This window comes from Pseudoalteromonas sp. NEC-BIFX-2020_015, from assembly GCF_012952265.1.
In the GTDB taxonomy this organism is placed as follows: domain Bacteria; phylum Pseudomonadota; class Gammaproteobacteria; order Enterobacterales; family Alteromonadaceae; genus Pseudoalteromonas; species Pseudoalteromonas neustonica.
Map to the genome: position 1 here is coordinate 230,686 of NZ_JABCJL010000002.1, position 57,671 is coordinate 288,356.

46 protein-coding genes and 1 riboswitch (2 of these 47 only partly in view) are annotated in these 57,671 nt (G+C 40.4%); of the genes, 19 read left to right on the plus strand and 27 right to left on the minus strand.

The annotated features are described in order from the left end of the window. Positions 1 to 52, minus strand: the beginning of a protein-coding gene (locus tag HH219_RS02550; protein ID WP_064435234.1) for an START domain-containing protein. Its footprint begins 617 nt before the window's first position; only the first 52 of its 669 coding nucleotides appear in the window; the start codon lies at positions 50 to 52; the stop codon falls past the left edge of the window. 30 nt (positions 53 to 82) lie between these two features. Further along, on the minus strand, positions 83 to 1,603 hold the full coding sequence (locus HH219_RS02555; RefSeq protein WP_054455156.1) for a CYTH and CHAD domain-containing protein: 1,521 nt from the start codon (positions 1,601 to 1,603) through the stop codon (positions 83 to 85). Between the two features lie 214 nt (positions 1,604 to 1,817). Here HH219_RS02555 and HH219_RS02560 point away from each other — a divergent pair, with 214 nt between their 5' ends. Beyond that, the gene (locus HH219_RS02560) at positions 1,818 to 2,405 is read left to right on the plus strand and encodes a TIGR04211 family SH3 domain-containing protein (protein ID WP_169326537.1); all 588 of its coding nucleotides are present in this window, start codon (positions 1,818 to 1,820) and stop codon (positions 2,403 to 2,405) included. A gap of 361 nt (positions 2,406 to 2,766) precedes the next feature. Here the strand turns inward: HH219_RS02560 and HH219_RS02565 are convergent, their stop codons facing one another. After that, positions 2,767 to 3,249, minus strand: coding sequence for a winged helix-turn-helix transcriptional regulator (locus tag HH219_RS02565; protein ID WP_169326538.1), 483 nt, complete (start codon positions 3,247 to 3,249; stop codon positions 2,767 to 2,769). Positions 3,250 to 3,419: 170 nt separating this feature from the next. Here HH219_RS02565 and putA point away from each other — a divergent pair, with 170 nt between their 5' ends. The 7 genes from putA (at position 3,420) to HH219_RS02600 (ending at position 18,002) form a co-directional block, all read left to right on the plus strand. Next, entirely contained in the window at positions 3,420 to 7,223 is a 3,804-nt protein-coding gene (putA, locus tag HH219_RS02570) for a bifunctional proline dehydrogenase/L-glutamate gamma-semialdehyde dehydrogenase PutA (RefSeq protein WP_169326539.1), read from the plus strand. Positions 7,224 to 7,338: 115 nt separating this feature from the next. Further along, positions 7,339 to 8,535, plus strand: coding sequence for an HD-GYP domain-containing protein (locus HH219_RS02575; protein WP_054455164.1), 1,197 nt, complete (start codon positions 7,339 to 7,341; stop codon positions 8,533 to 8,535). 102 nt (positions 8,536 to 8,637) lie between these two features. Further along, the gene (locus HH219_RS02580) at positions 8,638 to 11,145 is read left to right on the plus strand and encodes a TonB-dependent receptor (RefSeq protein ID WP_169326540.1); all 2,508 of its coding nucleotides are present in this window, start codon (positions 8,638 to 8,640) and stop codon (positions 11,143 to 11,145) included. Between the two features lie 81 nt (positions 11,146 to 11,226). Continuing rightward, positions 11,227 to 13,512: a family 20 glycosylhydrolase gene (locus HH219_RS02585; RefSeq protein ID WP_169326541.1), complete on the plus strand. Its 2,286-nt coding sequence runs from the start codon at positions 11,227 to 11,229 to the stop codon at positions 13,510 to 13,512. Positions 13,513 to 13,627: 115 nt separating this feature from the next. Further along, on the plus strand, positions 13,628 to 14,212 hold the full coding sequence (locus HH219_RS02590) for an RNA polymerase sigma factor (RefSeq protein WP_249118428.1): 585 nt from the start codon (positions 13,628 to 13,630) through the stop codon (positions 14,210 to 14,212). A 23-nt stretch (positions 14,213 to 14,235) separates the two neighbouring features. Further along, positions 14,236 to 15,249, plus strand: coding sequence for a FecR domain-containing protein (locus HH219_RS02595; protein ID WP_169326542.1), 1,014 nt, complete (start codon positions 14,236 to 14,238; stop codon positions 15,247 to 15,249). Positions 15,250 to 15,311: 62 nt separating this feature from the next. After that, complete coding sequence (locus HH219_RS02600) at positions 15,312 to 18,002, plus strand: TonB-dependent receptor (RefSeq protein WP_249118429.1); 2,691 nt, start codon at positions 15,312 to 15,314, stop codon at positions 18,000 to 18,002. A 136-nt stretch (positions 18,003 to 18,138) separates the two neighbouring features. On the opposite strand, the gene HH219_RS02605 is transcribed toward HH219_RS02600, so the two are convergent. Together HH219_RS02605 and HH219_RS02610 are read right to left on the minus strand one after the other, a co-directional pair. Beyond that, positions 18,139 to 19,176 (minus strand): general secretion pathway protein GspB, encoded by a 1,038-nt coding sequence (locus HH219_RS02605; RefSeq protein WP_169326543.1) that lies wholly within the window; start codon positions 19,174 to 19,176, stop codon positions 18,139 to 18,141. A gap of 12 nt (positions 19,177 to 19,188) precedes the next feature. Further along, positions 19,189 to 20,106: an AAA family ATPase gene (locus HH219_RS02610; RefSeq protein WP_054204309.1), complete on the minus strand. Its 918-nt coding sequence runs from the start codon at positions 20,104 to 20,106 to the stop codon at positions 19,189 to 19,191. 128 nt (positions 20,107 to 20,234) lie between these two features. On the opposite strand from HH219_RS02610, the gene HH219_RS02615 reads away from it, so the two are divergent. Beyond that, positions 20,235 to 21,344 carry a tRNA nucleotidyltransferase gene (locus tag HH219_RS02615; protein WP_169326544.1) on the plus strand — a complete coding sequence of 370 codons (1,110 nt, stop codon included), beginning with the start codon at positions 20,235 to 20,237 and terminating at the stop codon, positions 21,342 to 21,344. Between the two features lie 6 nt (positions 21,345 to 21,350). Here the strand turns inward: HH219_RS02615 and HH219_RS02620 are convergent, their stop codons facing one another. The 4 genes from HH219_RS02620 to HH219_RS02635 form a co-directional block, all read right to left on the minus strand. Then, positions 21,351 to 21,860, minus strand: coding sequence for a DUF1566 domain-containing protein (locus HH219_RS02620; protein WP_169326545.1), 510 nt, complete (start codon positions 21,858 to 21,860; stop codon positions 21,351 to 21,353). Beyond that, complete coding sequence (locus HH219_RS02625; protein ID WP_054204312.1) at positions 21,857 to 23,527, minus strand: DUF1566 domain-containing protein; 1,671 nt, start codon at positions 23,525 to 23,527, stop codon at positions 21,857 to 21,859. The genes HH219_RS02620 and HH219_RS02625 overlap by 4 nt, the downstream gene beginning before the upstream one ends. Before the next feature lie 96 nt (positions 23,528 to 23,623). Then, positions 23,624 to 23,956, minus strand: a complete 333-nt coding sequence (locus tag HH219_RS02630) for a hypothetical protein (protein ID WP_054204313.1) — start codon at positions 23,954 to 23,956, stop codon at positions 23,624 to 23,626. Between the two features lie 12 nt (positions 23,957 to 23,968). Next, positions 23,969 to 24,700: a DUF2982 domain-containing protein gene (locus tag HH219_RS02635; RefSeq protein ID WP_169326546.1), complete on the minus strand. Its 732-nt coding sequence runs from the start codon at positions 24,698 to 24,700 to the stop codon at positions 23,969 to 23,971. Between the two features lie 244 nt (positions 24,701 to 24,944). On the opposite strand from HH219_RS02635, the gene HH219_RS02640 reads away from it, so the two are divergent. From HH219_RS02640 to msrA, 3 genes are all read left to right on the plus strand, one after another. Beyond that, positions 24,945 to 25,997 carry an efflux RND transporter periplasmic adaptor subunit gene (locus tag HH219_RS02640; RefSeq protein ID WP_054204315.1) on the plus strand — a complete coding sequence of 351 codons (1,053 nt, stop codon included), beginning with the start codon at positions 24,945 to 24,947 and terminating at the stop codon, positions 25,995 to 25,997. A 3-nt stretch (positions 25,998 to 26,000) separates the two neighbouring features. Next, complete coding sequence (locus HH219_RS02645) at positions 26,001 to 29,099, plus strand: efflux RND transporter permease subunit (protein ID WP_054204316.1); 3,099 nt, start codon at positions 26,001 to 26,003, stop codon at positions 29,097 to 29,099. Positions 29,100 to 29,234: 135 nt separating this feature from the next. Next, positions 29,235 to 29,783: a peptide-methionine (S)-S-oxide reductase MsrA gene (gene msrA / locus HH219_RS02650; protein WP_169326547.1), complete on the plus strand. Its 549-nt coding sequence runs from the start codon at positions 29,235 to 29,237 to the stop codon at positions 29,781 to 29,783. A 327-nt stretch (positions 29,784 to 30,110) separates the two neighbouring features. Here the strand turns inward: msrA and HH219_RS02655 are convergent, their stop codons facing one another. Further along, positions 30,111 to 31,958 carry a TonB-dependent receptor gene (locus HH219_RS02655; RefSeq protein WP_169326548.1) on the minus strand — a complete coding sequence of 616 codons (1,848 nt, stop codon included), beginning with the start codon at positions 31,956 to 31,958 and terminating at the stop codon, positions 30,111 to 30,113. Between the two features lie 33 nt (positions 31,959 to 31,991). After that, positions 31,992 to 32,142, minus strand: a riboswitch (cobalamin riboswitch). Positions 32,143 to 32,432: 290 nt separating this feature from the next. Here HH219_RS02655 and HH219_RS02660 point away from each other — a divergent pair. Further along, on the plus strand, positions 32,433 to 33,983 hold the full coding sequence (locus tag HH219_RS02660; protein WP_349251602.1) for a tryptophan halogenase family protein: 1,551 nt from the start codon (positions 32,433 to 32,435) through the stop codon (positions 33,981 to 33,983). A gap of 337 nt (positions 33,984 to 34,320) precedes the next feature. Here HH219_RS02660 and HH219_RS02665 read toward each other — a convergent pair whose 3' ends face one another. Next, entirely contained in the window at positions 34,321 to 34,803 is a 483-nt protein-coding gene (locus HH219_RS02665; protein ID WP_054204320.1) for a YajQ family cyclic di-GMP-binding protein, read from the minus strand. A 161-nt stretch (positions 34,804 to 34,964) separates the two neighbouring features. Here HH219_RS02665 and HH219_RS02670 point away from each other — a divergent pair, with 161 nt between their 5' ends. Continuing rightward, the gene (locus HH219_RS02670; protein WP_169326549.1) at positions 34,965 to 35,315 is read left to right on the plus strand and encodes a VanZ family protein; all 351 of its coding nucleotides are present in this window, start codon (positions 34,965 to 34,967) and stop codon (positions 35,313 to 35,315) included. Next, complete coding sequence (locus HH219_RS02675; protein ID WP_054455143.1) at positions 35,308 to 36,216, plus strand: 2-dehydropantoate 2-reductase; 909 nt, start codon at positions 35,308 to 35,310, stop codon at positions 36,214 to 36,216. The genes HH219_RS02670 and HH219_RS02675 overlap by 8 nt, the downstream gene beginning before the upstream one ends. A 30-nt stretch (positions 36,217 to 36,246) precedes the next feature. On the opposite strand, the gene thiI is transcribed toward HH219_RS02675, so the two are convergent. Then, on the minus strand, positions 36,247 to 37,704 hold the full coding sequence (gene thiI, locus HH219_RS02680; protein WP_169326550.1) for a tRNA uracil 4-sulfurtransferase ThiI: 1,458 nt from the start codon (positions 37,702 to 37,704) through the stop codon (positions 36,247 to 36,249). Between the two features lie 105 nt (positions 37,705 to 37,809). Then, positions 37,810 to 38,460, minus strand: a complete 651-nt coding sequence (locus HH219_RS02685; protein ID WP_054204324.1) for a TetR/AcrR family transcriptional regulator — start codon at positions 38,458 to 38,460, stop codon at positions 37,810 to 37,812. Positions 38,461 to 38,710: 250 nt separating this feature from the next. Here HH219_RS02685 and coaD point away from each other — a divergent pair, with 250 nt between their 5' ends. Next, positions 38,711 to 39,193, plus strand: coding sequence for a pantetheine-phosphate adenylyltransferase (gene coaD, locus HH219_RS02690; RefSeq protein ID WP_054204325.1), 483 nt, complete (start codon positions 38,711 to 38,713; stop codon positions 39,191 to 39,193). A gap of 114 nt (positions 39,194 to 39,307) precedes the next feature. On the opposite strand, the gene HH219_RS02695 is transcribed toward coaD, so the two are convergent. The 8 genes from HH219_RS02695 to argC all read right to left on the minus strand — a co-directional run bounded on the left by HH219_RS02695 (position 39,308) and on the right by argC (position 46,783). Further along, positions 39,308 to 39,793, minus strand: coding sequence for a hypothetical protein (locus HH219_RS02695; RefSeq protein WP_169326551.1), 486 nt, complete (start codon positions 39,791 to 39,793; stop codon positions 39,308 to 39,310). 82 nt (positions 39,794 to 39,875) lie between these two features. Then, positions 39,876 to 40,406: a hypothetical protein gene (locus tag HH219_RS02700; protein WP_054455139.1), complete on the minus strand. Its 531-nt coding sequence runs from the start codon at positions 40,404 to 40,406 to the stop codon at positions 39,876 to 39,878. Positions 40,407 to 40,441: 35 nt separating this feature from the next. After that, positions 40,442 to 40,657 (minus strand): hypothetical protein, encoded by a 216-nt coding sequence (locus HH219_RS02705; protein WP_054455137.1) that lies wholly within the window; start codon positions 40,655 to 40,657, stop codon positions 40,442 to 40,444. 290 nt (positions 40,658 to 40,947) lie between these two features. Further along, positions 40,948 to 42,813, minus strand: a complete 1,866-nt coding sequence (argH, locus tag HH219_RS02710; protein ID WP_169326552.1) for an argininosuccinate lyase — start codon at positions 42,811 to 42,813, stop codon at positions 40,948 to 40,950. Positions 42,814 to 42,868: 55 nt separating this feature from the next. Continuing rightward, positions 42,869 to 44,071, minus strand: coding sequence for an argininosuccinate synthase (locus HH219_RS02715; RefSeq protein ID WP_169326553.1), 1,203 nt, complete (start codon positions 44,069 to 44,071; stop codon positions 42,869 to 42,871). A gap of 10 nt (positions 44,072 to 44,081) precedes the next feature. Continuing rightward, on the minus strand, positions 44,082 to 45,002 hold the full coding sequence (locus HH219_RS02720; protein WP_169326554.1) for an ornithine carbamoyltransferase: 921 nt from the start codon (positions 45,000 to 45,002) through the stop codon (positions 44,082 to 44,084). Between the two features lie 8 nt (positions 45,003 to 45,010). After that, positions 45,011 to 45,772 carry an acetylglutamate kinase gene (argB, locus tag HH219_RS02725; protein ID WP_054204332.1) on the minus strand — a complete coding sequence of 254 codons (762 nt, stop codon included), beginning with the start codon at positions 45,770 to 45,772 and terminating at the stop codon, positions 45,011 to 45,013. A 6-nt stretch (positions 45,773 to 45,778) separates the two neighbouring features. Beyond that, entirely contained in the window at positions 45,779 to 46,783 is a 1,005-nt protein-coding gene (gene argC, locus HH219_RS02730) for an N-acetyl-gamma-glutamyl-phosphate reductase (RefSeq protein WP_169326555.1), read from the minus strand. Positions 46,784 to 46,997: 214 nt separating this feature from the next. Between argC and argE the strand changes: the two genes are divergently transcribed. Next, on the plus strand, positions 46,998 to 48,146 hold the full coding sequence (argE, locus tag HH219_RS02735; RefSeq protein ID WP_169326556.1) for an acetylornithine deacetylase: 1,149 nt from the start codon (positions 46,998 to 47,000) through the stop codon (positions 48,144 to 48,146). Between the two features lie 48 nt (positions 48,147 to 48,194). Here argE and panP read toward each other — a convergent pair whose 3' ends face one another. Beyond that, positions 48,195 to 49,823, minus strand: coding sequence for a pyridoxal-dependent aspartate 1-decarboxylase PanP (panP, locus tag HH219_RS02740; protein WP_169326557.1), 1,629 nt, complete (start codon positions 49,821 to 49,823; stop codon positions 48,195 to 48,197). Positions 49,824 to 50,094: 271 nt separating this feature from the next. Between panP and HH219_RS02745 the strand changes: the two genes are divergently transcribed. Continuing rightward, positions 50,095 to 52,032, plus strand: a complete 1,938-nt coding sequence (locus tag HH219_RS02745) for a GGDEF domain-containing protein (RefSeq protein ID WP_169326558.1) — start codon at positions 50,095 to 50,097, stop codon at positions 52,030 to 52,032. On the opposite strand, the gene HH219_RS02750 is transcribed toward HH219_RS02745, so the two are convergent. The 5 genes from HH219_RS02750 to mpl are packed head-to-tail and all read right to left on the minus strand — an operon-like array spanning position 51,962 to position 56,318. Further along, on the minus strand, positions 51,962 to 52,630 hold the full coding sequence (locus tag HH219_RS02750; protein WP_054204337.1) for an SAM-dependent methyltransferase: 669 nt from the start codon (positions 52,628 to 52,630) through the stop codon (positions 51,962 to 51,964). The two genes, HH219_RS02745 and HH219_RS02750, sit on opposite strands and share 71 nt — an antisense overlap. Beyond that, positions 52,630 to 53,397: an ABC transporter permease gene (locus tag HH219_RS02755; protein WP_054204338.1), complete on the minus strand. Its 768-nt coding sequence runs from the start codon at positions 53,395 to 53,397 to the stop codon at positions 52,630 to 52,632. The genes HH219_RS02750 and HH219_RS02755 overlap by 1 nt, the downstream gene beginning before the upstream one ends. Then, complete coding sequence (locus HH219_RS02760) at positions 53,398 to 54,330, minus strand: ABC transporter ATP-binding protein (RefSeq protein WP_054204339.1); 933 nt, start codon at positions 54,328 to 54,330, stop codon at positions 53,398 to 53,400. Then, positions 54,327 to 54,950: a flavin prenyltransferase UbiX gene (locus HH219_RS02765; RefSeq protein ID WP_169326559.1), complete on the minus strand. Its 624-nt coding sequence runs from the start codon at positions 54,948 to 54,950 to the stop codon at positions 54,327 to 54,329. The genes HH219_RS02760 and HH219_RS02765 overlap by 4 nt, the downstream gene beginning before the upstream one ends. Before the next feature lie 15 nt (positions 54,951 to 54,965). Next, on the minus strand, positions 54,966 to 56,318 hold the full coding sequence (gene mpl, locus HH219_RS02770) for a UDP-N-acetylmuramate:L-alanyl-gamma-D-glutamyl-meso-diaminopimelate ligase (protein ID WP_054204341.1): 1,353 nt from the start codon (positions 56,316 to 56,318) through the stop codon (positions 54,966 to 54,968). A gap of 585 nt (positions 56,319 to 56,903) precedes the next feature. On the opposite strand from mpl, the gene HH219_RS02775 reads away from it, so the two are divergent. After that, positions 56,904 to 57,671 carry the 5' end (the start) of a TonB-dependent receptor gene (locus tag HH219_RS02775; RefSeq protein ID WP_169326560.1) on the plus strand. 2,136 nt of this gene lie beyond the right edge of the window, so 768 of the gene's 2,904 nt are visible here — the first part of the coding sequence; the start codon lies at positions 56,904 to 56,906; the stop codon falls past the right edge of the window.

A 57,671-nucleotide genomic window follows, 5' to 3' on the forward strand; every position in this document is an offset into this window, starting at 1 on the left:
CCACTGCACTCTCACTGCAAAACAGCGCAATAAATAATAATTTTTGCCACATACACTATCCCTATGCACTCGCTAAATATGGTTATAACCAATAAGGTGAAATTTTATATGAAGCTAATCGACTTTGTTCCATTGCGCTTACTAGATATTCCGATTTTTTCTCAAGCCAGTTTTGAATTTTTGCAAGTTCGTCATCATCTTGCCCTGCACATAACTGCTTTAAATACTCAAGCGTACTGAGTTCATACATACCATGAGAAATATCAAGCCAAGGAATGCGGAACTCATTGCGATCGTCTTTTTCAAACAAAGAGCCAAGGCAATTACCACTGAGCAAACTGTTTTCTAAGCGAGTGCGTAAATTTAAATAATCTTTAAAAGTCAGTGTTTTTTGTTCTGGCAGTAATTGGTGTAGGTCTTTCCAATCTTTATCAAATAATCGAGGCGCAATATCAGCAACGGGCTGCTCTGCGGCTTGAAATTGTGTTTGCCCCCAACTCTTTCGCCATTGCTTATCAACCAACCATGTTGTTAGTGATAACAATAAGCGGTTGTAGCGTGCACTGTGAAACAGTCGATTAATATCTTCAATGCTAGGTTGCAGCTCTTTTAAGTCATTTATGACTTGTGTTAGTTCTGGCGCGCTGTTAATTTTTTTATAATAGGCATGACGTTTAGAGGTATATGTTTTTAATTGAATTGCATTCTCTACCCACGCTAACTCACTTAGGAGCCATTTAAGCTCTGTTCGTAATCGTTCCGTGGTGTTTTTATCTACAATATCATCAAATAACCAGAAGGTATGACGTATCAAGCTAATGCCGTCAGTCACACGTTTGAGGGTTTTTAAACTTGGTTTGTCAAAATAGCATTGCTCATGCTTTTGTACAAAACGAATGCCAAAACTTATAGCCTCAATGAGAGCTTGCTCTTGTGTTGCATTATTAGGCAAAGAAACAAAACCAATTGATTTACTCGGCTTAAGTGGTTTTTCATCCGCAAGGCGATAGCCCCGTGCCGCTTTTGAGTATAACCCTAAACGAATATTACTTTGTCCAACTAGTATATCGGCTAAAGTAAACAATTCATTGCGGCTTCCTTCTACAAGCTCTATCTCAAGCTCACAGATCGGTTCTACCTTCGCAGATGCTGCTACTTCGCCTTTATCTAGGACGACCTCAATTTTAGCGCCACTGTTTGTTTCTATTAACCACGTGCGGCGAATAAAGTTAGTACTAAAAATAGGATAAAGGTTTTGTGCAATTACATTTACTTGCATACCATGCGGCCAAATATTAGCATCGAATGCACTTAAATCTGGACGAGAACCGTCCAAAGGTAAATTGTACTCTGGACGTTGATGCAAACCGCCCATAACTTCACCTGCGAGCTTAATTGTCTGCTCACATTGATTGTCAGCACAACGTGTTCGAAAGCCTATATCTAATGCCCTAAGCTCACGGCTCGGCGTGTCAAAGTAAGCATTTTGCAAACTACGAGATGGCTTATTGGTAACGGTTTTAGCAAATTGAGTAATTAACGCGGGGATCAGTGGAATAACGGCATCTGACACCAAAAACTTCAGTTCTATCTCAGTATCCATTAGGCTTGAGGATTACCTTTAAAATAAATAAGAGCTCAAAATAAACAAAGCAGCCCAACATTGCAAATATTTTAGCTGATTGAGCCTTTATGCTCACATACACGATTACAATATCAGCCTTGCTATTAGAGCGTTAAATCCATACTATCTCACTACTTAACTATGAAAAACACTATTGCCGTAGCAGTCACGGTTACATTAACAAGGTAGATTGATGTTAAAACATTCTTTATTAGCGTTGCTGCTTGCAACTGCTACATTTATGAGCCACGCAGAGCAGGCCGATGAAAAAACCGCTTATATAGTTGATAACCTTTATACATTTATGCATTCAGGTTCGAGTAAAAATTACCGTATTATTGGCTCTGTTGATGCTGGTACTAAGCTAACTCTTACTTCATCTGAAGAAAATGGTTTTTTTAAAGTAATCGATGATAAAGAACGTGAAGGTTGGGTTGAAGCCAAATTCATTTCTCAAACAGCTGGTATCCATCAACAATATCGTACTTTGAGCTCTGAAATGACATCAATGCAAGAGCAACTTCGTCAAGCTCAAATTGAATTACCTCAGCTTCAAGAACAAAACCAAACGCTGACAGACCAAAATAATGTTCTTTCTGAGCAAATAATTAAACTTAAAAGCACCTTAGAAGCTGAGCGCACCCAAAAACAGCAAGCAGGCGCGAAAGAAAAACGTCAGCTACTAACTTACGGCGGTGCAATTGCATTCATCGGTTTATTTTTAGGCATTATTCTTACTATCGTATTATCGCGTCGTAAGCGCTATGACGGCTGGGCGTAAGCGTTAAATAATATATTAGATATAAAAAAAGCACCCTTGGGTGCTTTTTTTATGTGCGATGTAATTAATATTACGCGGGATAACCCCCCGCCTACATGTTGGTAGCAGCGAGTTAACCTCACGATAATCACTTTATCTTTACGCTGGCAAGCAACGCCCCTTCAAGTGATGTAAGCACCGCGCTCCTGTAGGTCGCTATTTATAGCGACAATAATTATTTTACCGCCAAGAGCACAAAGGCGCTTTGCGCTGCACAGAGTAAATCCTGACTAACATTAATTTCTTTTTGGTGAGCTTATGTTGGGAATTAAACATGCACGGGGTAAACCCCCGCCTACATGTTGGTAGCAGTGAGTTAAATTTAAGTGTCGAGTCTAAGTCCGGTGTCTTGTTTGATTTTCTCTATCACCATATAAGTGTGATGTGTACCAACCCCAGGGATATCAACTAAATCACCTAATACTTGGCGGTACTCATCCATATCTGATACGCGGATTTTCAGTAAATAATCATAGCCACCAGCGACCATATCGCACTCAACAACTTGATTAATTTTTAAAATATGCTCACGGAATACTTTAAACACCGCAGTGTTAGAGGTCACTAAAGATACTTGCACATGCGCAAGCAAACTTTGGTTTAGCTTGGCTTCGCTCAATTTAGCAAAGTAGCCTTCTATGTAGCCCTCTTGTTCGAGTCGTTTTACTCTATCTAGACAAGGGCTAGGGCTTAAGTTAACCTGCTTTGCGAGGTTAACATTAGATATTCTGCCATTTTTTTGCAGTACATCTAATATTGCTAAATCGATACGATCAAGCAGGCGTAATCTATTCGAACTTGTCATAACAGAATTTTATGCGGATAAGTTAAAGGTATGCCCTGTAAATTATCGTAAAACGCCAAATTTAACCAGCATATTCTGCTGGAATTTAATTAGAATGCACGCATTACGCAACATGATAATCGAGCAGCATACTTTTTTAGCTGCAAGACTCCACACACCAGAGGTTACTTATGTTATTCAACGGCGATTTGACAACAACGTGTCCAATTCGACAAAAGATCCGTGACTTTTACCGCATTGACGAAAATGCTGTAATTGATCACATTTTACCCCTTGCCGAAGTAGGCGTTAAAGCCCGTAGCCGCGCATGGGAACGTGCTCGTCAGATAGTTCACAATATTCGTCGTGATCAAGATGGTCAAAGCGGTGTTGATGCACTATTAAATGAATTCTCACTTTCGAGTGAAGAAGGTGTGGTATTAATGTGTTTAGCAGAAGCCCTGCTACGTGTGCCAGATAAAGCAACTCAAGATACCTTGATCCGCGATAAGCTTGCAAAAGGCGACTGGAGCTCTCACTTAGGTAGCAGTGATTCGTTATTTGTAAACGCATCATCTTGGGGTCTATTAGTTACCGGTAAAATGGTTAACTACACTGATAAAACCAAAGAACAGCAGTTTGGTGTATTGAAGAAAACGATTGGTCGCTTAGGCGAGCCGGTTATTCGCAAATCAGTAAATTTTGCCATGAAAATCATGGGTAAGCAGTTCGTTATGGGGCGTACGATTGACGAAGCTATCGAACGTGCTGCTGAAAAAGAACAAAAAGGCTATGTATACTCATACGATATGCTAGGTGAAGGCGCGCGCACCATGAAAGATGCGGATCGCTACTTCAATAGCTATATGAATGCGATTCATGCCATAGGTAAAGCCGCTAATGGCCGTGGTCCAGTAAAAAGTCCAGGCATATCTGTAAAGCTTTCTGCAATTCATCCTCGTTATGAATTCACGCATAAAGAACGCGTGATGAACGAGATCGTGCCTAAGCTCAAAGAGCTAGCAATGGTTGCTAAAAGCTATGACATTGGCTTTACCGTTGATGCTGAAGAAGCTGACCGTCTTGATATCTCGCTTGATGTCATCGAAGCTGTATTTAGCGATGATGACCTAGCTGATTGGAATGGTTTTGGCTTAGCAGTACAAGCGTACCAAAAACGCGCAATTTTTGTGATTGAATGGTTAACTGAACTTGCCAGCCGCGTTGGCCGTAAGATGATGGTACGTTTAGTTAAAGGCGCATACTGGGATACCGAAATCAAAACCACACAACAAGATGGTTTAGATCACTTTCCTGTATTTACACGTAAAGCAACCACTGATGTTTCTTACAAAGCCTGTGCAATTAAATTACTTGAAGCACGTGATGTGCTTTATCCACAGTTTGCAACACACAATGCTTACACTGCAGCGACTATTTTAGAAGTTGCAAAAGGTGATAACCTAGGCTTTGAATTTCAACGTTTACACGGTATGGGCGAATCATTATTTGATCAAATCGTTACTGAAGAAAAAATCCAGTGTCGTGTGTATGCTCCAGTAGGCCAACACGAAGATCTACTTGCTTATTTGGTTCGTCGTTTACTTGAAAACGGTGCAAACTCTTCATTCGTAAATGCGATTGTTGATACTACTAAACCTGTTGAATCGTTACTGCCGGATCCGGTTGAAACACTCCAAGGCTTACGTAACAAGTACAATACACAAATCAAAATGCCAATTGATTTATATGGCGAAGAACGTGCAAACTCAAAAGGCATGGACTTAACTGATATCAATATCATTACGCCATTCAAAGAAAATCTTGATACTTGGTTTACAGAGCACCGTATTGCAGCAACGGATGTACCTGAAGGTTCATTAGCCGTTAAAAACCCTGCAAATCATCAAGAAATCATTGGTCACGTCAAACTACACTCTAGTGATGACATGCTGACCTTGCTAAGCAATGCTGAAACAGCGTTTGAATCATGGTCACAAACACCTGTAAAAGACCGTGCTAATTTACTGCGCCGCATTGCTGATATTTTAGAGCGTCATCACGATGAGCTAGTGGCTATTTGTATCAAAGAAGCTGGTAAAATAGCGCAAGACGGTATTGATGAAGTACGTGAAGCCGTTGATTTTTGTCGCTACTACGCAGCACGCGCTGAAGAGCTAAGTGAAGATGAGCGTTTTGAAGCCCGTGGCGTGATCTTATGTATCAGCCCATGGAACTTCCCACTGGCAATCTTTTTAGGTCAAGTTGCCGCTGCAATCGTAACGGGTAACACCGTAATTGCAAAACCAGCTGAGCAAACAAGTTATATTGCACTACGTACTATCGAACTTATGTTATCTGTTGGCTTACCTGAGTTTGTTGTACAGGCTGTCGTAGCTCGCGGTAGCGATGTGGGTAAAACGATTGTTCCTGATGAACGTATTCAAGCTGTTATGTTTACTGGTTCAACTGAAACCGGCACAATCATTTCGCAAACTCTTGCTGCTCGTAACGATATTCAAGTACCGTTAATTGCCGAAACCGGTGGCCAAAACTGTATGATCGTCGATTCTACAGCGCTACCTGAGCAAGTGGTTGATGATGTGATCAGTTCTGGTTTCCAAAGTGCTGGCCAACGTTGTTCTGCACTGCGAGTATTGTTCATTCAAGAAGATATCGCAGATGGCGTAATTGATATGATCAAAGGCGCGCTTAAAGAGTTACACGTAGGCGACCCTTCATTGCTATCAACCGATATTGGTCCTGTCATCGATGAAAAAGCGCTTAAGAACTTAAACGATCATGTGGAGTACCTAAAAGGTAACGCAACACTGCATTATCAATGTGATATTCCAGATAATAGCGAAAATGGCGCGTATTTCTTTGCTCCTCGTTTATACGAAATCAAAGATTTGTCAGTGCTTAAACGTGAAGTATTTGGCCCATGTGTTCACATCATTCGCTTTAAAGGTTCAGACCTTGATAACGTAATTGATCAAATTAACAACACTGGGTTTGGCCTAACAATGGGTATTCATTCACGCATAGAAGAGCGTTGTGAATACTTAGCGAAAATGTCGCGTGCGGGCAATGTTTACGTTAACCGTAACATGATTGGTGCAATCGTTGGTGTGCAACCATTTGGTGGCCGTGGCCTTTCTGGCACAGGTCCTAAAGCAGGTGGCCCTAACTACCTACAACGTTTAGTGAAAGAAAAAGCATCGCCAGATAACGTACAAATGACTAACCTAACGCCTGACGAGCTTGATTTACACCACTACTCGGGTGCAAATGAGCAAGTTGAAAAGTTAATGGCCAACTCAATGCGTGACGAAAAAATCTGGCGCGCAACACCTCTTAATGACCGCGTTTCTGCGGTACGTCAACTACTGGCTAAAATAGCAACTGTTGACATTATTGACGAGCTTGCGGACGATTTAGCCCTTACACTAGCCGATGCACGTGCACAGCTTAACCGTCTTGAAAAACACATGCGCAAACATACAACGTTGCCTGGGCCAACGGGTGAATCAAATACCCTACACCTTGAAGCGCGTGGTTGTGTAGTGTGTTATGCGGATAAGAGCACGTCATTTAATTTCTGGGCAATTTCAATTATCACAGCACTCGCTGCCGGTAATACTGTAATCACTGTAGCCTCTGAAATATTCTATGACGAAGCGGTTGCCTTTAAAGATAAATTTATCTCTACCGGCGTTGCTGAAGGTGTTTTACAAGTAGCTAAACCTAACCAGTTGCAAGCGCTTTTAGCACACCCTCATTTAGCCGGCGCAGTAGTTGCAGCTCGTTCTTCTCGCTTAGGTTACTTTAGCCAACAGCTTGCAGGACGCAAAGGTGCAATATTGCCAGTGATAAGCTCAGAATACTACGACACGCTAATCAAGCGCTTAGTCACAGAAAAGACTATAAGTATTGATACAACAGCCTCTGGCGGTAATACATCGCTAATGACGTTAGTAGAAGACGACGAATAAATACGTAATAAGTACTAAAGGGCGCTAAATAGCGCCCTTTTTCATGTCTATAACTACAGTTATAAGCAAAAGTTTGCTAGGTTTAAAGAACAACCACTTTAACGAAGTAAATAATTTGAAGACCATCCCTATTAATCAACTTCTCCCTGGTATGTTTGTTCAGAACGTGACGAAACAAACTGGAAAAATTAAGATCAAAAACCAAGGTTGGGTTAAAACGCAAACAGGGATCGATAAACTTATTAAAGCCGGTATATTAGAGGTTGAAATTGATCCTGATAAAACCATCGTAGATCCGAGTACAGAGCATACCTGTGATGAAATTATTGACGATACCCCCAAGCAACGTGATCCTTGGCTAACAGCTAATAGTGTCGAACAAGAAATGCATAAAGCCAATAGGCTTTATACAGAAGCAAAACAACTGCAAAGCAAAGCATTTACCGATATTAAAGCAGGTAATACAATTGATATTGCACCATTTAAAGAATTAGCGAACGGCTTTATAGATTCTGTATTTCGCAATCAAGATGCGCTTGCATGTATCACTCGTATGCGTGAAAAAGACACCTACCTATTAGAGCATTCAATCAATGTTTCTATTTTAATAAGTATTTTTGCCAAACACTTAGGCTTTGAAAAAGATCTCATCGAAGAGCTCGCTACAGGCGCTCTCCTACATGATATTGGAAAAATTCAGATCCCCGATGAAATTTTAAATAAGCCAGGTAAGCTAACCGAACAAGAATATAAAGTTATTCAAGATCATGCACTCTTTAGTAAGCAAATTTTAGAAAAAGCAGGACTAACCGGGATCGCTGTCGATATTGCAGGTTTTCATCATGAGCGTTTAGATGGCAGCGGTTACCCATTTGGTAAACCTGCGAATGAAATAAGCCAATACGTGCGTATGGCCTCTATTGTTGATGTATATGATGCACTTACAGCTGAGCGCGTGTACAAAGCAGGTATGGAGCCAATAAAAGCCTTTAAAATATTAAAAGACGGTTGCCCTGACAGTTTTGATGGCGAGTTACTCACTAAGTTTATTCAATGCATAGGTATTCATCCTGTTGGCACCTTAGTTAAACTATCGAGTCAAAAAGTGGGGTTGGTTACTAAAAGTAACCCTGCAAGCCCACTCAAACCTCAAGTAAAAACGTTTTATCATGCCAAACACGCACGCTATACTGAAGTGCAAGATATTGATCTTGCTCACAGTCGTAACCAAGATGCGTTAGAAGGTGCAGTCAAACCCGCAGATTTTAATATTGATTTAATTCGCTTTTTTAAACATTCAATTTTGCCTTAAATTTTTTACTTAAAAATTCCTAAAACTAGCCCTTCGTTCGTTTATTCATTTACAAGCCAATAATCCGTCAAGCTTGTCTATAACAACAACGAAGGGAATACGATGAACAACAACTATTTTACAGCTCCAAAACACCTTATTGCATTGGCAATCACCAGCGCACTTGTCAGTGCAAACTTTGCGCACGCACAAGAAAACGCCCAACCTAAAAAGCTACTCGATCTTGAACGTATTGTCGTCACTGGCAGCGGTGGCCGAGGCCAAACCAAACTGGAGTCATCTGTATCAATTACCACATTAGATGCCGATCAATTAGCCCGAGAAGCACCATTAGGCACTGCTGATTTACTTGAGGCAGTACCTGGTTTTTGGGTTGAAGATTCGGGCGGCGAAACCAATAATAATGTAGCACCTCGTGGTTTACGTGGTGGTGAAGGTTTTCGTTATATAGGTGTTGAAGAAGACGGTTTACCGGTCGTTTATGATGGTGTATGGGTTGATTTTTACCAACGTCAAGATATTACAATAGAACATATGGAAGCTGTACGTGGTGGTACTTCAGGCCTACTTACTACCAATGGTCCCGCAGCATTAGTTAACTTTATTACGCGTAAACCTGATGATGTAGAAGAAGCGACAATTCGTCTCACAACGGCCGATTATGGAATGTATCGCAGTGAGTTTTTTTACGGTACACCAATTAGCGATGATTGGAAAATGTCAGTTGGTGGCTTTTATCGTCGATCCAATGGTGTAAGAGACACAGAGTTTACAGCCGATCACGGAGGTCAGTTACGTCTAAATCTAGTACGTGAATTTGATAAAGGTCAGCTTACCTTATCTGCTAAACATTTAAATGATCACACCACCTTTTTTGTACCAATCCCACTGCAAGATCAGAAAAGCCCTAAAGGCATTCCCGGCGTTGATCCAAAACACGGTACGTTAATCGGTAATGGCCAGCGACTATTAAATTACCTACAAGAAGATGGCAGTTATAAAACTCGCGACCTCAAAGATGGTCAACACACAAAGTTTAGCACCCTAGGCTACAACCTTGATTGGGAGCTAAATGATCGCTGGTTACTTAATACCGCAGGACGTTATTCAAGCTTTGAAAACGACATGTATATTTTACTTAACTTTGATAACTCCACCTTAGTTAACGCCAATGATCGTCTTGGTCAACAAGATGTTTTATCGATGATAGATCAATTTGCTGGTGATGGCGCTGTAGCAGCACGCTACCGCTATGTTGATAGTGGTGAAATGCTCACTGATGTAAGTAACTTAAATGGCAACGGTTTAGTTACTACCAGTTATCCACTGTACTCCCGCTATGACGCTGATCAATTTGTAAATAAGCTTAATTTCACTTATGAAGGCGATCAACATACGATCACTATGGGTTGGTTATTTGCGTATGTGGATGCTGATTCTTTACCTGTCGATAAGTGGGAATCGCAATTTTTAACCGAAGTAAAAGACAATGCTCGCTTACTTGATATTGTCGCTGTTGATAACAATCAACAAGTCGTTGGTCAACTCACAAATAATGGCTCAACTGGCTATGCCCCAGGCTGGGGTCAAGCAACCGCGTTTGGTACGAGCACTTCAAATTCATTGTTCATAAATGAGCAATTCCAAGCAACTGATAACCTACGTCTTGATGGTGGTATTCGTATTGAATGGCTAGAACTAAATAGCACAGCTTCAGGTACTGAATTTGCAAAACCCGTTGCTGGCGCTTTTGATGAAAATGGCAATGATGTAGATAATAATCTGGCTAATAATTATGTAGATACAACTTCAAAAAAATATTTATCTAAAAAACGCAGTGAAACAGAAACTGCATGGACGATTGGTTTTAACTACACCTTTAGCGACGATGTTTCTGTTTTTGGCCGCTACGCCGATGCATTTGAAATGCCACGTTTGATGAGTCATGGGCAAAATATTCATGCTGGTATTACTGCCGATTTTAATAACAGCGTTAACCTTACTTTTACTGAACTGGGCGCACGTTACTCTGGTGATACATTAGGTGCTTCAGCAACATTATTTAGAACCAAGTTTAACGACTTGGTAGAGCGTAATTTTACTGGTAGCAATGGTGATGTAGCCAATCAGACTATAGATACGATTACTGATGGTCTTGAGTTTGAAGCCGTTTGGCAAGCACTTGATTCATTACAATTGGAACTAACCGGTGTAGTACAAAAGCCTAAAATGGAAGGCTTTACTGGTGCTTTTGCACACTGGGAAGGTAAGCAAGTTAAACGAACACCCAAAGTACAATTACGTTTAACCCCGACTTACTATTTTGATGACGGTGATGTGTATTTTACAGTCCATCATTTAGGCGAGCGTTATTCTGACGGTGAAAATAAATTTGAATTACCAGCCTATACCACTATCGATATGGGCGTAAATTATCGCTTCAACGATACTGCAGCACTGCACATAAAAGCCAGCAACCTGAGCGATGAGTTAGGGTTAACTGAAGGCAACCCACGTGCGATTAACGATGTGCAAGCAGGCTATGATTATTACTACGCGAGACCTATTTTAGGACGCACAATCAGTGCTTCTCTCACTCTTAATTTTTAAAGTCCCCTTACTAATTTTCGCTATGCCCAGTGTTAATTAGTTTACCAAGCTCGCCATTGCGGGCTTTTCCAGGAAGTTACAATGAACCGAACACCTTTTTGTAAATACCTCAAAAACAGCTTTTTGCTACTCTCATTGCTGTTAATGCCTTACTTTGCAACGGCATATATCACTCCAAAGCCAAGCAGCACTGAATTTAGGCAAGGCCATTTTAGTCTAACTAGCGCCAGTAAAGTGACCTATAACCATTTAGATGCAAAGCTTGTTGCTGAACAATTCTCAGCATTTTTGCGTCCGCCTACGGGTTATCAATTAGCTGTATCACAAGCTGATAAAACAGTTAAAAGCAGTATAAATTTCAAAATAGTCGATCTACCTCTTGGCGATGAAGGTTACCAATTATTAGTCAAAAAAGACATTATAGAAGTCACAGCACCAACTGCTAAAGGGCTTTTTTGGGCAATGCAGTCACTGCGTCAATTACTGCCTACAGAGATAGAATCACGCATGCCGATTAATCGCCAAAGCTGGCAGATCCCGCAAGTAATGATTAGCGACGAACCCCGCTTCGCTTATCGTGGTATGCATTTGGACGTAAGCAGGCATTTTTTTGATGTCGCCTTTGTTAAACGTTATATCGACTGGCTCGCAATGCATAAATTCAATGTTTTCCAATGGCATTTAACGGACGATCAGGGCTGGCGAGTTGCGATAGACGCCTACCCAAAACTAACCACTATTGGTGCTACTCGCCCTAATACCATTGTTGGTCACACATACGACTATAAGCCTCTGTTTGATAATCAACCGGTATCTGGCTTTTACACTAAAGCACAAATTAAAGAAGTGATTGAATACGCTAAAGCGCGCCATATTGAAGTGATCCCAGAGATTGATATTCCTGGCCACAGCACCGCTATTCTTGCCGCTTATCCTGAGCTATCATGTCATCAACAAGCTGTGAGTGTACAAGCACAATTTGGTATTTTTGAAGATGTACTGTGCCCACGAGAAGATGTATTTGAGTTTTTAGCTGTCATTTATAAAGAAGTAGCCACGCTATTTCCCAGTCAATACATACACATCGGCGGCGATGAAGTTATTAAAAAGCAATGGCTGGCAAGCCCTGTGGTAAAAAAACTAATGCAACAACATAACTTAACCACCCCAGAGCAAGTACAAAGTTACTTTATTAAGCGGGTTGCTAAGATTGTTCAAGCACTAGATAAAAAAGTAATCGGTTGGGATGAAATACTCGAAGGCGGCGTTGCCGACGATGCGGTCATCATGTCGTGGCGAGGCACTGAAGGAGGCATTCAAGCAGCAAAAATGGGTCACCAAGTGATCATGAGCCCATATCAATACATTTATTTAGATGCATATCAGTCACGTAACCTAGACGAACCTAAAGCCATTCATGGCTTGTCTGGCTTAAAACATGTCTATCAATATAATCCTCAACCAAACCACCTAACCTCAGAGCAACAAGCCTATATAATTGGTGCTCAAGGTGCATTATGGACTGAATACATTAAAACGCCGCGCCACGCAGAATATATGCTGTTTCCTCGCTTAAGTGCGCTGGCCGAAACACTGTGGTCTAGCACAGACAATAAATCGTGGCCGGACTATAGTCAAAATCGCCTACCTGAGCTATTAAAACGCTATCAGCAAATGCATATTTATACAGCTAAAAGTGCGTATAAACCAATCATTAGTAGCACCATTAAAGGCACTCGACTATTAGCTGAAATCACCACTGAAGTCGCTAATACAAGCATTTACTACACGCTAGATGGCAGCGAACCAACACTTTCGTCATCCCTATATCAACAACCACTGTCGATCACTGAATACACACAGCTGCGCGCTAAAAGCTATGTGATCTCGCTTGGGCGGCTTGTTGGCGATGCGCGATTAACACTATTGCCGCACTTAGCAATCGGTAAAAAAATAACTTTAGCCTACCCCGCAACTGGGGATTCAGCCCTAAAATTGCAAGATGGTCAATTTGCTTATGATCAATTCTATAGTGCAGATGATTACGCTATTTTTTACGACAGCGATCTTAATGCGATCATAGATTTTGAGGATACCATTTTAGTTAAGCAAGTCAGCTTGGGCTATAACAGCGGCCGTCATCGACAGCTGCACCCACCAACTAAAATCAAAGTATTTGGATCGAATGATCAACAAAACTGGCAACCCCTGATCAATGTAACTGATCCTCAAGGGCCAATGTCTGTATTTAGTTTTCCACCAACAAAAGTCCGTTATTTAAAAGTCATTGCCATTAATAGCAAGCAATCTAACGATAGCCAGATCCCTAAACTCCCTCTGTATATTGATGAGATCGCCGTACAATAGTCCCATTTAGCCCTAATACTAAAAGTGTATTTAGGGCTTTTTTAAAATCAATTACTCTCAAATAGCACCTTTCGTTCGTTTAGATAACAAGGGTTAGCTTCAACAAGGATTTTCAATGAGTAATTTGCTACCAATGTGGGGAAAAGCAAAGCACCATCCAAATACGATAAAAAGCCATGCCGATGAGTTAACAGTACGTCGTCAGCAGGTTGAAAAACTATTTTTAGAGCAACAACAAAAGTTGGTGCGCCATATAATGAGCAAAGGGTTAGACCAACGTGAAGCCGAAGATATAGCTCAAGAAGCATTTGTTAAACTATTAGGGTTAGAACAAGCTGAAATAAGCAGTTACATTGCAGCTTATTTATATAAAATAGCAACTAACCTAACAATTGATAAATTACGTCGTAGATCACGTAGCCCTTTTGATGACTTTACTTGTGATAGCGATCAAATACCACAGCCTCATACAAGTGCCAATCCAGAAAAGAGTCTTCATAATCAAGAGTTACTTAAAGAAATGGAAAAGTCTCTCGCCAGCTTACCTGATAAATGCAGACTGGCTTTTTTATTGTATAAAATTCGAGGTCAAAGCTATGAAGAGATAGCTTTGACCTTACAAATATCACCCAGTATGGTACGAAAATATGTATTGCGCGCAGTTCGTCATTGCTATCAACAATTACAACATGAGCTTTAATCATGAATTTTAAGGATATTAGCATGACCCCATCACCTGACGATTTATCGATTATTGAAGAGCAAGCTGCTGACTGGTTGTTGTTGCTAGAAGAGAAAAACAGCACTGAATACCCTAAAGCTCTTAACGACTGGCTTGCACAGAGCAAGCTGCACAGTGATATTTTTTATAAAATGCAGCAACTCTGGCAACTATCTGCGCAGCTAGACACAACTTATGTCACCGAACAGTTGGCCGATATAGAGTCTATTTCGATTGTAACTCCGTCAGAAAAAAAGCAACCTCTTACACGGTACTTTGCTATTGCTGCCGCATTTTGCTTGCTCAGCTTTACTATTTTTATAAATACGGATCGACCTGTAAGGCAAAGCATAGCCGTAACAACTAAGACCTCACCTGCCATTAATATACAGAATGAGTTTTTTCAAACTGCAATTAATGAACACAAGAGTATCACCTTAGCTGATAACAGCCGTGTTAATTTAGGCGCTAACAGTCAATTAGCAGTACGTTACAGTGACACGTTTCGAGAGCTCACGTTGTACCAAGGCGAAGCGCTGTTTAGTGTTAGTAAAGATAAACGACGTCCATTTATAGTACGCCACCAGCAGAGCCAGGTTGAAGCGTTAGGTACTGTGTTTAATGTACGCGCTAACCCATCCTCTATTCGTGTTGATGTATTAGAGGGCGTAGTGTCTGTAGCGCAACAACACATAATCAAATTAACCCAAGGGCAAGCCGCTGAAGTAACTAAAACGGGTGCGGTTATCCACAGTAGAGCTCTGGGTGATAATTTGATGATGGACTGGCAACAGGGTCGCTTGGTATATCAAAATGCCCGCTTAGGTGATGTACTCAATGATGTCGCCCGCTACAGTGATCTACAAATAACACTGGATAATCAAGAGCTCGCTCAACTTACTTATAACGGTACATTATTGACGAGCGAAATTGACTCGTGGGTAAATAGTTTAGATAAGATCTATCCGATCACAATCTCGCAGCAAGGATCATTGTTTGTATTAACAGCAAATTAGCTCAAAATGGCATGGCGCAACAGCGCTAAAAATGGTACAAAGTTTGAACAGCGATGAAAACGATGAGCCAAGTAATGTTATTAAAGTTATTAACCAAGCTACTGCTTTGGTTAATGCTATTTAGTAGTTATGTCCATGCTACCTCTGAGCACCTTTTTAATTTACCACCTGCCAACTTACAGCAGCGTTTACTTGATATCGCTGATCAAAGTGGCTGGCAACTTAGTGCTGCCGCATTATCTGAAGAAGTCGTCCTAACCCATTTAGACGGGACTTTCACGCTCGACGAAGTACTGATTAAAACCCTAACCAATAGTCACTATCAATACAGTTTGGTGCATTCGCAACAGCGTATCTTCATTACCGCTTCTGAGTCGCACGAAGTGAAGGAACATGATTTTGAACGGATCATCGTCACTGGGGTGAGTGGGAAAAACCGCAGCATTATAAATTCATCCATCGCGATAACTCAATTATCAACTCAACAGCTGACTAAACACACCCCCTACTCCAGTGCTGAAATTCTCAAAGGTGTTACAGGTTTCTGGGTTGAAGACTCTGGCGGTGAAACAAATAACAACGTCTCTCCGCGTGGACTCAGAGGAGGGGAAGGCTTTCGTTTTATTAGCCTAATGGAAGACGGCTTGCCCATTACGTATGATGGTATTTGGAGTGACTTTTTTTTACGTCCAGACTTAACTCACCAAACAATTGAAGCTGTGCGTGGCGGCAGCAGTGGTATTTTTACTCTCAATGGTCCCGCTGCTATGGTCAATTACATTGGTAGGCGTGGTACTGAGACGCCTTTTAATTTAGTCAAACTGAGTCAAGCAATTAACTATGGTTATACCCGCCTAGATGGCGTACTTAGCGGGCCGATCAATGATAATTTTTTTTATACAGTCGGTGGTTTTTATAGAGCCTCTAACGGCATTCGCGAATCGGGCTTTAATAGCGATTTAGGTGGCCAATTTAGCACTCGACTTAGCTGGTTAAATGATGATTTCGAGCTCGATTTTAGCTACAAACATTTAAACGATAAAACCAGTTTTTATGCGCCTTTAGTAATGCAAAATTATGGGGCTATTAATGAGCTATCGAGCTTACCTTATGACTACGGCACATTGCTTAGTAATGATTTGCGCTGGTTAGAGTTCCACACACCTGAAGGTATAACAAAGCATGATTTAGAAGACGCACAACACACCTTAATGAATAGCTATACCATGGAATTTAAATCGTCGCTATCTGAGCACGTATCCATTAATAATAATGCGCGCTATTCAAGCCTAAGTAATCGTTTTTATACTTTAATGAATTTAGGGAACGACACTATTTTAGATGCAAAAAGTAGGCTGCAACATAAAGATATTAGCGACTTTAAAAATAGCTTTAGCGATACAAGATTACAGGCAAAATACCTGCGTCATCATGATAAAATGCTTATTTCAGATCCAGAGAAACTTAACGGTAATGGCCTTATCACTTCAAGTTACCCACTCCATTCTAACTATAAACAACAGCAATTTATTAATCACTTTAATACGGATTACCAGCAGACACACTGGTCTCTCAGCTTAGGTCATATTTATGCTCACAGCGATTTTAGCTCATTACCTTTAGATTTGTGGCTTGGGCAAATATTGACAGATGTAAAGCATCAACCTGAACGCCTTGATATCGTACTGGTGGATGAACAAGATAATGTAGTAGCCAACTTTACCGAGCAAGGATTTTTATCCTATGCAGGTCCCGTATATTTAAAAGGCCAAGGCCGCTCTCGATCTCATTCATTTTATGCAAGCGTTGATTGGCAAGTAACAGATCACCTGAGAGTTGATTTAGCCCTGCGTAATGAGCATCTCAATTTAACAAGCACAACTTTTCAAGGGAAAACATCGCAAACTAACACCTCAAAACGCTATTACTCACACTACTCACCAGCAAGTACACTCAGTGATTCATTTAGCCAAAATGCATTAACTCTAGGCGCTAATTACCAAATTAGTGAACAATTAGCTATTTTTACTCGTTATGCCAACGCTTTTGAAATGCCTCGATTAATTAATTATGGCAACGGTCGAGGTTGGGCAAAAACAGCTGCACAACAAGAACAACAAAACTTTGGTCAGCCAATCAGTTTAACGTTAAGTGAAGTTGGCCTGCGCTATCAAGCACCGCAATGGCAATTTAGCGGTACTGTGTTTGATACTAACTTTGACCCTTTACCCTTTACTGTTTATCGCGGCGCGGCAAGCTCACAACAGGCTATTTTAATCAATACCCAAACCCAAGGCTTGGAGTTTGAATATTACTATCAACATGGTAAAACGTGGCAATTCAGTGCCCTTGGTATTTGGCAAGACGCAGGGTTTTATGGCATACCAAAACAACTACCACAGAGCCAGTACAACGGAAATCAAATAACCCGCACCCCTGAGTTGCAATTGCGATTAACACCGCAATACCAAGCAGGGCCAGCCACTGTCGCTCTTACTTGGTCTTATATTGGCGAACGCTACTCTGATATAGCGAACCAATTTTCGCTACCGGCTTATCAGACATGGGACTTATTTGCAGAATTGACGATTTCTGAGCAACTAAGTGCTCAATTTGAAGTGAAAAATATGACCAACACATTGGGGTTAACAGAGGGAAATCCCAGGGATGATTTAAGCCACCAAGAGCCATTGTTTTATGGTCGGCCAATTTTTGGGCGTACAATTAAAGTGGCGCTCAGCTATCAGTTTTAAACGAGGGGCTATTTAATCGCGGCGTGAGATTTGTAATCGTGTGGGCTAAGCAAAACTAGAGCAAAGCTTCCATGTCCTGCTCACGCCTATACATTCGAGTAGCTACATCCATGTAGATACTCGGGAGTTAATCCCCCTACTGTGGCCAATCTTGCAGCGCCTTTAAGCTAAACTCATAATCATCAAAGCTCAATACGGTTTGCTCGGGAGTGATCTCTAAAATTCTAAAGTCGCCCATTCTATCGCCTTCATATAACTCACGGTTATTAAGTTTCACCCAACGTTTATCCGGTGATGATGAGTAGATATGCGCTTGATACTTAATCTGTGGTATTAAAGCCAATAAAGCATCGGGTAACAACTCTATCGGTTCTGCATAAGATGAATTTTTAGTCCCTTGCGTTATTTGGTGAGTCTGCGTATTTTGCGTATCTTCAATGGCACGTGCAAATGCATTTTTAAGGGCTGTAGGTACAATCTCTAACTCTTCTTCGGTCACAGTGGCTACTGGTTTAGGTTTGGCCGGTGCTTGTTCGCCTAACGGCTTACCTAATACTTTGTATTTGCTCATATCGATACTGCTAGCGCTGGTATTTGATGCTTGTTGTACTTGCTGTACTTGCATTACATTCGGGTTATATTGTTGCTGAGGTGGCGCGGTATAAACTTGCTGATAGCCATTCGGTGTTTGTACTAGCATTGGTTGACTTTGCGAATAAGTCGGCACTGTATTTACAGGTACTTGCACCCACTGGTATTGACCCGAGTTTTGTTGAGGTATTTGCTGATTAATTGGCTGAACTATCTGTGGTTGTGGCTGTGCTACAATTTGCGGCACAACCGCACTAACTGTTGGTTGTGCCGTAGTGTTATTAACGGGCACTTGATTCGTTACTTGTGGGACCGCATCGTTTTTCTTTTCTTCTTCTACGCCAACAGCAATAATTTTATCTGACGCTACAAGTGCATCACCTTGACTGTTCTGCAACCATTTACCAATTGAAAAGCCAGCCATGAGTGTCAATATAAAGCCGACTAGTAAACCCAATGAGATAGCAATGAAACGATAACGCTGTAACTCTTTTTGCTGTTTTTCTTGCTCAGCAGTGCGATCATGCGCTGCAGCTTCATCATGTTGTTGCGATTGTTTTAATGCATCTAATAAATACGACATAAATTACCACTACTAAAAAATAAACGACAAGCCAATACCCATACTAAGCACGACTAAAAAAGCCACAGGGAAAAGCCAATGGTAAGATGTTTTATCAGTCTTTAGTTCACTGCTTAACGTTGTTGGCGGCAAAGCCTCTTGTGCTGAACGCATCACGATATCGCTATCTATCATCATGAGTTGCTTAGAAAATGCGCCTACTAAACATCGCTCACACAATAAGTTAACTAACCGTGGAACGCCCATGGTCAGCAAGTATAATGCCTTTAATGCATCTTGAGTGAAAATTGTACGATCACAACCTGCAACGTAAAGTCGGTGTTTTACATAGGCAAATGTTTGCCCTTGCGTTAATGGCAGTAAATGATAGCGAGCCGTGATCCGCTGTGCCAATTGACGCAACTCATTACGTTTAAGTAAATCGTTTAATTCAGGCTGACCAATTAATACTATTTGTAATAATTTTTTATGATTCGTTTCTATATTCGTTAACAAACGTAGCTGTTCTAATACATCGGGCGATAGCAGCTGTGCCTCATCAATGATTAAAATTGTATGGCCACCACTAGCATGATTTGCTTCTAAGTGTTTTTTAATTGCATCTGTTAACGTTTTTAGAGTCGCATTTTGCTCATCATAACCAATACTAAATCCATCACAAATACTGGCTAATAACTCTAATTCAGAAAGTGCGGGATTATAAATTAATGCCACTTGGGTATTTTCAGGCAACTGATCTTGCAAGCTTCGCGTTAGCGTAGTTTTACCCGTACCCACTTCGCCAGTTAATAAAACGAACCCTCCCGCTTCGCCTAACCCATAGGTCAAATGCGCTAAAGCTTCTTTATGGCGTTCACTTAAAAATAAGTACTGTGGATTCGGCGCGATTGAAAACGGTTTTTCTGACAAGCCAAAATAGCTTAAATACACCCTAAATATCCTTGCTTAGTAAATCAGCGTCTATAATGGCAAAAAAATGCGCTAAGTGAAAACCTTGTTAGCATTTTATTCGTGAAATAACGTAAAATAACCTGCACAGTTAATACTTAGGGTGAAATATGCAAGTTTATTTGGTCGGTGGAGCAGTTCGTGATGAACTATTAGGGCGGGTCATCAAGGAACGTGACTATGTAATCGTCGGTGCAACTTCGGAGCAACTACTCAAGCAAGGCTATCAACAGGTCGGTAAAGATTTTCCTGTTTTTTTGCACCCACAAACCAAAGACGAATACGCGCTCGCCCGCACAGAGCGTAAACAAGGAAAAGGGTACACAGGTTTTGTATGTGAGTTTTCTCCCGATGTAACCCTTGAAGATGACTTGCGCCGTAGAGATTTAACTGTAAATGCAATTGCAAAAGCAGAAGATGGTAGCTTAATAGACCCTTATCACGGAAAACGAGATTTAGATGCTCGTATTTTACGTCATGTTTCACAAGCATTTAGTGAAGATCCGCTACGTATACTTCGCATCGCTCGCTTTGCTGCGCGTTATCATTACCTTGGTTTTACAATTGCAAAAGAGACACAAAGCTTATTAAAGGCAATGGTCGAACGCGGTGAATTAAATACTCTAACACCTGAACGCATTTGGCTAGAATGCGAAAAGTCATTGACCGATGGTGCTTTTGATCATTTTTTAAATACGCTGGCACATCTCAACGCGCTTAGTGTGATTAGCCCCGCTTTAGCAAATATATGGAATGATCAGCTATTCCAAAAGCTGCAAGCACGCTTTAAGTATGCTAAAAAATATAATATTACCGACAATGCGCTGCTATTTAGCCAAATCACGAGCAAACTCAATAGCGATGAAATAAGCGCAATCGCTAAAGCAATTAGGTTACCTAATGATGTGCGTGATCTTGCCCTGCATGCCTCGCAGCATCAAGATGTTTTAACAAGCGCTACAATACACCCTGAACAGCTTTTATTTAGCTGTAATAAGCTTGATTTATGGCGACGTCCTGAACGCTTTAGTGCCGTACTTAAGGCCATAGAGATAGCTAATTGTTCAGTAATTAAAAATCAGCAATTACTGCTTCAAGCCAGCAAAGAAGCAAGAGCAATCAACCCAAAGCAATTTATTGACCAAGGCATTAAAGGCGCAGATATAAAAACCGCGCTAGAACATGCGCGGTTAGAAGTATTTAAACGTTACTTTCGTTAAAGATATTTATTTTTCATAACGAACAAAGCGCAAATAAACATTAGAAGTTTTTGCATGTAGGCTGTTAAGCCCTTTATCAAATTGATACACCCATGCAAATGTTTTATCAGCTATCCCCGACGTATTAGTCCAGTAGTTTTCACTTTTATTGCCTTTGAAAACGCTCTCATTAATACTAGGGGTAACGCAGCGGTGCTCTAATATACTAGCGAGTTCTTTAATACTTGGTACTTGCCAATTGCTATAATTACCGGTGCGATCATTTACAGCCCCCCGTAATGCTTCTTGCCAAGTAATTTTTAGTGCATTATTCTCACATAAACCACTATCACTATTATAAGTTTGTCCATAACTACAGCTTTGCCACATTAATCCTGTAACGCTGTCACTTATCGTACCATCCGTATTAACTGTAAAACGCTCTGTGGGTGTTGTTTCTGGGATACCATCATAACAAGATTGCGCAACGGCCATTACAGGGCTCAAGAGTAAAAGACTGATTAAGGCTATTTTCATTGTGATTCTCCTGCTGTTCTTACTAAGCGGACAAATGCAGTATTATTTTTTGGATACGCCAAGTCATTACCATCATTCATATCAATAATATAAGCCTGCGATAAACTGGTGCCATCAGCAGCTGTTTGCGCACTCCAATAGCGTAAATGAGTGAGTAAACTGACACTTGGTGTATTAGGGAAAAAATCACTATCAATAAGCACAGATTGCCCCTGTTTTGAGTAATCTAACAAACTCAATAACTCCGGGTAAGTTGGTACACGCCAGTTTGTTCCGCCACAGTAATCTAGGCTATTAACGGCATCAACATAAGCTTGTAGGCCACAATGAGATATTGTTGAACACGTATCTGAAGAGCCCGCCACACTACCCTGCTGTATGCCATTACTGCTTGTTAAATACCACGTGTAGTGATTTTGCCCTTCTCGAAGTTGTGTACTACTTGGCAGTGTGCCTGTGTTAGGGCTTTTCACTTCCCAAATTAAGCCACTAACATTATCGCGAATACAGCTAAAGTCCGCTGCATCGTCAGCAATTTCATCGGCGAATTCATTGAGTTTGGTGAAATCAAATGCCAGCTCGCCTTTGCCAACTTTATCTATATGCGTACCCACAACGCTATCGCGTCCTAACGCGGCGTCTTGGCGTGGAAAGTCAGGACTAGTACATGCTATTTCTTGGGTATTATTAAAGCATTTTGCCATACCAGTATCATTGATCAAGCCCAGTGGTTTTGAGTTCACAACAACATCAACGGTATCACTATCCGAACGTCCTTGACTGTCTGTAACCGTCACTTCAAATGTCATGGTATTAACTGCATCGGTTGTCGGGGCTATAAACGAAGTTATACATTGATCTTGGTTATCTAATGAAACGCTTCCAACGGTTTGCTCCCACTGACAATTAAATGTTGTGGTCACTACTTCGCTATTCGTTGCATTTAACGTTACTTTTTCAAGCTCAATAACACTTTGATCTTCACCCGCTTTAGCTATCACCACATTATTTGTTTTATTAAGTATATGAGTATGCTGCGTACTTGCCTCACCGCCTTCATCATCAACAACGGTCAACTGCCATATTACCGTGGTGTTTTTATCCAACAACGGATGAGTAAAGCTAATAGTTTGGCTTTTATAATCACTGATTTCGAGTGTTGGACCTGCAATTTTTTGCCAGTTGTAGCTACTAATACTGCCATTTTCATCTGGATCGATTGATGTAGCTGCACTTAAAGTAATTGTATCTTGATAAACTGACGGCAGTATTGTGGGTGCAGTTTGGGTTACGACTGCTTGAGGAAGTTGGTTATTCGACTGAATACTAATCAGCACATCATCGCTGACTAACTTACCATCTGGACTTTGATAGTTAACACGCAGCACAAGCTCACTGTCGGCTTTAATGTCAGGTGCAAGTACGGTTTGAGAAGCGCCTTCTAAAGGAAAACCTTCAACTATTGGACCACTCACTCTTTGCCACGTGTATGTACCGTCAACAGGAGAGCCTTTCGCTTCGATTGTAAATTCGCTTTTTTCGATAATTTGTTGATCAACACCTGCATTCACTGATGCAGCAATAACGGGGTTATCATTACCTCCACCGCCTCCACCACACGCTGTCAATAAACCTAAAAGTGAACAAACCATTAAAGGGGATTTCATACACTGCGTCCTCATCTTAACCAAATAAATTCCGTAGTATTAAAATCTACGCTAATTTATATATTAAGCAACTACAGTGCCAGTAAGAAGTAAATACTATAAATAACTATCTTGATGAATACGAACAAACAGTTTAGTACCGATTTTACTATAATCTACTTTGTATTCACGCCCATCCAATGCCTGAATGAACAATAAACGTTTTTCTTCACCAAACACATCAGCACTGCCAATATAAACCATATCTAAGTAACGCTCTTTTGCCTCACGGCGATTTTTTGGCAGATCTTCTTTAAATGGCTCTAAACCGTTTTGAGTAACTTTTATTTTAGGGTGAGTTTCAGAGTTCACGATAACTAAATCGAGTTTTTTCTCTTTGTGGATTATTGTATTTCGGCCACTTTTAATAAAAGATCTATCTTGACTCATCGCTTCATCCTACTAACATCTATTTTGGCTTTTCGCCTTTAATTGGGACTCAATAAATACCCTAGGGTTTCTTTTCCAGGTATTTAAACTTTGGCAGAAATCCCAGATATTTCTGTCCAATACACTCGCGGGCAACAATAAATCATACCCTGTAAGTTGCTGTAAATGTCGCATTCTATTTGCGAACATTGCGATTAATCCATTAAAGTTGCGACCATTGGTAGAGGTATAAAAATTATCTTCACTTAACCATTCTGATGGGCAATTGCCATTTTTGCAATGTTTTTGGACTGCCTGCATAAAAAGATGGCGCTGCTCAATTAATAATTTACCAGCAATTCTTGGTGATAGCTGCAATAAAAATTCATCTGTATCGTTAAGTTTAATACCTACAGCATTTAACTCAAGTTTTTCCAATGTTTGGTCGGTTTTAGGTATACCCGCATGATTAAAATTAGCATGCGTTAAAGCCCAATACCCGTATTTATGTTCATACCTAAGATACTGTTCTGCAATTATTAAACTATAAAAAGGTTCTTGGGTTTTCAAAAAACCAACAAACACAGCGGCAATCGACATACTTATTAAAAATATTTCAACAATACTAATCTCACCTGGGCGCAGTAAGTTAAAAAGCATAATAAATATTACACCAAAAGCACCAACCAGCAAAATTTCTATGCCATGACAAGCACCTTGAGCCCTTAGCTTTAAAACCCCAGGGTCAGACTTAAGCTTAGCCATAACGATAAAAAACCATGTAAAAAACAAACATAATAATTGCCCAAAGTACTATTTTTCGCATTTTCAAGCAACGACGACAGGTAGTAGAAAACTTCATAACTCTCTCTTTTAAAATAAAAAACAGGTACAAATAGGTAATTAATTTTATTTTTACGCCTAATGCACAAATTTACGAGATACGTGACAGCTCTTTGTCGCCGTTATTTCGTACACTACATACAATTAATTTTTTGGTATTACTAAGATGTACTCAAAGCAATCAGGCAAGGCGCTATTTCCATTTATTATTACCCTACTTATTGGGTTATCGGTTTATCTTTATTTACCCAGCAGCCAAGGTAAGCAATCTGGGTTTACAAGCTCGGCAACACAAGTAACGGCTCACGCAGTCGCAAGTGAAGAAAATGCGATTCTTATTGAGGCTATCGGCAGTGCACGCGCTAATCAAGCAATTTATATAAAAAGCGCACAAAATGATTACATTACTCACATCTACTTTAAAGATGGTGATCTAGTTAATAAAGGCCAAAAGCTCGCTCAGTTACAATCACAACAAGAAGAGCTAACGGTTAAAGAGCTAGCTATTAATCTACGAGAAGAAAAACGCCAACTCCAACGTTTAACGGAACTTTCCCGCTCACAAGCTACGGCAAAATCACTGTTAGAAGAACAGTTATCACGCGTTGATGCTACCGAAGCGAAATTAGATAATGCCAAAACAAAATTAGCAGAAATGACAATTACAGCCCCGTTTGCTGGTGTGTTAGGTAAACGTCAAATATCTGTCGGTGCATACGTTAATAACAGTACCGCCATCACCACCTTAGATGATATCAGCATCATTAAAGTTGATTTCAAAGTACCAGAAAAATACTTAGCTCAATTACAGCTTGGTATGAAAGTTATGACACAGAATGACGCTTACCCAGGCACAACCTTTACAGGAAAAGTAACGCATGTAAGCTCTCGTATCGATGCCGTAACTCGCAGTGTTGAAGTAACAGCCAGTTTTGCCAATAACAATACTTTATTACGCCCTGGTATGCTGCTTAATACCGCACTAGAGCTTAGTTCAAATCAAGCAATAATGGTGCCCGAAAAAGCGATTATTCCGCAACAAGACAAACATTATGTTTTTCAGATAACGGATGGTGTCGCAACTAAAGTTGAGGTGCATGTAACAGGTCGTCATAATGGCTGGGTTGCAATTGATGAAGGAATTAGTGCAGGCCAGCTTGTTGTGACTGAAGGAATTATTAAAATTCGTTCAGGCAGTAAAGTTACAGTGAAGGGGTGATCTGTGAAAATTACTGATACAAGTGTTAAACGCCCTGTCTTCGCGATTGTTATCAACTTATTGTTACTCACATTTGGTTTAGTGGCATTTTCGATGCTGCCACTGCGTGAATACCCTGATATTGAATCACCTATTGTTAGCGTAAGCACACAATATTCTGGTGCATCGGCTGAGATCATCGAGACCAAAATAACGCAAGTACTTGAAAATCGTATTTCAGGTATTGAAGGCATTAAAAGTATTAACTCTTCAAGTCGTAATGGGCGCTCAAATATTACTATTGAGTTTAATATTGACCGCGATATTGATGCCGCATCAAACGACGTACGTGAGCGAGTAGCACGTGCACTTGATAGTCTTCCAGAGCAAGTGCGCCCACCTGAAGTGTCTAAATCTAACAGTGATGAAAGCCCTATTGCTTGGTTTGTACTTAATAGTACCACTATGGATTCATTGCAGCTTTCTGACTACGCCCAGCGCTTTATTGTTGACCGTTTAGCCGTCGTTGATGGCGTGTCTAATGTACGTGTTGGCGGCGAGCGTAAATATGCGATGAAGGTATGGCTTAATCGTCAAGCCATGGCAGCACGTGGTATTACCAGCGTTGATATTGAAAATACGCTACGTACTGAAAATGTTGAATTGCCTGCGGGTGAAATTGAATCCATTGACCGTGACTTTACTGTGCGAACGGCTCGCAGCTATAAAGATCAGCGCGACTTTCAAAACCTTGTCATAAAACGCGGTGAGGACGGTTACCTTGTGCGTTTAGGTGAAGTCGCTGATGTGCACCTAGAAGCTGCTGACGATGAAAGTTTATTTCGCGGTAATGGCCGCAACATGATTGGTCTTGGTATTGTAAAACAAGCTAAAGCAAATACACTGACCGTTGTTGATAATGCCCGTGCCGAACTTGAAAAAATCAAACGCAACCTCCCTGAAGGTACAACAATTGAAGACAGTTACGACTCATCTATTTTCATCAATGAATCGATTAACGAAGTATACAGTACGCTCGCTATTTCAATGGGCTTAGTCGTATTAGTGATCTACATCTTTTTAGGTAATATTCGTGCAACACTTATTCCTGCCGTAACAGTACCGGTGGCATTAGTGGGTAGTTTTATGTTTTTACTGGCGATGGGCTACTCTATCAACTTATTAACTCTACTCGCATTAGTGCTGGCCATTGGCTTGGTGGTTGATGATGCGATTGTGATGCTTGAAAATATTCACCGCCGTATCGAGCTAGGTGAACCACCGTTATTAGCCTCTTATCGTGGCGCGCGTGAAGTTGGCTTTGCCATAATCGCAACCACATTAGTGCTTATATCGGTATTTGTGCCACTGGTGTTTATGGATGGCCGTATTGGCGCGCTGTTTACTGAATTTGCTATGGCTGTCAGTGCTGCGGTGTTTTTCTCTAGCGTAACAGCCTTAACACTCTCCCCTGCATTATGCTCTAAAATATTAAAGCACTCCGAAAAACAAAGTAAATTTAGCCAAGGCATGGATCGCCTATTTAGCAAAATAGAACGCAGCTATCAAAACGCTTTACGCTCTAATATGACTCGCTCTGGCGGGTTAGCATTAACTTTATTACTTGCCGGTTTTGTTAGTTATTCATTATTCCAACAGATCCCATCTGAGCTAACACCAAAAGAAGATCGCGGAACTTTCTTTATCATGATGAGTGGCCCTGAAGGCGCAAGCTACGAAAATAATGCGGCCAACATGGCAAAAATTGAAGAACGCTTAATGCCTTACTCAGAGTCAGGCGAGTTAAGTCGTGTGCTTGTCCGTGTTCCTGGTTGGGGTGGTAGTGGCGGTGTTGCCATCATCGGCATGGCTGACTGGGATGAACGAAAACGCTCAACGTGGGAAGTCATGGATGAGATAAGCGGCAAAATGCGCGAGGTCACTGACGTGCGCGCTTTTGCAATTATGCGCCGCGGTATTGGCGGAGGTGGCTCATCACGCCCTATTGAGTTTGTACTCCAAGGCAATGATTATGATCAACTGGCCGATTGGCGTGATCGCATTATTAAACGCGCTGAGGAAAACCCAGGCTTAGTAAGAATCGATCATGACTACAAAGAAACGTTCCCACAATTTTTAGTTAGCATTGATAAAAATAAAGCGGCTGATTTAGGTGTGTCGGTCTCTGATGTGGGCCGTACGCTTGAGACTATGTTGGGGCAGCGTCGCGTAACCACGTTTATTGACCGTGGTGAAGAATACGATGTGATTTTAAAAGGAACTAAAGCAGACTTTAAAGATCCTACCGACATAGCCAATATTTACTTAAAATCACGCAGTGGTGAACTGGTCCCGCTTGATAGCTTAATAAGCCTTAAAGAAGAAGCCACCGCGTCGCGTTTAAATCGCTTTAATCGTATGCGTGCCATCACGCTCAGTGCCAACCTCGCGGATGGCTACACACTAGAAGAAGCACTTAACTTTCTAAACAAAGTGGCGATGGAAGAAAATGACATTGATGGTGCCGTTGATTACAAAGGCGAGTCGCAGCTTTATTACGAAGGCGCATCAGCAATGACCTATGTTTTCATTCTAGCGCTGACTGTAACCTTTTTGGTATTAGCAGCTCAGTTTGAAAGTTTTATGCATCCTTTTGTTATTATGCTAACCGTACCTTTAGGATTAATGGGCGCGATGTTTGGTTTATGGGCAACAGGGCTTACTTTAAATATTTACAGCCAAATAGGCATTGTAATGTTGATTGGCCTCAGTGCTAAAAATGGTATTTTGATTGTTGAGTTTACGAACCAGCTACGTGACAAAGGCGTAGAATTTAGTGAAGCAATTATCCAAGCTGCCAGCCAACGTTTACGCCCTATAATTATGACCTCACTAACGACCGTTATGAGTGCCGTACCACTAGTGCTTGCATCAGGCCCCGGCGCAGAAAGTCGTATGGTTATTGGTGTTGTTGTATTTACGGGAGTTATAGTCGCGACAATACTCACGCTATTCGTCGTTCCTGCGGCCTATTATGCACTGGCTCGTAACACGCAATCACCAGAGTTTTTACAACAAAAAATCAATCAACAAGCCGCTGAAAAGCCTCTTAAAGAGCTTTAATATTAAAATAGCGTTGCGTCTGCTAGTCGCAACGCTATTTTTGCGTCACAGATTCGATGAAATAAAAGCCTAGTTTACTCGTTCTTCTGATACGCTAGATAACCTGCGTCAGTTAATAATTTTGAGGAGCAAATAATGAGTACAACAAATCAAACCGCAACATTTGGTGGTGGCTGTTTTTGGTGTATCGATGCTGCATTTAGACGAGTTCAAGGCGTTTTAAATGTAAGCTCAGGCTACACGGGGGGCGATACGACGGATCCTAGCTACAAACAAATATGCACGGGATTGAGCGGTCATGCTGAAGTCGTACAGATTGAATTTGATAGCACTGTTGTAAGCTTTGAAACCTTATTAGCAATGTTTTTTACGTTACATGATGCAACTCAACTAAATCGCCAAGGTAACGATATAGGCACGCAGTACCGCAGTGTTGTGTATTATCATGATAGTGAGCAGCAAGCGCAGACAAATGCATACATTGCAAAATTGCAAAGCCAAATACGTGAGGACATAGTGACAGAAGTAAGCCCTGCTGTTACTTATTACCCTGCAGAGCAGTATCACCAAGATTACTACAGCGAAAATCCAGAGCAACGCTATTGCAGCTTGCTTATTGCACCTAAACTGAAAAAGTTTGAGCAAGACTATAAAAAATACCTAGGGCGTGTTGACCTTTCGTGATTAATTTTGCAGCAGTATGTTTGGTATTTAGGCAAGGCAGAGCCTATGTCGTGTGGTTGCTCCACATTAATAGGCGATAACGCAGTATAAATGCCAAACATGCGCTGCCTAAAGGGTTCTTCCTAGGGGCGATTAACTCTTTGTTGCTCGATTTTTACTTAGCCCACTAGGCTACAAACCTCGCGTCGCGATTAAATCGCCCCTAGATTGAACAAATTTCAATCCACAAAGGTCAACACGCCCTAGCTAGTTAACCGCATTTTTAGACACAAAAAAAAGCCCGACACAGTAACGTATCGGGCTTGTATATTTATACTTCAAACTTGATTAAAACTGGTAACTTGCACCAATAAAGAATTGTCGCCCTGCGCTGTTATAACCTAATAGTTGACCGTTTTCAGCAGTACCGGTTCCTGCAGTAAAATACGCTTTGTCTGTTATATTCTCAATGCGAACTTGGAAAGATAACTCATCCGACAATTGATAGTTTGCCGATAAATTAAACACAGTATAAGCAGCTAACTCCGTATTATAATAAGCGATTGATGGGCGAGAAGATCGATATTGCATAGCAATATTTGCATCAAAATCCCCCCAATTTTTACTTAACGTATAATTAAATGTTTCCGAAGGTCTACGCGGTAAATCTTTATTAGTTGTTTCGTCTTTCGCATCTAAAAAGCTCAAGTTAACGTTATGTTGAAAACCTAACCCTTCAAAATCAGCAGATAACTCAACCCCCTGCATAGATACTTTGTCAATATTGGTTGCTACATATTTCCCAGTATCAGCATCGAATTTATTATCTATTAAGTTATCAATATTATTGTCGAAAATGGCGATATCGTAACGACCCCACTTGGTTTCTAACGTAACTCCAAGCTCATTATTGACGGCTTCTTCAGGTTTAATGTTTTTATTAGGTACGTACCATTGGCTCTCGGTTACAAATGCGTTGATTAATGACGGTGCTCTAAATGCAGTGCCGTGATTAAAACGAACGGTTACAGACTTATTTGCTCTGTAGCCAATACCTGTAGTGTAGGTATTAGCACGTCCATGAAAATCATAATCATCGGTTCTAACTACAGCATTACCTAGCCATGTATCATTGTCGTAAAATACACCCACAAACAACGCTCCATTATCGCGTTTTTCTTTAGATGATGTAGCTGACGATTCCGATAAATCTTCATTTAAGTAGTTAAAACCACCCGTCACATCTAACTCTTCAGTTACGGTGTAGAGTCCACTGTATTCAAATTCAATACGTTCAGTGCTATAAATTTGCTGAACATCTGTGCCCGTTTGGATATTTTCTTCTTGCGATAAGCTCACAGATGCACTTTGCGTGTAGGTAGCTGAACTTTTTTTCCAACCTAATTTAGCTATATAGTTTTCAAAATCGTATGCATCATTTCCCCGCGCGCTATCATATTCCCCTTGGCCTTCGCTATATTGGCTAAGTGCACTAAATTCACCTACATTATCGGTTTTATATGCTAGGTTAAAGCCAATGTTTTTATTCGTGTAACCGTCATCATCATGGTCTTTAGTGGCGGGCTTTGATGGGTCTTTACCCGTTACATCGTAACCATCCGTATCTTCATAACCTAAGTTATAATTAAAAGTGATAGCATCTTTTACAAGCCCACCCGCCACTTGATAGTTAGAGTAACTATCACTACCTAATGTCGCTGATACGGTATTATTGCTTGCTTGGCGAGTAATAATATTAATTACACCAGCCATTGCATCAGAGCCATAAATTGCAGCCCTTGCGCCTTTTACAATCTCAACTCGCTCGATACTATTAACGGGTATATTCGTTAATGATACGCTGCCTGAGCTGCCGTCACTAATTCGTACACCATTGACTAAAATCAAAGCATGCTTTGCACTTGCACCACGTACAAACACATCCGCTTTTTGGCCAAAACCACCATTACGAACAACATCTAATCCAGCAATTGTGTTTAATATTGATGGTAAATCTCTGTAGTTAGCTTGCTCTATATCACTTCGTTCGATAACGGCAACGCTTGCTAGTACATCAGTGATTGATTGCTCAAATTTATTCGCTGTAACGGTAATGCGTTCGATTGATTGTTCTGCTGAGGCAGAAAAAGATAATGCAGCAGCAATTGCTACACCTAAAGTAGATTTGATTAACATGACATCCCCTGACCTGCGCCCGCCGCACAAGTTATTTTAAGTTTACTTCAAGGCCGGTCTCCGGACTCTGTGCTGTGCACATTACCGTTGCGGGGGCAGTGTTGGGATTGTGATCATCATGAACACGCACCAACTTCCCGATTATCTTGCTGTTAGTTTCAATTCTTTGAAATATCTACTGAGAGGGTAAGCAAGCACCTTGAAAATAGGCCGCTATTGTGATTATTTTAGAGATGAAAGTCAATGGACGTCTATATAGCTAAACTGGCTTTATCAAGGCCTGCATGTGCAACTTACAGCCAAAGACTGAGAAAGCCTGAAAAATTTCATCCTACCTATTGGGTATTAAAAAAGGTAAATTAATCAAGTAACCTCATTCAAAGCTGATAATTTTATTTATCATTGTGATAGTACATATCCGAAAATAACTAAGCCATTGTTTAAGTTGACAAATTAAAGTTGGAGTAAATAAAAGTGGAACAAATTAAACAAGTTATCATTGTTGGCGGCGGCACTGCAGGTTGGCTAACTGCTAATCACCTCGCTAAAACGCTTAACTGCACCAACCCATTAAGCGTACAAATTACACTTATTGAGTCAAAAAATATTCCAACCATTGGTGTAGGTGAAGGAACAGTGCCTGTTATGTGCCAAACATTAGCGCATTTTGGCATCAGCGAAACAGATTTTATCCGTCAGTGTGATGCGACCTTCAAACACAGCATTAAGTTTATTGATTGGCTAGATAACCCTACCGATAACAAAAAAGAAAATTACTTTCACCATTTATTCAACTACCCAAATATTGAAGAGCTCGATCTGACTCCGTATTGGCTGCTTAATAAAAATAATACCAGCTATGCCAATAGCGTATCAACTCAAGGCTATATGTGCGATCAAGGGCTTGGTCCTAAAAATATGACTCACCGTGAATTTGAAGGGATGGCAAGTTATGCGTATCACCTTGATGCGGCTAAGTTTTCAGCGCTACTCACTGACAACGCTGTCAACAAGCTAGGCGTTAAACATATTCTAACCGATGTATTAGATGCAACACTCAATGTTGCAGGTGATATTGAAAGTTTACAAACAAAGTGTGCTGGCACGGTCTCTGGCGATATTTTTATTGATTGCACAGGCTTTGCCGCTAAATTGCTTGGCGATAAACTTAAAGTCCCTTTTATTGACCAGAGCCATATTTTATTTGCCGATACAGCCCTTGCAATTCAAGTACCTTATCAAAATCCAGATGCTCCTATTAACCCCTACACTAACGCCACGGCAAAAGAGGCTGGATGGATTTGGGATATTGGCTTATCTAGCCGCCGCGGTATTGGCCATGTTTATTCAAGCAATCACACCAGTGATGACCAAGCAGAGCAAACATTACGTGACTATATCGGCCCACAGGCAGATGATTTAACCGCCCGTAAAATTGCCATGCAAGTAGGCTATCGTAAAACTCCATGGAAAAATAATTGTATCGCCATTGGTTTATCACAAGGTTTTGTTGAGCCATTAGAAGCAACAGGGTTATTAGTGTTTGATATTACGGCGCGGATGCTGGCGCAGAATTTCCCAGCAACGCGTAAAGCAATTCCCGCGATAAGCGAGCGCTTTAATGACAATATTACTGGGCTTTGGCAAAAAGTAATTGATTTTATTAAGCTGCATTATTGTATTTCACGTCGTGACGACAGCCAGTTTTGGCTAGATAACCGAGCATCAAGCTCAATTAGCGATTCGCTGCAAAGTAATTTAGCCTTATGGCGTGACACTGTGCCAAACAAATATAACTTCACCAGCGCATTAGAAGGCTTTAACTTAGAAAATTACTTGTATGTGTTGTACGGTATGGAGTTTCCCACCAACTTACAACCCATAGCCACACGTTTTGAAGCGCACCAACAGGCGGCATTCACCATGGAGCAAATAGCGCAAGCCGCTAATTACTGTCAGCAACAGCTTATCCCGCACAGAGAGTTAATTGAAAAAATAAAGCGCTATGGTTTAACAAAGATATAGCTAAACCGTAAACCAAACTAAAAGCCAAACAACATCAATGTTATTTGGCTTTTTAAATACGCTCTAGGGCGTGTTGACCTTTGTGGATTGAAATTTGCTCAATATAGGGGCGATTTAATCGCGGCGCGAGGTTTGTAACCGAGTGGGCTAAGTAAAAATCGAGCAACAAAGAGTTAATCGCCCCTAGAAAGAACCCTTTGGGCAGCGCATGTTTGGCATTTATACTACGTTATCGCCTATTTATGGGGAACAACCACACGACATAGGCTCTGCCTTGCCTAAATACCAAACATACTGCTGCAAAATCAATCACGAAAGATCAACACGCCCTAGGCTTTTAATCGCGAAAGTTTTTAAACTGGAACGGTTGACCAAGATCGGCAGCACGAACTACTTGCATTGCTTCTTGTAGGTCATCACGCTTTTTACCCGTAACGCGTACTTCTTCACCTTGAATAGCAGCTTGTACTTTTACTTTTGAGTCTTTAATCGCTTTAACTACTTTTTTAGCCATATCTTTTTCAATGCCTTGCTTAAGCGCAACATTACGAAATACATTTTTACCCGCACGGCTAATATCTTGTAGCTCTAGGCTTGAAACGTCCATGCCACGCTTTGAAATTTTATTAGCTAAAATATCAAACAACTGCATTACTTGTGAGTCGGCTTCAGCTTTTAGTTTGATTGTTTTATCATTAAGCTCAATAGACGCATCTACGCCTCTAAAGTCAAAGCGTGTTTCTAATTCGCGGTTAGCGTTATCAACGGCGTTTTTTGCTTCGTTCATTTCTACTTCAGAAACGATATCAAATGAAGGCATGTGTCTCTCCTAACAAAATGTTTTTAATTTAAATTTGGATTTGACGACAATTATACCGTCTATTTCATAAATCTTTACATTTTTCTGCGCTTTGTTCAGGTGCGATACTAAATATGTTTGATATACTGCGGCTCTATTTTTAAGCTATTTTAGGATTAACTGTGACTCGGCGTGTATACCAAGCCCTATTTTTAATCAGTATAGTGGCCTTTACATTTTTATTTGCTAAAGAAGTTAAAGGTGCTGCTAATCTATTTCCACATGTTGATAAAGTGGCTCATTTTGGCATTTTTTTCATACTCGCAGTTGTCATGGATAAAGCTTTTAAAATTCCTTTGCTCTTACAAATATTTTTACTTGCTGGGTATGGCGCAGCTATTGAAGTTATGCAAGGAATGCTACCTTATCGCCAAGCTTCAGTTGCCGACTTTATTGCCGACTTTGCAGGCGCAGCAAGTTATTTTGCGATTAAATTGATATTCCACATTGGTAAAAAACCCAACCATGGCTAATATCGTAATTATCGGTGATGGCGCTATAGGGCTGTTATATAGCCACTTTTTAAGTGCAAATAATCAGATCACATTAATAACGAGAAGTGGGGATTGCAAAAGCAATTACTACTACCAATATAATGAGCAGCAACAGGTAATTTCGGCAACGGTATTAAATACAACACAGTTAAATCGATTAAAAACCAAGGCGCTCGACACGGTTATATTTGCAGTAAAAGCATACCAAGTAAATGACGCTTTCTCACTTGTAAAACCTTACTTAAGCGATAACTGCAATATTGTGTTATCACATAATGGGCTCAGTGATTTAGACCCTTTATTGTGCCAATTACAAAGCCAACAAGGCTTATACTTTTTAACCACGCGTTTGGCGGGTTTTAAAGTAACACCAATAAAGGTTGCGCACACGGGTTACGGGGAGAGTATTTTAGGCAGCTGTAATGCAATTGCAGCAACTCGCTATAAAGCGGTATTATCACAATTAAATAATTTACCTAATATTCGTTTTAGTGAGCATATCAACCAACTTCGTTGGCAAAAGTTATTAATAAATATTGCCATCAATCCGCTTTCCGCACTTTATAACGTAAAAAATGGTGCCCTTAGAGCCCCCATATTTAGCCGTAAAATCTTAAATACAGTAAATGAAGCATGTCACGTTGCCAAAAAAATGGGCGTTAATGTAACTCTTGCTGACGTGCTTGCAACGGCTTATCAAGTGATGAGTGATACACAAAATAACTTTTCATCAATGCAGCAGGATGTTGCCCATAGTCGAGTAACTGAAATCGATGCTATGTGTGGCTATATTTGCCAGCAGGCTAAAATACTCGATATAAACACCCCACATAATCAATCTCTTCTTGATGCCATCAGGCATAAAAAAAGCGCGATTTAAATCGCGCCTTTTCAATCAGATAGGCCTTACTTAAGGGCGATATACTTTTACATTGGCAAAACCATTATCATGTAAAATAAGTGCCTGTAGTTGGCTCATTACGCCCTTCGCACAATATAAGTAATAGTCTTTATCTTGCGGTAAATCGCCAAACTTTGTTGCTAAGCGAAAGAAGGGTAAATGCACTACTTCAATCCCATCAATTTCAAGTGGTTTAGCGTCTTCTTCTTCTGGAGAACGAATATCAACAACCACTGCATCGCTAGGTAAGTCAGAAACTGACTCAGCCTCTTTAAGCTCTTGCTTGGCTTCAAGGTCAATATCACGCACATCCATAACACGTGCATTTTCAATAACAGTATTAAGTACATCAAAGTCAAACTTTTGCTCTTCTGCTTTTACAACCTCAATTTTTGCTTTAACTGTTGGTTTTTTAGAGATAACCCCACAATATTCAGGCATGGTCTCTGCCATCTCGGCAGTACCAATTTTACGGGCAATATCGATAATTTCTTGCTTATCATGCTGAATTAACGGGCGTAAAATAAGTGTTTCTGTAACACGATCAATGACGCTGAGATTTGCCAGTGTTTGGCTTGAAACCTGACCTAAACTTTCACCAGTAACTAGTGCTTGTATACCTAGTTTTTCAGCAATTTGGCTACCTGCACGCATCATCATACGTTTGAGGATTACGCCCATTTGACTGTTTTCAACATTTTCTAATATTTCAGCGACAACTGGCTCAAAATCGACACTAATAAATTTAACTTTATGCGTTGAGCTAAACTGCTTCCAGATATAATAGCTTGCTTGCTTAACACCAATTTCGTGTGCTGCGCCGCCTAGATTAAAGAACAAAAAGTGAGTACGAGCCCCCTTACGGATCATTTGATAACTTGCAACACCTGAGTCAAAACCACCTGACATAAGTGACAATACATCTTCCTGAGTTGGTAGTGGGAAACCTGACATACCATAATGAGTTTGCGTTACTATATATGCTTTATCATCTTTTATTTCTAGGCGTATTGTTACTTCTGGATTTTTAAGCCTTACACTCGCCCCTTCAACATGCTGATTTAAGCCACCACCAACATAACGTTCAACATCTGTTGATGTAAAGTCATGCTTGCCCTGACGCTTACAGCGTACGCAGAATGCTTTATTAACAACAGTGTGGCCAATCAGATCGAGTGCTTTCTCATAAATGTCGTGAAGGTTTTCGAAGTTTGTCTCAGTTACTTCAATAAATTGCACAATACCAGGGATGCGCTGCAGACCATCAATAAAATCAATGCGCATTTGTGCGTCATCAGACTTAGTGACAACTGATATATTGTCCCAGTTGTTCTGAACTTGTACTTTTTCGTCAAGCTTACGTAATACAATTTTAATGTTGTTCTCTAACAACTTTGTAAAACGTTTACGCACGGAGCGGCTTTTAATGGCTATTTCAGGATGGAGTTTGACGATAAATTTAAGCATAGTTCACTCGTTAGACAATTTTAAGAATTCACGCACCCACGTGTTGGGCGCGCGATTATAGCAAAAAATATAACGTCTAGGAAATAAACAAACCTCAAATCCCCATCAGGCAGGTTCGGCTTCTTGCGCTAATTCACTATACTTTTCACGTAACAAGTTAATTTTTGGGATACTTTGCTCAGTCCCATATGCTTTAACGAGCAATAATATTTTTAAAATTCCATTATAAATATCTTGCTGCATAAGCTCACCACTTAAACGACGAGCTTTGATGTAGGGCGTCCAAAAGCTCACCGTAATCTTCAACATATGAGCAAGCTCAACCGCATCTTCGTCATCAATTGTAATAACCCCGCCTTCACGCAGGCCTATTATAATTTCTCTAACTTGGCCAAGCAAAGCGGCTTGAAAATCAATGTAATCTTTTTTCAACACTTCATCTCGAGATAAAATATCCCCTAAATTGTCATAGAAAAAATGAAAACGCCACATCAATTCAAATAATGCATCCAAATAGCCAGACAAATGCGAAAGTGCTTCATCGCCTTTGACTATAGGAAGAAACTGGGTATGTAAATGCTCACTGTAAAGTGAAAAAATATGACGAATAATGTCCTCTTTATTCTTAAAGTGATAATAAAGGTTCCCAGGGCTTATCCCCATGTGAGAAGAGATATGGTTGGTAGTAATCGCACGTTCCCCGTGCTCATTAAATAGCTTAATGCTAGTCTGAATTATTTTATCCTTGGTACTCATATCCTGCTACTCTAGGTTGTTTTTAAAGCAAATGCTCAAAGTTTACTCAAATATAATTAGCCGCGCAGTATAAACAATAAATAAACAATTAAATACCATCATGAAAATTTCTAACCCATAATTCGTATTGTTTACGTCATATTGAAATAAACTAATTTACATACGTGTCACTTATCCCTCAATTGGAAAGGCTGATTTGGATTACAAACGCTGTTAATATAGCCGCAAACATAACATTAAGCCGATACTTATGAAAGTCACTGCAATTTACCCAGGAACCTTTGATCCATTAACGAATGGGCACACAGATTTAATTCAACGGGCAGCTAAGATGTTTGATACTGTCATTGTTGCCATTGCTCATAACCCCAGTAAAAAACCATGTTTTAGCTTAGATGAGCGGGTAGCCCTAGCAAACAGTTTATTAACTCATATTGATAATGTAAGCGTGATTGGTTTCTCAGGATTACTTGCTGATCTTGCCCGTGATCATAATGCCAATGTATTGATCCGAGGGATTCGGGCGGTGTCTGATTTTGATTATGAGTTTCAGCTCGCCAATATGAATAGGCGATTAAACCCCGATTTAGAAAGTGTATTTCTCACACCCGCTGAGAAAAATTCATTTATCTCTTCAACCTTAGTTAAAGAAGTAGCGCGTCACAAAGGAGATGTAAGCGAGTTTGTAAGTCCTTTAGTAGTCAAGGCATTACAAGATAAGCTACATGGCTAAAACAGCCTTTGAACAATAATGAGTTTCCGCAGCCATCTTTGGGCCAAGGAAGCTCAGCAGTTTATTTTTAAAAAGTAAATAATGATGAGCTTGTGGCAACATAGCCATGGGCTATTAAATGCAGCGCGATTGGGACAGTGTTTTGTTCTTTAAAATCCATTTAAAGCACTTAGCAAAACCAAGAAAGTCCTTATTCAGCACAAGAGCAATAATCATCATGATGTCGGATAAGTTAACTCCAATACTATAGATGTGCCAAAACCACCATGCTCCAATATATTTACCATACTGTAGATCAACATACATACCGAGAAAAAGAAAAATATTAACGCTAAAACCAATAATGATGTAAATTTTAGCTGGTAGGTTTTCGACTGTTTTTTTTGCAGAAATAAAGGCAATAAATAGTAGCGTTACAACATCGTAAGCTGCCCATATAGCATAAATAGTGGTGGAGTTTAAAATATCATAGCCAATGCTTTGGTGTAGTAATGGATCGCCGACTAAATAGGATAAGAAAATAGTAAACGCAACCCACATTGCTGTACTGTCACTTCCTGGTGAGGCTGATTTCTGTACGAGATTGTACAGAAAAGCCATCAGAAAGCCCCATACGATTAATGAGGATAGATATAAATTAAAAGGTTCTTGAAATAACGCCACAATTTTTTAATTAGTTACGTTAACAATTTTTTAGGCTATTAATTTGTTTTTTATTATTTTTTTTTGTAAAAAGCTTTCCAATATGTAACCAATCTTTTCCGAAGATAAGTGTGACAACCATAAAGAAATCTACAACCGTAATACCTATAGAATAAAAACTCCAAAACCACCAGTACTCTTTATTCTCTAGTAGAACTATATCAATGTGTATCCCTAAGAAAATTAAGGTATTAACAGTAAGTCCAGCAAGTATATATTTCAACGTTGCAGTGTACGGAAGCTTTAAAAGTTTATGCGAGACCAAAAGGGCAGTAATAGTTAAAAAGTCATATTTTACCCAGATAAGATAAACGTACATTCCAGCATTAAGGTCAACAAACTCATAGCTTAAGCCATAAGAAAGCAACATTATAAAAGAAACAACGAGAGGTGAAATACTTCGGTCTTCAACAGCAAACTTTAGTAACAAATTATACAAGCAAGCCATTAATAATCCCCAAATGATAATAGTATCAAAGTGGATCCCTAAAGACGTTAAATCAAAATACATACACCATCTCGTTTTTGCTAAACCTTATTAACAAGTTACGATGGGCGACGACGATCAGGGTCAATTGATAAACCACCACCACCACGCTGAATCTCAGCTTCACCACCTGCCGCTAATAAGGCTTCATTAGATATAGACACTGTATCAGATTGTAGGGTTTTATTGCTAGCGCTTTGTTCTAAAGCGGGCTTTGATTGTTGCATAGAGCTGTATGCTTGCATTTGTAATTGGCTATTACCTGTAACTTGCATGAGACTATTCCTTTCATTTAATGTTAATAGTGACCTAAGCAGTTTTAAGTCGCTGTTGATAACGCTCTGTTAAATTTTTGGCGTTTTTGTAAAGATGAATCAATTTTCATCCATCTCATGTACCTAATAGCAATTTACGATCCAACTTTTTATAAAATTGATCTTTTTTGATCTAGTAAATTTAAATAGTCGATTTGCAACTTGAAAACTCAGAGGTGAGGTCATACCAGTTTGTGTCAAATATAAAAAAACGCACAGGGATAACCGTACGTCTTTTATATCCAGGGATTTTAAGCCACGTTTTTACACGGGATCTCCGCACTATTACTTAGCTTCAAAATAAATTCCATTGCGACTTCATCGCAATTATCTTTACGTAAACACAGTTCACAATCTTTCATTACCTTCTCTGGTAAGCTGTCTTTAGTACAGAATGTGAAGCCTTGTTTTTCAAAAAAATCAGGGACTCGCGTCAAAACGATAATACGATTAAGCGCCAACTTTTTGGCTTTAGTTAGTAAATGCTCCACCAGCTGCCGCCCTTGTCCAGTTACGCCTGTATCAGGGTCAATACCCAAGGAGCGTATTTCAGCAAGGCCGGTATCATAAATATACAATGACGCACAGCCTGCAACTTTCCCGTTCACTTGTGTCACAGCAAATTCATTAATAGAATGCACCATATCGCTTTTAGCACGTGGTAAATTTTCACCTACGGTAGCCCAGTGTTGTATTAGCTTCGCAATACCTTCAACATCATCAAGGTTGGCGTCGCGTACCGTTATTTGCTGTTTTTTTTTGGCATCTTTAACTGCAATGGTAACTTGCTCTAACGATGTGCCACCCAATGCTTGACGTGCTTTTATACATGCGTCTATTTCTAATACAGCATATACATCTTGTTCAAAAATACTATGCACTGATTGGAACTGTTCTAAACTTAAATCCTCTAAGTTATTCCCTTGTGCGATAGCCATTTGCACAAGCACACCCACAATATGATGCCCCTCTCTAAAGGGTATACCTTTAGCTACCAAGTAGTCTGCAAGTTCGGTTGCATTTGAGTGCCCACCCTTAGCTGCTGCTAAAGTTCGTTCGCCGTTAACTTTAACCCCCTTGAGACACGCCTGAGCCATATGAATACACGCAAGCCATGTAGGCATTGCATCAAATAAGCCTTCTTTGTCTTCTTGCATATCTTTATTATAAGCAAGTGGCAGGGCTTTTAAGGTCATCATCATGGCACTAAAGGCACCAAATACACGGCCTGTTTTACCACGAATAAGCTCCAGTGCATCGGGGTTTTTCTTTTGCGGCATCAATGATGAGCCTGAAGTGACATTATCTGCCAACTCTATAAACCCGGCTTCACCCGAGTTGTAGAAGATCAAATCTTCTGACATACGCGATAAATGGATCATGGAGATTGACGCACAGCTTAATAACTCAACAACAAAGTCCCGGTCTGACACAGCATCTAAACTATTTTTTGTCGCAGCGGTAAAACCTAGCCCTGCGGCAAGAGTTTGCCTATCTATTGGGTACGCCGTACCGGCAAGTGCGCCACTGCCTAATGGGCAAAAATTCATACGGGCTTTAGCATCAGCTAAACGACTTTCATCACGCTCAAGCATTTCAACATACGCCATACACCAATGACTAAATAGCAATGGTTGAGCACGTTGTAAATGGGTGTAACCCGGTAAAATAGTTCCTAGCTCACGCTCAGCTAAAGCAATAAATTCACCTTTTAACTGCGCTAGCGCTTCAAGTAAATGATCGGCGGTATCACGACACCATAGACGAAAATCTGTAGCAACTTGGTCGTTACGGCTACGTCCAGTGTGTAGTTTTTTAGCTAAATCGCCCACTTTTTCGATTAAAGCAGCTTCAACATGAGAATGAATATCCTCAGCGCCCGAAGTTGCCACTGCTTGTGGATCAGCTTTTACTTCGTCGAGTAATTCATTTAATGCTGCTACTAGCGATTGATGCTCGCTACTGCTTAATACATCAACTTGCTTTAAGGCACCAGCCCATGCAACAGAGCCAACAATGTCCTGCTCTGCGAGTTGATAATCGAAGGGAAGTGAGTCGTTAAATTCTTTAAACGCCTCATCTGGACCCGTAGAAAAACGTCCGCCCCATAATGCCATGAAATATCTCCAAACCCTGAAATTGCCCCGATTTATGTACGGGGCTTTTGTAAAATTACTTCTTCGCGAGTGCTGAAATTCTGCTTGAAAGCGAGAATAAACGAATAAAACCTTCAGCATGCGATTGGTCGTACACATCATCTGCACCAAATGTTGCAAAGTCTTCGCTGTATAAGCTATTTGGTGATTTTTTCTGAACCGCAGTTACTTGGCCTTTATAAAGCTTAAGAATAACTTCGCCAGTAGCAACAGTTGATAATGCTTCTGCGCCCGCTAATATTGAGTCTTTAAGTGGTGTAAACCAACGACCGTCATAGACTAAGTGTGAGAACTCGCCGCCCAATACTTCTTTCCATTTACGACTTGCTTTATCAAGTACTAGCTCATCAATCGCTTGTAATGCCGCCATGATCACTGTCCCACCTGGTGTTTCATAACAACCACGTGATTTCATGCCCACTAAGCGGTTTTCAACGATATCAACACGACCAACGCCATGCGGGGATGCAATATCATTAAGCTTAACTAAGCAGTCATACGGTTTAAGTTGCTCGCCATTTACCGCAACTACTTCACCTTCAACTACCTTTAAGGTAACAAACTCAGGCTCATTTGGCGCTTGCTCTGGTGAATTAGTCCATGTCCAAACTTGCTCACTTGGTTGGCACCACGGATCTTCAAGCTCACCACCTTCGTGCGAAATATGCCACGCGTTTGCATCACGACTGTAGATTTTAGTTGCAGACGCTGAACATGGAATATCACGCTCTGCTAAGTAATCAAGTAATGACTCACGGCTTGATAAATCCCACTCACGCCATGGCGCAATCACTTGAAGATCTGGAGCAAGCGCGGCAAAACACGATTCAAAACGTACTTGGTCATTACCTTTACCAGTACAACCATGAGAAAGTGCATCAGCACCTACTTTGCGAGCAATTTCAACCTGCGCTTTTGCAATAATAGGACGTGCCATTGACGTACCTAATAAATAAGTACCTTCGTAGATTGAACCTGTTTTAAGCGTTGGATAAATATAGTCACTTACCATCTCATCTTTTAGGTCAACGACATAACACTCAGATGCACCTGATGCGATCGCTTTTGCTTCAACACCTTCAAGCTCTTCTGCGCCTTGACCTACATCGGCCACAAAAGCAATGACTTCACAGCCGTAGTTCTCTTTTAACCATGGCACAATGGCCGACGTATCTAAACCACCAGAATAGGCTAATACAACTTTTTTAATAGAACGCATTGGTGATACCTTACACAAAATTTGGATTTAATAATGAAACAAGCAACGCGTTTTGCGCATGCATACGGTTTTCTGCTTGTTGTATAATTTTTGACGCCGGACCATCCATTACTTCTGAAGTAATTTCAAACTCACGGTGTGCAGGCTGGCAATGCAGTACAGTGTCAGCCCCTGTTAGTTCAAGTAACGCCTTGTTTAATTGATACGGCATGTACTTTTCTTTTACTTGATCAAGTGGCGTTTCATCACCCATTGATACCCATGTATCTGCATACACAGCGTTAGCACCTACAGCCGCTTCAACACGGTCGCTGACCATCACTGATGCGCCATTCATTGCTGCAATTTGTTCTGCTTGCTTTAAAATTTGCGAATCCGGTGAGCTGCCTTTAGGGCATACAGCAACGAAATCAGTACCTAAAGTAGCTGCAAGCAACATTAGTGAATGAGTTACGTTGTTACCTTCACCTAAATAAGCCAGTTTTAGTTGGCTTACATCACCATACACTTCTTGCAGTGTTAAAAAGTCAGCAAGTGCTTGGCATGGGTGATATAAATCACACAAGCTATTAACCACAGGAACGCTCGAGAACTCAGCAAGTGTAGTTAACGTTTTATGTTGATATACCCGTGCCACGATGCCGTCTGCCCAACTGGCGATATTCAAAGCAAAATCTTTCACTGATTCACGTGCGCCCATGGCACCATTTTGCGAATCAAGATACACCGCATGACCACCTAACTTATTAATACCAATATCAAATGATAAACGCGTACGTAAGCTCGGCTTTTCAAATAAAGTAACCACGGATTTACCCGCTAGGGCTTGACTAAAATCAGCAGGATTCGCTTTAATTTTTTGCGCAAGATTAAGTAACTTAATTGCGCCTTGTTGGTCTAGTTCAAGACCCGATAAAAAATGATTAAACATATAAAAACCTATGGTGTAATTTTTGTTCCGACGTGCTCACCGGCAAGTAGAGCGACTAAATTTTCTGGCTTTTGCCAGCTCGAAATATACACTCCGCGTCGTAAGTGCTGGGCAGCAAGAAGGCTGGTCTTTACTTTGACCTCCATCCCACCCAAAATTACTCCATCTGTAATCAGAGTATTGATCTGATTTGTGTCAAGTTGATGTAACGGCTGTTTATTTGCATCAAGCACTGCCTCTACATCAGTCATAAAAATAATTTCTGCATTAAGTTCTTTTGCAATTGCCGCAGCAGCTTCATCGGCATTTACGTTATACCAAAGGCCATCATCACCAAAGCCAATAGAGCTCACCAGCGGTAAGCGTCCGAGCTTTAACAACTCAGGGAGCACGCTTTGCTCACCACTTTCACAATTACCCACTTGACCAAGCGCTTTTAATTTTTGTGACGAAATAATGCCCGCTTCGTATAAACTAAGTCCGACCGGTTTATGACCTGCAATAATTGCTTGGCTCATTAATTGTTTATTCGCACAGCCTGCCAATGCCCCTACAATATAAGGCATTTGCTCTTTCGGACTGATGCGTAAGCCTTGATGTTTCGCACTGGCAAACCCCGCCTCGCTCAACCAATTATCTACCAGTGAGCCACCGCCATGAACGATGACAAATTGCGCTTGAGTTTGCGATGCCAGCGCCTCAAATAACGCTTTTGCCGCGTCTTCTGTATTGAGTACTGCACCACCGAGTTTAATGACCCATGTTTGCATTACTAATTACCCTTTTAAACCAGTGCTATGAGGTATCCCCATCGCTAAATTAATACATTGTAGTGCTTGCCCAGCAGCACCTTTTAATAAGTTATCAATGGCTGCCATTACAATCAGTTGGCACCCTTGTTGTTGCCAAGCAATATCCACAAACGGCTGCTTAGCCACCCCTTTAATTGATGGTATTTTACGACCCAGTAATCGGATCAGTGGCTCATCAACAAGCACTTGGTAGGCTTGCGTAACTTGCTCTGGCGTTACATCTGCTTTTAGTTGTACATAAATGGTTTCTAAAATACCGCGTGGAAAATTACCTAAATGCGGTGTAAATAACACTTTATGACCTAAATGTTGTTCAATTTCAGGGCTGTGCCTGTGATTAAATAATCCGTATGGCGCTAGTGACACTTCACAAAAATGCGTGCCCACACTGGCTTTACGCCCTGCACCTGTAACACCTGATACGGCATTAATAATAATAGTTTGATCAGCCAATAAACCGGCTTGTTGTAATGGCTTTAACGCGTTTAATGCAGCTGTTGGATAACAACCCGCCACAGCCACAAGCTTTGCTTTTGCAATTGCTTCGCTATTCCACTCAACTAATCCGTATGCCGCTTCACTCAATAACTCTGTATGCTGATGTTCAAAGCCATAATAGGTTTGATAATCTTCATTGCTGCTTAAACGATAGCCACCTGATAAATCAAATACTTTTTTGCCCATGCTTAAAAAGCGTGGCGCTAAATCAACACTCACTTTATGATCAGTACATAAACAAACAAAGTCAGCCGTATTGTCAATATCGCTAAACGCACTTTCGCTCAGCGGTAATAAAGGAGAATCTAGTAAACCTAGATGCTCAGGGTACAAGTCACTTAATAATTTACCTTTATCTAAGCTTTGCTCAGATACATAGCAACCAGCTAAGGTTAATTGTGGGTGTTTTGCGACTAAACTGGCTAATTCTGCGCCGCTATAACCACTTGCGCCAATAATCACTACTTTCATTCGTTACTCTTTTTGGTTTTTATTACTACATTTATGTTCAAATCGGGTTTAACAGTGCATAAACACACTATTTTAGGAATGAAACTGGGTTATCGTCGTTTTATATTCATTGCGTCGCTTTAATATATTTATGCTTAAAAAGTGAATTGATATTCATCATAAATACTTTTATATTGTTATGCAATTAGATTGAATACTTATTTTGGATTTTTTTATGTCATTACCGTCTTTTTTATCTATGTATCAGCAATTGATCGCTGCGCCTTCAATTAGTGCTATGGATGAGTCATTGTCTATGAGTAATAAAGGGGTGATTGATTTATTAGCCACTTGGTGTACAAGCCTTGGATTTGAATGTGAAATAACAGAATTGTCGGGCGCTAAAGGTCGTTTTAATTTACTCGCAAAACGAGGCCAAGGGGATGGCGGTTTAATGCTTGCTGGTCATACTGATACCGTGCCATTTGATGATAGCCGCTGGAACTACAATCCGTTTAAATTAAGTGAGCACGATAATAAATTATATGGATTAGGAAGCATTGATATGAAAGGTTTTTTTGCTTTTGTATTGCACGCTATCAATGAACTAGATAAAGGCGCACAAACACAGCCAATTTTGATTTTAGCCACCGCCGATGAAGAAACGACCATGGCCGGCGCGCAACAAATTTGTAAGCACTCAAATTTAAAGCCCGCCCGCTGTATTATTGGTGAACCTACTGATATGACGCCTGTTTTCACGCATAAAGGGCATATGAGCAGTGCTATTAGAGTAGTGGGTCGTTCAGGTCACAGTTCTGATCCTGAGCGCGGCTTAAACGCCATTGAAGTAATGCATAAAGTGATTGCAAAATTATTAGTTTTAAAAGAAGAATTAAAGAATAAGTATGCAGTTGAGCATTTTGTTATTCCTTACCCTACTTTAAACTTAGGCCATATCCACGGTGGCGATAATGCAAACCGTATCTGTGGCTGCTGCGAAATGCACATTGATATGCGCCCATTGCCGGGTTTAAGCGTACAAGAATTGCAAATGATGCTGCTAAAAATGGCCGCTGAAATAAACAATCAATACCCAGATTCAGTGAGTGTGGTCGATATGCACGAGCCAATTCCCGCTTTCACCGGCAGCACTGATTCGGCATTGGTTAAACTGGCAGAAAAAATATCTGGCGAGAAAGCGGTCGCAGTTAATTACTGTACTGAAGCACCGTTTATTCAGCAATTAGGCTGTGAAACCATTGTTATGGGGCCTGGCTCTATTAATCAAGCTCACCAGCCGGATGAGTTTTTAGCGATGGAAAAAATAAAACCATCGCAAATTATTATTAGTGAAATGATTAAAGCGAGTTGCTTTAGCTAATGTACAAAGCATTAATGGTGTTAATTACATAACTAACACCATTAATTATTACTTCATATACTTAGATAAGTATTTTTTAAAGACAGGATCTGTTTTAGCCAGTTCTTTTTGCTCAGCCAAAATATCTTTTAAGATACTCTGTGATGTAAGTGGGTTAGCAAGTACCACTCTAAATACCACGGTAGGTTGATGATCATACTGAGCTGGTGTTAAACGTGTACGCGAAACGAATGAGCGCCCTGCTTCTCGTTGACGTTTTTGCATACTGGCGGTAAAACGATTTAGTGAGGCAAAAATATCTAGCCGTGTTTGCTCGTCTGCTTCTGCTATTTTTTGCTTAATTTTCTTTGGTACATAACGGTATGTTAGCAAACATAATTCAGGCTCTGAGATCAGCTCAAAATCGTCATCCGCTTTAACTAATTCAGCAAAATACTGTGCTTTTTCTATGCCTTTATCAATCAATATTTCATAGCCTTTACGGCCAATTACTCGTAAGCAAGCATGCACTAACATCGCCATACCTGGGCGACTGCCTTCGAGCGTATGGCTACCTAAGTCTTTTGAGCCTTTACGCAGTATATATTCAGCATGATGCTCAATAGCATCCGTCGCTGTGGGGTCTTTGAATAACACTAGCCCCGCCCCCATTGGCACATACATTTGTTTATGTGCATCAATAGTGATTGAATCTGCTCGCTCAATGCCTTTTAAAAGTGGTCGGTGAGTTTGCGATAATAAAGTTGCCCCGCCCCAAGCAGCATCTACATGAAAATGGCAATTAAGCTCTGCACTTAAATCAGCCATGGCATCAAGTGGATCAATATTGCCGGTTTCAGTAGTTCCCGCTACGCCTACTATGGCCATCACTTTTATGCCCTGCGCTTCTAACTCATGTGCTTTCGCGCGCATTGCATCAACATCGACCTTATTGTTATCAGCCGTTTTAATGGCTATAAAGTTATCACGACCAATACCTAATAAATCAGCTGATTTACCCAATGAATAATGACCACGCTCAGAAATCAATACCGCTAAGCCTTTATAACCATAATGCAGCATGGCACTGATCAAGCCCTGCGCGCCAATCCCTTTAAATTCCCCATCCGCTTTAAGCAAACGGTTACGGGCAATCCACAACGCGGTAATATTTGCAATTGTGCCACCAGAGCAAAATGCACCGAGTGATGTTTTAGCACTGTGCATCCATTTACTATAAAAACCGTCATCTTGCCCGTATGCTAAATGATGCATCATGCCAAGTACTTGGCGTTCAAGGGGAGTAAATGCTTTGGAGGTTTCAATTTTTACCAGGTTTTGATTAAGGCCCACCATCAACTTAGATAGTGGCAGCACAAAATGCGGTAGCGCTGAAGTCATATGGCCAATAAAGCTTGGCGCGGCTGTATGCACTGAATGAGCAACAAGTTGCTCCATAATGTCCTGCGCATAAGCTGAAACAAAAGTTGGATCTTCTGGGATCACCGCTGATTGAAAATCTTTTTCAATTTCATGCAATGGCTTTTCAATTGCCGCAATGTTCTCATTTAAAAAACCTGCTAAGTTGCTCGAAATCTCAAGTTCGATTTTACTCAAAGTTGAGTCAGGTGCTTCAGGCACGGTAAATATACGCATCAGAGTTTCTTTAGAGGCGACGGCACAACGCTTTTGATCCATCTTTATACCCAGTAAATGTAGCTTTCTTTTATCCAAAGACCCAATTAAAGGCCCTTAGCATAAACAACACCAGCTACAATGATTCTACGAAATGCGTTAACTTTACTGCAATAGAGTAGTAATGTCTCGTATAAAGCCATAAAAGCAGTCAATTGCATGACAAATTAATGATAAATTGATTAATATTTGCTGCTAAAATGCGCCGTAATTTATTTATAGCTGAGACAGCCATTTTTTGTATAATGGTGTAGCGACCACAAAAGAGGCACACATGATAAAAGGAAGTATACGAACCAAATGGATAATGGCCGGTTTTGTCGTTTTTGTTATCAGCTTACTTGCTTACGTTTACTACACATACCACAGCACGCGTAATGATATTATGCAAAGTGTTGATACTCGTTTGCTTAATGCGGCACTAAGTGTAAAGCATATATTGGGTGATGATTATCATCGTCAACTCAATGCGGGGCTACATGTCAGCCGCAGCGAATATCAACAAAAAAGTCGCCAACTATCAGAGTTTGCCAATACTCTCGATATTGCCTATGTTTACGCGATGATTTTAAAAGATGGACAAGTCCATTTCAGCGCCTCAAGTTATACCCAAAAGGATCAAAATACCGGGAAAGTAACACAGCTTCTTGACCTCTATCCTGAAGCAACCGATGCTAATAAAGGCGCTTTTTATTCTACTGAACCTATATTCGAAATATCAAAAGATCAATGGGGCCACTTTAAAACAATCTTTATTCCTTTTGTTGATAGTAATGGTGTTACTTATATCACTGGTGCCGATATTACTATTTATGACCTAAATCAACGTCTACAGTTAAGTGCTTCAAAAGCAGCTGCTATGGCTAGCTTTTTCTTTTTCATTGCGTTATTGGTTGCTGGCATTTATATATTTTTATTAAAACGTGCCATATCGACTGATTCAGCTAGTGGCTTTGCCAATCATATTGCGCTTGAATATTTCATCAAAAAATCACCACTTCACCATATGCAACTTGCTGTTATCTGGGTCAATGAAATAGAAGATATAAATAGCTTTTATGGCACCGAAGTTGGCGACAGAGTAATGAAAAACCTGTTAGAGCACTTTAATAAACGTCGGCCAACCGACAGCCGAATATTTCGTTTAGCAACGAATAAGATTGTTTTACTTACTTCATTCGATGATAATAACAACAGCTTTGTTAACATTATTGAAGAGTATAATTGCAGCACCCCACTACTTACTAACCCATTTATTTATATTACTTTATGCGCTGGTATCGCTAACGGCAATAAATCTATGCTACTTGAGAATGCCCACATTGCCGCACTACAAGCAAAGCAAGGGCGTCATACTGTTGTTAATTACTCAAAAGCTCTACATGATGTAAAAAGCCAATATCAATACAATGTTGAAATGGCAAAAGAAGTTAGAGAGGCCTTTGAAAACAACCGCATTGTTCCCTATTTTCAAGCAATCTATGACAGTACGCATAACAAAATAATCCAATATGAATGCTTAGCTCGGATGATTACTTGCCAAGGTGAAATATTAAAACCTGACGCATTTTTAAATGTTGTAAACCGCTCGCGCATGGACGGCATGTTAACGCGATCTATGCTAACGCAATGCTTTGAACGATTCCGAAAAACCAGTATATGCTGGAGTATAAATATTACCGCCCAAGATATGCTTGACCCCGGTTTAAGTGAGTTTTTAGAAGGTGAACTAAAACGTTACCCCCAGCCTAGAAATATCACCTTAGAGTTACTCGAAACAGAAGCTATCGCTAACTTTTCTGAAGTTAAAGCGTTTATTGCAATGGTTAGGCAACGAGGCGTAAAGGTCTTCATTGATGATTTTGGTACTGGGTATTCTAATATATCTAATGTCTTAAAATTAGAAGTTGATGGCATTAAACTAGACGGTACATTGATCAGACAAATAATTCACGATAAAGATATATATCTCTATATTGAGCACATTGCCAGCTTTTCAAAGCAACTAAACTTACAACTGATTGCTGAATGGGTAGAAAATAAAGCGATTGTCGATGCCTTGTTAAAGGCAAATGTGACGCTGATGCAAGGTTATTACTTTGCCGAACCAGCGCCACAAATAAGTAGTCGTTTAAAAAAGACTATAACAGCGCAATCACTAATCGGTGGCTCTGCTGAGAGCTCGCCCAATACTTTCTCTCAAACGGAGTAATGGCGGTATCGCTACTAAATAGTTCTACCTCACAATGCTGCCCAGTTAACTGTAATGCTTGAGCAAACTCTTTTACGTAGATATCCCAGTTACTGCGAACTTCGAGTAACCCGCCTAACTTAACGATGAATGGGAAGATAGCAGCGCCGTGCCAACGCCGTTGAATATGCTTAGCTTTAGGCCATGGATTTGGATACAACAAATAATGGTGCGTTGGCTGCCAATTGGCAGCGACAGCTAAACGCCAAAAATCATTAAGGTCAGCTTGCACTAAAATATACTGGCCCGAGTCTGTTTGCTTGTATTCAATGTCATGCTTATCTAAACGATGTGATGACTTATCAATACCTATCACTAACGCATCTGGGTGACGCTTTGCTAAATTAGCAGTGCTTTCGCCTACGCCACAACACGAATCTAAAATAATGGGCCCAGCAAAAGCCTGCACTTTTTCATTTACTTGATCAAATGCCATTTGCGTATGCGCTGCAATGGGTTTTTTAAACTCAGCAGTTAAATGTTTATTAACTATCTCATCCAGCTTTTCATGCAAGCCTTGTTGATTAGATACAATACTTCGTGAATTTGCATCACTCATTAGTGTCTTAACCCCACACCTTTTTTAATTAACGTCAACGCGACTGTAAATAGCGCAGTAATAAATAACAACAACACACCAAATGCAACAGATAAATCAACATCTGATACGCCTAAAAAGCCATACCTAAAGGCATTAACCATATAAATAATTGGGTTAATCTGCGATACCCCCTGCCAAAATTCTGGTAATAACGTGATTGAGTAAAATACCCCACCTAAATAAGTCAGCGGTGTTAGAACAAAAGTAGGAATAATACTAATATCGTCAAAGCTATTCGCGTAAATAGCATTAATCAGACCACCTAATGCAAATACCGCTGATGTTAATATTACCGTCGCTATGATCACAAATACGTTATGGATTTGAATATCAACAAATAACAAAGATACACACGTAACAATTAAGCCCACCAGCATACCACGCGTCATACCGCCGCCCATGTAACCCAGCACAATGATATAATTAGGCACTGGCGCGACTAATAGCTCTTCAATACTTTTTTGAAACTTGGTTGAATAAAAACTTGAAGCCACATTAGAGTAGGAGTTAGTGATCACCGACATCATGATTAGGCCAGGAACAATAAACTCCATATAGCTAAAACCGCCCATATCACCGATACGAGAGCCTATTAAATTACCAAAAATCACAAAATATAAACTCATGGTAATCGCAGGTGGCACTAAGGTTTGAATCCAAATACGTAAAAATCGAATGCATTCTTTAAACCATAAACTTTTTAAGGCTACGCCATATTTAAACATCTACTTGCCCCGCCCTTGCTCTAGTAAACCGACAAACAACTCTTCTAACCTGTTCGCTTTATTACGCATACTAAGTACGGTATTACCCTGCTCAGTTAATGCTGTAAATACCGCATTCAAACCTTGTGATTTTGCCACTTCTACTTCAATGGTATGATCATCAGCCATTGTAAATTTATAGCCATCAAGCGTGACTGTAACCGGCTGTACTGGTTGTTTTAAATCCAGAATAAACGTTTCTTTATCTAATTTGGCAAGCAATGCTTTAATCGTGGTATTTTCAACGATAATACCTGAGTCAATAATAGCGATATTTTTACACAATAATTCAGCTTCTTCTAAATAATGTGTCGTAAGGATAATCGTTACACCTTGCTCATTAATTTGGCGTAAAAAATCCCACATAGAACGGCGCAGCTCAATATCAACACCCGCGGTTGGCTCATCTAAAATAAGCAGTTTTGGTTCATGCATTAACGCACGGGCAATCATTAACCTACGCTTCATACCGCCCGATAAAGTACGCGCTTGTTTGTCTTTTTTCTCGAGTAAGCCTAATTGTGCTAAGTATTTATCAGCTCGCTGATGGGCTAATTTTCGCGGTACACCATAGTAACCGGCTTGATTAACTAATATTTGTGTAAGGGTTTCAAACTGGCTAAAGTTAAATTCTTGCGGTACAAGACCAAGCTGCGATTTAGCGGCTTCTAAATCGGTATCAATGTTATGACCAAATACTTCCACTTTGCCTTGGCTTTTATTAACCAATGACGAAATCACGCCTATGGTCGTTGATTTACCCGCGCCATTAGGCCCAAGTAATGCAAAAAAATCGCCTTCATACACTTGCAGATCAATGCCTTTGACTGCTTCAACACCATTTTTATAAACCTTAGTAAGGCCTTCAATATTCAAAGCAAGTGCTTTACTCATGATTTCCCTTCCCCATAACCCCAACGCTTAGTGAGGGTATGTTCAATATTTAAATGATCTAGAATACGCGCAACAATAAAGTCAACTAAGTCATTAATGGTTTGCGGTTGATGATAAAATCCTGGTGCCGCAGGCATTATGGTCACTCCAAGCTTGGCGAGTTTTAGCATATTCTCAAGATGAATTTCACTAAATGGTGTTTCTCGTGGCACTAAAATTAACTGACCGCGCTCTTTAATCACTACATCTGCTGCACGCTCTAATAGATTATCTGACGCCCCCATTGCAATCGCAGAGACTGACCCTGCGCTACACGGGCATACAACCATTTTTTTCGGTGCAGCAGAGCCTGACGCTACCGGGCTAAACCAGTTATCTTTACCAAATACTTGTAACTGACCTGCTGGTGCATTAAATAATGTACTTAATTGCTCGGTCGCCTTATCTTCATTACCTGATAACTTTATGTTTGATTCAGTATCAAGTACTACACGAGCAGCACTTGAGATCAACACATACACGCGAAACTGCTGCGCGAGCAATACTTCAAGTAATCGTAAGCCATATGGCGCACCTGACGCGCCACTAAAGGCAAGCGTAATAGTTTCTTTATATTGCACTGTCGCTCCGGTTTATTACTGTATAAATTTATGCTGCAAAGCGGTAATTAACTTATCATGAAGGCCGTTAAAGCCGCCATTGCTCATGATTAAAATATGTTGCTGTGGCTGAGCGCTTGCAACGACTTGCTCAATAATCTCATTGGTATTACTTAAGCATACCATTTCTGCTTGTTTTGCTTGTTCGCTTAATGACCATGCTAAATTGTCAGGCTCAAATAGATACACATCATTAGCATCGACTAACGACGCTAATAAGGTATGTTGATGCACACCCATTTTCATAGTGTTTGAACGCGGCTCGAGTATAGCGATAATTTTTTCATCACCCACTTTTGCGCGCAGCCCTGCAAGTGTTGTAGTGATAGCCGTAGGGTGATGAGCAAAATCGTCATACACTTTAATATTGGCAATATCCGCTTTAAGCTCCATTCTGCGTTTTGGGCTAATAAACTCTCCTAACCCCGCAATACTATGCGGGATAGCAATACCTACATGACGCGCGGCAGCAATTGCCATAATCGCGTTTTTCACATTATGCTCACCAAACGCTTGCCATTTTACAGTGCCTTGACTCTGATCATTAAGTAACACAGTAAACTCGCTACCATCAGCCTTGATAAGCTGATAGTTCCAATCTGCGCCGAGTGTTTCACTTTCACTCCAACAGCCTTGCTTTACCACAGCTTGCAATGCGTTATCTTGCTGGGGCCAAATTACTTTGCCACTACTTGGTAGTGTACGCATCAAATGATGAAATTGTTTTTTAATGGCGTTTAAATCGTCGAAAATATCCGCATGATCAAATTCAAGGTTATTTAAAATAAGCGTGCGTGGTAGGTAGTGAACAAACTTGCTGCGTTTATCAAAAAATGCAGTGTCGTACTCATCGGCTTCAATAACAAAAAATGGCGTTTCGCCAACTCGGGCAGACAAGCCAAAATTTTGCACAATGCCACCGATTAAAAAACCCGGCTTTAAACCTGCATATTCTAAAATCCACGCCAGCATACTTGCGGTAGTGGTTTTACCGTGAGTACCTGCAACAGCCAGTACCCATGAATTTTGCAGCAAATTATGCTTCAACCATTCAGGGCCAGAGGTATAAGGTAGCCCTTTATCTAATACATATTCAACACATGGGTTACCGCGACTCATTGCATTACCAATCACAACCATGTCTGGCGCAGGGTCTAACTGAGAGACATCATAGCCCTGCATTAATTTAATACCTAGCTCTTCGAGTTGTGTGCTCATTGGTGGATACACGTTTAGATCTGAGCCCGTTACAGTATGCCCAAGCGACTTAGCAATCGCCGCAATACCGCCCATAAAAGTGCCACAAATACCTAAAATATGAATATGCATATTATTCCTTTGCCGCTAAAAATAGCTTATGCAGCACTAAAAAAGAGATAAAAAATGAAGCTGACATAATGCCAAAAATAGTGCTCAGTTACCATTACCATCTAACACAACACTTGTGCTAGATGGTAACTAATAGCATATAAACTAAAAAGTTCCCCTACACTTGCTCAACTGCTCAAATATCACTCGTCACTTTTTGAGCAAAATTAACATTTAAGTTCATTTTTAAAGCTCAGTTATTGACATACAATTGCAAAATAGTTAATTGCAAAATATAAAAACAACTTAAATAATTATAAAAAACAAATATGTAAACCTATGAATACAATTAATATCAATAAAAAACAATGAAATACCAAAATATACCCACAATAAAAACAAAAGACACTTTTTAGCAACAAAACCCACATTCACCACATAAAAGACTCTATTTAGGGACTGTGATAAAACAGAGCACTAAATTACATTTGGTTACATTGAAAGGCATATATTTAACGTCAAAGTTAATATAACTAACAATGCTAGCCCTTTGCGAGTTCAATCAAGTTTACCCGTTGGGGAAACCTGTCGAAATAAAAAGGTGTTATGTTGAAAAAATTAAATCTTATTACAGCTGCAGTTAACGCAGTATTAATTACTGGCACAATTGGCGCATCAAGTGCGTTTGCACAAGAAGCGAGTGACGTTAAGCCAGTTGAGCGTATTCAAGTAACAGGTTCAAAAATAAAACGTTTTAATTTGACCTCTCCAACCCCTGTTACTGTGATAAGCGGCGTTGAGCTAGAAAACCAAGGCATCACCAATGTAAATGACTTACTCGCTGAAATGCCACAGGCAACTGTTGGCCTTTCCCCAGAAACAACAACAAATACAATTTATGCATCTGGCTTAAACACTACTGACCTTCGTGGTTTAGGTTCAGAACGTACATTAGTACTTGTTAACGGCCGTCGTTTTGTTCCAGGCTCTATTGGCGACACCGCTGTTGATTTAAATAACATCCCAACAACGATGATCGAGCGCATTGAAATTGCAACTGGTGGTGCTGCAGCTGTATATGGCGCAGATGCTGTTGCAGGTGTTGTTAATATCATCACTAAAAAATCAATGGACGGTATTGAGTTTGACGTTTCAACAGTTCGCCCTGAGCAAAGTGGTGGTGAGCAAAATAACTTCTCTATTACAGGTGGTATGGAAGGTGATAAATTATCTTTCATTGCATCAGTTAACTACACTGAAAATAAGAGTTATGGCAAGCTAAGTCGTGATTTTTTCCGTAACCCTGTTAACTCATATGCAAACCCTGCAAATAAAAGTGGTGAAGATGGCATACCAGCTCGTATTGTTTTAGGT

Excerpts from the sequence above, each read along its gene's own strand:
- HH219_RS02555 (WP_054455156.1), bottom strand. The coding sequence starts at position 1,603 with ATGGATACTGAGATAGAACTGAAGTTTTTGGTGTCAGATGCCGTTATT.
- HH219_RS02560 (WP_169326537.1), top strand. The coding sequence starts at position 1,818 with ATGTTAAAACATTCTTTATTAGCGTTGCTGCTTGCAACTGCTACATTT.
- HH219_RS02565 (WP_169326538.1), bottom strand. The coding sequence starts at position 3,249 with ATGACAAGTTCGAATAGATTACGCCTGCTTGATCGTATCGATTTAGCA.
- putA (WP_169326539.1), top strand. The coding sequence starts at position 3,420 with ATGTTATTCAACGGCGATTTGACAACAACGTGTCCAATTCGACAAAAG.
- HH219_RS02580 (WP_169326540.1), top strand. The coding sequence starts at position 8,638 with ATGAACAACAACTATTTTACAGCTCCAAAACACCTTATTGCATTGGCA.
- HH219_RS02585 (WP_169326541.1), top strand. The coding sequence starts at position 11,227 with ATGAACCGAACACCTTTTTGTAAATACCTCAAAAACAGCTTTTTGCTA.
- HH219_RS02590 (WP_249118428.1), top strand. The coding sequence starts at position 13,628 with ATGAGTAATTTGCTACCAATGTGGGGAAAAGCAAAGCACCATCCAAAT.
- HH219_RS02595 (WP_169326542.1), top strand. The coding sequence starts at position 14,236 with ATGACCCCATCACCTGACGATTTATCGATTATTGAAGAGCAAGCTGCT.
- HH219_RS02600 (WP_249118429.1), top strand. The coding sequence starts at position 15,312 with ATGAGCCAAGTAATGTTATTAAAGTTATTAACCAAGCTACTGCTTTGG.
- HH219_RS02605 (WP_169326543.1), bottom strand. The coding sequence starts at position 19,176 with ATGTCGTATTTATTAGATGCATTAAAACAATCGCAACAACATGATGAA.
- HH219_RS02615 (WP_169326544.1), top strand. The coding sequence starts at position 20,235 with ATGCAAGTTTATTTGGTCGGTGGAGCAGTTCGTGATGAACTATTAGGG.
- HH219_RS02620 (WP_169326545.1), bottom strand. The coding sequence starts at position 21,860 with ATGAAAATAGCCTTAATCAGTCTTTTACTCTTGAGCCCTGTAATGGCC.
- HH219_RS02625 (WP_054204312.1), bottom strand. The coding sequence starts at position 23,527 with ATGAAATCCCCTTTAATGGTTTGTTCACTTTTAGGTTTATTGACAGCG.
- HH219_RS02630 (WP_054204313.1), bottom strand. The coding sequence starts at position 23,956 with ATGAGTCAAGATAGATCTTTTATTAAAAGTGGCCGAAATACAATAATC.
- HH219_RS02635 (WP_169326546.1), bottom strand. The coding sequence starts at position 24,700 with ATGGCTAAGCTTAAGTCTGACCCTGGGGTTTTAAAGCTAAGGGCTCAA.
- HH219_RS02640 (WP_054204315.1), top strand. The coding sequence starts at position 24,945 with ATGTACTCAAAGCAATCAGGCAAGGCGCTATTTCCATTTATTATTACC.
- msrA (WP_169326547.1), top strand. The coding sequence starts at position 29,235 with ATGAGTACAACAAATCAAACCGCAACATTTGGTGGTGGCTGTTTTTGG.
- HH219_RS02655 (WP_169326548.1), bottom strand. The coding sequence starts at position 31,958 with ATGTTAATCAAATCTACTTTAGGTGTAGCAATTGCTGCTGCATTATCT.
- HH219_RS02665 (WP_054204320.1), bottom strand. The coding sequence starts at position 34,803 with ATGCCTTCATTTGATATCGTTTCTGAAGTAGAAATGAACGAAGCAAAA.
- HH219_RS02675 (WP_054455143.1), top strand. The coding sequence starts at position 35,308 with ATGGCTAATATCGTAATTATCGGTGATGGCGCTATAGGGCTGTTATAT.
- thiI (WP_169326550.1), bottom strand. The coding sequence starts at position 37,704 with ATGCTTAAATTTATCGTCAAACTCCATCCTGAAATAGCCATTAAAAGC.
- HH219_RS02685 (WP_054204324.1), bottom strand. The coding sequence starts at position 38,460 with ATGAGTACCAAGGATAAAATAATTCAGACTAGCATTAAGCTATTTAAT.
- coaD (WP_054204325.1), top strand. The coding sequence starts at position 38,711 with ATGAAAGTCACTGCAATTTACCCAGGAACCTTTGATCCATTAACGAAT.
- HH219_RS02695 (WP_169326551.1), bottom strand. The coding sequence starts at position 39,793 with ATGGCTTTTCTGTACAATCTCGTACAGAAATCAGCCTCACCAGGAAGT.
- HH219_RS02700 (WP_054455139.1), bottom strand. The coding sequence starts at position 40,406 with ATGTATTTTGATTTAACGTCTTTAGGGATCCACTTTGATACTATTATC.
- HH219_RS02705 (WP_054455137.1), bottom strand. The coding sequence starts at position 40,657 with ATGCAAGTTACAGGTAATAGCCAATTACAAATGCAAGCATACAGCTCT.
- argH (WP_169326552.1), bottom strand. The coding sequence starts at position 42,813 with ATGGCATTATGGGGCGGACGTTTTTCTACGGGTCCAGATGAGGCGTTT.
- HH219_RS02715 (WP_169326553.1), bottom strand. The coding sequence starts at position 44,071 with ATGCGTTCTATTAAAAAAGTTGTATTAGCCTATTCTGGTGGTTTAGAT.
- HH219_RS02720 (WP_169326554.1), bottom strand. The coding sequence starts at position 45,002 with ATGTTTAATCATTTTTTATCGGGTCTTGAACTAGACCAACAAGGCGCA.
- argB (WP_054204332.1), bottom strand. The coding sequence starts at position 45,772 with ATGCAAACATGGGTCATTAAACTCGGTGGTGCAGTACTCAATACAGAA.
- argC (WP_169326555.1), bottom strand. The coding sequence starts at position 46,783 with ATGAAAGTAGTGATTATTGGCGCAAGTGGTTATAGCGGCGCAGAATTA.
- argE (WP_169326556.1), top strand. The coding sequence starts at position 46,998 with ATGTCATTACCGTCTTTTTTATCTATGTATCAGCAATTGATCGCTGCG.
- panP (WP_169326557.1), bottom strand. The coding sequence starts at position 49,823 with ATGGATCAAAAGCGTTGTGCCGTCGCCTCTAAAGAAACTCTGATGCGT.
- HH219_RS02745 (WP_169326558.1), top strand. The coding sequence starts at position 50,095 with ATGATAAAAGGAAGTATACGAACCAAATGGATAATGGCCGGTTTTGTC.
- HH219_RS02750 (WP_054204337.1), bottom strand. The coding sequence starts at position 52,630 with ATGAGTGATGCAAATTCACGAAGTATTGTATCTAATCAACAAGGCTTG.
- HH219_RS02755 (WP_054204338.1), bottom strand. The coding sequence starts at position 53,397 with ATGTTTAAATATGGCGTAGCCTTAAAAAGTTTATGGTTTAAAGAATGC.
- HH219_RS02760 (WP_054204339.1), bottom strand. The coding sequence starts at position 54,330 with ATGAGTAAAGCACTTGCTTTGAATATTGAAGGCCTTACTAAGGTTTAT.
- mpl (WP_054204341.1), bottom strand. The coding sequence starts at position 56,318 with ATGCATATTCATATTTTAGGTATTTGTGGCACTTTTATGGGCGGTATT.